This window comes from Lysobacter antibioticus (genome assembly GCF_001442535.1).
Lineage (GTDB): Bacteria > Pseudomonadota > Gammaproteobacteria > Xanthomonadales > Xanthomonadaceae > Lysobacter > Lysobacter antibioticus.
This window is the reverse complement of sequence record NZ_CP013141.1, coordinates 4,644,724-4,702,394: the sequence shown is the minus strand read 5'-3', so window position 1 is coordinate 4,702,394 and position 57,671 is coordinate 4,644,724. Positions and strand designations below refer to the sequence as shown.

General features: G+C 67.3%; 48 protein-coding genes, 1 pseudogene and 1 riboswitch (1 of these 50 running past the window's edge). Of the genes and pseudogenes, 34 read left to right on the top strand and 15 right to left on the bottom strand.

Annotation, left to right across the window (positions count from 1 at the left end):
* From GLA29479_RS19170 to GLA29479_RS19155, 4 genes are all read right to left on the bottom strand, one after another.
* Positions 1-1,298, bottom strand: the start of a protein-coding gene (locus GLA29479_RS19170; RefSeq protein WP_057972527.1) for a valine--tRNA ligase. Its footprint begins 1,753 nt before the window's first position; 1,298 of the gene's 3,051 nt are visible here — the first part of the coding sequence; the start codon lies at positions 1,296-1,298; its stop codon lies off the left edge, out of view.
* A gap of 132 nt (positions 1,299-1,430) precedes the next feature.
* Complete coding sequence (locus GLA29479_RS19165; RefSeq protein WP_057972526.1) at positions 1,431-1,856, bottom strand: DNA polymerase III subunit chi; 426 nt, start codon at positions 1,854-1,856, stop codon at positions 1,431-1,433.
* A 9-nt stretch (positions 1,857-1,865) separates the two neighbouring features.
* Entirely contained in the window at positions 1,866-2,243 is a 378-nt protein-coding gene (locus GLA29479_RS19160) for a hypothetical protein (protein ID WP_057972525.1), read from the bottom strand.
* A gap of 2 nt (positions 2,244-2,245) precedes the next feature.
* Positions 2,246-3,715 carry a leucyl aminopeptidase gene (locus GLA29479_RS19155; protein WP_057916894.1) on the bottom strand — a complete coding sequence of 490 codons (1,470 nt, stop codon included), beginning with the start codon at positions 3,713-3,715 and terminating at the stop codon, positions 2,246-2,248.
* 200 nt (positions 3,716-3,915) lie between these two features.
* Here GLA29479_RS19155 and lptF point away from each other — a divergent pair, with 200 nt between their 5' ends.
* Positions 3,916-4,998: an LPS export ABC transporter permease LptF gene (lptF, locus tag GLA29479_RS19150; protein ID WP_057916895.1), complete on the top strand. Its 1,083-nt coding sequence runs from the start codon at positions 3,916-3,918 to the stop codon at positions 4,996-4,998.
* Positions 4,995-6,095, top strand: coding sequence for an LPS export ABC transporter permease LptG (gene lptG / locus GLA29479_RS19145; protein WP_057972524.1), 1,101 nt, complete (start codon positions 4,995-4,997; stop codon positions 6,093-6,095). The genes lptF and lptG overlap by 4 nt, the downstream gene beginning before the upstream one ends.
* Before the next feature lie 523 nt (positions 6,096-6,618).
* Here the strand turns inward: lptG and GLA29479_RS19140 are convergent.
* Positions 6,619-7,107: an RDD family protein gene (locus tag GLA29479_RS19140; protein ID WP_144436621.1), complete on the bottom strand. Its 489-nt coding sequence runs from the start codon at positions 7,105-7,107 to the stop codon at positions 6,619-6,621.
* Positions 7,108-7,151: 44 nt separating this feature from the next.
* Between GLA29479_RS19140 and xerD the strand changes: the two genes are divergently transcribed.
* The 19 genes from xerD (at position 7,152) to GLA29479_RS19055 (ending at position 34,766) form a co-directional block, all read left to right on the top strand.
* Positions 7,152-8,099 (top strand): site-specific tyrosine recombinase XerD, encoded by a 948-nt coding sequence (gene xerD, locus GLA29479_RS19135; protein WP_057916897.1) that lies wholly within the window; start codon positions 7,152-7,154, stop codon positions 8,097-8,099.
* Positions 8,100-8,695: 596 nt separating this feature from the next.
* Positions 8,696-9,577 carry a DsbC family protein gene (locus GLA29479_RS19130; RefSeq protein WP_425599953.1) on the top strand — a complete coding sequence of 294 codons (882 nt, stop codon included), beginning with the start codon at positions 8,696-8,698 and terminating at the stop codon, positions 9,575-9,577.
* Positions 9,578-9,842: 265 nt separating this feature from the next.
* Entirely contained in the window at positions 9,843-13,796 is a 3,954-nt protein-coding gene (gene purL / locus GLA29479_RS19125) for a phosphoribosylformylglycinamidine synthase (protein ID WP_057972522.1), read from the top strand.
* Between the two features lie 217 nt (positions 13,797-14,013).
* On the top strand, positions 14,014-16,524 hold the full coding sequence (locus tag GLA29479_RS19120; protein WP_144436620.1) for an RHS repeat domain-containing protein: 2,511 nt from the start codon (positions 14,014-14,016) through the stop codon (positions 16,522-16,524).
* A complete protein-coding gene (locus GLA29479_RS23900) occupies positions 16,521-20,321 on the top strand; it encodes an RHS repeat domain-containing protein (protein ID WP_082638814.1) in 3,801 nt (1,266 codons plus the stop codon). Before GLA29479_RS19120 ends, GLA29479_RS23900 begins: the two co-directional genes overlap by 4 nt.
* 8 nt (positions 20,322-20,329) lie before the next feature.
* Positions 20,330-20,551, top strand: a complete 222-nt coding sequence (locus GLA29479_RS24800) for a hypothetical protein (RefSeq protein ID WP_144436619.1) — start codon at positions 20,330-20,332, stop codon at positions 20,549-20,551.
* Positions 20,552-21,265: 714 nt separating this feature from the next.
* A complete protein-coding gene (gene gspE, locus GLA29479_RS19115) occupies positions 21,266-22,942 on the top strand; it encodes a type II secretion system ATPase GspE (protein WP_057919920.1) in 1,677 nt (558 codons plus the stop codon).
* 130 nt (positions 22,943-23,072) lie between these two features.
* Positions 23,073-24,290: a type II secretion system protein XpsF gene (gene xpsF, locus GLA29479_RS19110; protein WP_057972520.1), complete on the top strand. Its 1,218-nt coding sequence runs from the start codon at positions 23,073-23,075 to the stop codon at positions 24,288-24,290.
* Positions 24,291-24,520: 230 nt separating this feature from the next.
* Positions 24,521-24,955, top strand: a complete 435-nt coding sequence (gene gspG / locus GLA29479_RS19105) for a type II secretion system major pseudopilin GspG (protein WP_057916903.1) — start codon at positions 24,521-24,523, stop codon at positions 24,953-24,955.
* A 151-nt stretch (positions 24,956-25,106) separates the two neighbouring features.
* Positions 25,107-25,541: a type II secretion system protein XpsH gene (gene xpsH, locus GLA29479_RS19100; RefSeq protein WP_082639048.1), complete on the top strand. Its 435-nt coding sequence runs from the start codon at positions 25,107-25,109 to the stop codon at positions 25,539-25,541.
* Positions 25,538-26,026: a type II secretion system protein XpsI gene (gene xpsI, locus GLA29479_RS19095; protein ID WP_082638813.1), complete on the top strand. Its 489-nt coding sequence runs from the start codon at positions 25,538-25,540 to the stop codon at positions 26,024-26,026. Before xpsH ends, xpsI begins: the two co-directional genes overlap by 4 nt.
* Entirely contained in the window at positions 26,026-26,718 is a 693-nt protein-coding gene (locus GLA29479_RS19090) for a prepilin-type N-terminal cleavage/methylation domain-containing protein (RefSeq protein ID WP_248842761.1), read from the top strand. The genes xpsI and GLA29479_RS19090 overlap by 1 nt, the downstream gene beginning before the upstream one ends.
* Positions 26,719-26,861: 143 nt before the next feature.
* A complete protein-coding gene (locus GLA29479_RS19085) occupies positions 26,862-27,704 on the top strand; it encodes a type II secretion system minor pseudopilin (RefSeq protein WP_425599952.1) in 843 nt (280 codons plus the stop codon).
* Complete coding sequence (locus GLA29479_RS19080; RefSeq protein ID WP_057972518.1) at positions 27,701-28,873, top strand: PilN domain-containing protein; 1,173 nt, start codon at positions 27,701-27,703, stop codon at positions 28,871-28,873. The genes GLA29479_RS19085 and GLA29479_RS19080 overlap by 4 nt, the downstream gene beginning before the upstream one ends.
* Positions 28,863-29,528: a type II secretion system protein GspM gene (gspM, locus tag GLA29479_RS19075; protein WP_057916905.1), complete on the top strand. Its 666-nt coding sequence runs from the start codon at positions 28,863-28,865 to the stop codon at positions 29,526-29,528. Before GLA29479_RS19080 ends, gspM begins: the two co-directional genes overlap by 11 nt.
* Positions 29,518-30,351: a hypothetical protein gene (locus GLA29479_RS19070; RefSeq protein WP_057972517.1), complete on the top strand. Its 834-nt coding sequence runs from the start codon at positions 29,518-29,520 to the stop codon at positions 30,349-30,351. The genes gspM and GLA29479_RS19070 overlap by 11 nt, the downstream gene beginning before the upstream one ends.
* 9 nt (positions 30,352-30,360) lie before the next feature.
* Positions 30,361-32,613 (top strand): type II secretion system secretin GspD, encoded by a 2,253-nt coding sequence (gene gspD / locus GLA29479_RS19065; protein ID WP_057972516.1) that lies wholly within the window; start codon positions 30,361-30,363, stop codon positions 32,611-32,613.
* A gap of 394 nt (positions 32,614-33,007) precedes the next feature.
* Complete coding sequence (locus tag GLA29479_RS19060) at positions 33,008-33,847, top strand: glycosyltransferase family 2 protein (protein WP_057916907.1); 840 nt, start codon at positions 33,008-33,010, stop codon at positions 33,845-33,847.
* Positions 33,831-34,766 (top strand): glycosyltransferase family 2 protein, encoded by a 936-nt coding sequence (locus GLA29479_RS19055; protein WP_425599951.1) that lies wholly within the window; start codon positions 33,831-33,833, stop codon positions 34,764-34,766. Before GLA29479_RS19060 ends, GLA29479_RS19055 begins: the two co-directional genes overlap by 17 nt.
* A 249-nt stretch (positions 34,767-35,015) precedes the next feature.
* On the opposite strand, the gene GLA29479_RS19050 is transcribed toward GLA29479_RS19055, so the two are convergent.
* A complete protein-coding gene (locus tag GLA29479_RS19050; RefSeq protein ID WP_057972515.1) occupies positions 35,016-35,993 on the bottom strand; it encodes an MBL fold metallo-hydrolase in 978 nt (325 codons plus the stop codon).
* A 184-nt stretch (positions 35,994-36,177) separates the two neighbouring features.
* Between GLA29479_RS19050 and GLA29479_RS19045 the strand changes: the two genes are divergently transcribed.
* Complete coding sequence (locus GLA29479_RS19045) at positions 36,178-37,047, top strand: DUF1444 domain-containing protein (RefSeq protein ID WP_144436617.1); 870 nt, start codon at positions 36,178-36,180, stop codon at positions 37,045-37,047.
* Positions 37,048-37,081: 34 nt separating this feature from the next.
* On the opposite strand, the gene pyrF is transcribed toward GLA29479_RS19045, so the two are convergent.
* The 5 genes from pyrF to lpxO all read right to left on the bottom strand — a co-directional run bounded on the left by pyrF (position 37,082) and on the right by lpxO (position 42,418).
* Entirely contained in the window at positions 37,082-37,894 is an 813-nt protein-coding gene (gene pyrF, locus GLA29479_RS19040; protein WP_057972514.1) for an orotidine-5'-phosphate decarboxylase, read from the bottom strand.
* Positions 37,895-38,073: 179 nt separating this feature from the next.
* Positions 38,074-38,811 carry a type I methionyl aminopeptidase gene (gene map, locus GLA29479_RS19035; protein WP_057916911.1) on the bottom strand — a complete coding sequence of 246 codons (738 nt, stop codon included), beginning with the start codon at positions 38,809-38,811 and terminating at the stop codon, positions 38,074-38,076.
* 77 nt (positions 38,812-38,888) lie between these two features.
* Positions 38,889-39,299: a hypothetical protein gene (locus GLA29479_RS19030; protein ID WP_057972513.1), complete on the bottom strand. Its 411-nt coding sequence runs from the start codon at positions 39,297-39,299 to the stop codon at positions 38,889-38,891.
* A 261-nt stretch (positions 39,300-39,560) separates the two neighbouring features.
* A complete protein-coding gene (gene ettA, locus GLA29479_RS19025) occupies positions 39,561-41,222 on the bottom strand; it encodes an energy-dependent translational throttle protein EttA (RefSeq protein ID WP_057916913.1) in 1,662 nt (553 codons plus the stop codon).
* 290 nt (positions 41,223-41,512) lie between these two features.
* A complete protein-coding gene (lpxO, locus tag GLA29479_RS19020) occupies positions 41,513-42,418 on the bottom strand; it encodes a lipid A hydroxylase LpxO (RefSeq protein ID WP_057973270.1) in 906 nt (301 codons plus the stop codon).
* Between the two features lie 223 nt (positions 42,419-42,641).
* Between lpxO and glyA the strand changes: the two genes are divergently transcribed.
* The 12 genes from glyA (at position 42,642) to GLA29479_RS18960 (ending at position 55,045) form a co-directional block, all read left to right on the top strand.
* Entirely contained in the window at positions 42,642-43,895 is a 1,254-nt protein-coding gene (glyA, locus tag GLA29479_RS19015) for a serine hydroxymethyltransferase (RefSeq protein ID WP_057972512.1), read from the top strand.
* Between the two features lie 424 nt (positions 43,896-44,319).
* Positions 44,320-44,838, top strand: a complete 519-nt coding sequence (gene nrdR, locus GLA29479_RS19010; protein WP_057916915.1) for a transcriptional regulator NrdR — start codon at positions 44,320-44,322, stop codon at positions 44,836-44,838.
* A 49-nt stretch (positions 44,839-44,887) separates the two neighbouring features.
* The gene (locus GLA29479_RS19005) at positions 44,888-46,123 is read left to right on the top strand and encodes a hypothetical protein (RefSeq protein WP_144436616.1); all 1,236 of its coding nucleotides are present in this window, start codon (positions 44,888-44,890) and stop codon (positions 46,121-46,123) included.
* Positions 46,124-46,142: 19 nt separating this feature from the next.
* Positions 46,143-47,009: a hypothetical protein gene (locus GLA29479_RS19000; protein WP_057972510.1), complete on the top strand. Its 867-nt coding sequence runs from the start codon at positions 46,143-46,145 to the stop codon at positions 47,007-47,009.
* Complete coding sequence (ribD, locus tag GLA29479_RS18995; protein ID WP_057972509.1) at positions 47,006-48,106, top strand: bifunctional diaminohydroxyphosphoribosylaminopyrimidine deaminase/5-amino-6-(5-phosphoribosylamino)uracil reductase RibD; 1,101 nt, start codon at positions 47,006-47,008, stop codon at positions 48,104-48,106. Before GLA29479_RS19000 ends, ribD begins: the two co-directional genes overlap by 4 nt.
* Positions 48,107-48,146: 40 nt before the next feature.
* Complete coding sequence (locus GLA29479_RS18990; RefSeq protein ID WP_057972508.1) at positions 48,147-48,923, top strand: class I SAM-dependent methyltransferase; 777 nt, start codon at positions 48,147-48,149, stop codon at positions 48,921-48,923.
* A 254-nt stretch (positions 48,924-49,177) separates the two neighbouring features.
* Positions 49,178-49,346: riboswitch (FMN riboswitch) on the top strand.
* A 167-nt stretch (positions 49,347-49,513) separates the two neighbouring features.
* On the top strand, positions 49,514-50,140 hold the full coding sequence (locus tag GLA29479_RS18985; RefSeq protein WP_057916920.1) for a riboflavin synthase: 627 nt from the start codon (positions 49,514-49,516) through the stop codon (positions 50,138-50,140).
* A complete protein-coding gene (gene ribB / locus GLA29479_RS18980) occupies positions 50,137-51,297 on the top strand; it encodes a 3,4-dihydroxy-2-butanone-4-phosphate synthase (RefSeq protein ID WP_057916921.1) in 1,161 nt (386 codons plus the stop codon). Before GLA29479_RS18985 ends, ribB begins: the two co-directional genes overlap by 4 nt.
* Before the next feature lie 125 nt (positions 51,298-51,422).
* A complete protein-coding gene (gene ribH, locus GLA29479_RS18975; RefSeq protein WP_057916922.1) occupies positions 51,423-51,890 on the top strand; it encodes a 6,7-dimethyl-8-ribityllumazine synthase in 468 nt (155 codons plus the stop codon).
* Between the two features lie 172 nt (positions 51,891-52,062).
* Positions 52,063-52,527 (top strand): transcription antitermination factor NusB, encoded by a 465-nt coding sequence (nusB, locus tag GLA29479_RS18970; protein ID WP_057916923.1) that lies wholly within the window; start codon positions 52,063-52,065, stop codon positions 52,525-52,527.
* Between the two features lie 55 nt (positions 52,528-52,582).
* Positions 52,583-53,617, top strand: coding sequence for a thiamine-phosphate kinase (gene thiL / locus GLA29479_RS18965; protein WP_057972507.1), 1,035 nt, complete (start codon positions 52,583-52,585; stop codon positions 53,615-53,617).
* 153 nt (positions 53,618-53,770) lie between these two features.
* Positions 53,771-55,045 carry a hypothetical protein gene (locus GLA29479_RS18960; RefSeq protein WP_057972506.1) on the top strand — a complete coding sequence of 425 codons (1,275 nt, stop codon included), beginning with the start codon at positions 53,771-53,773 and terminating at the stop codon, positions 55,043-55,045.
* A 77-nt stretch (positions 55,046-55,122) separates the two neighbouring features.
* On the opposite strand, the gene GLA29479_RS18955 is transcribed toward GLA29479_RS18960, so the two are convergent.
* The 4 genes and pseudogenes from GLA29479_RS18955 to GLA29479_RS18940 all read right to left on the bottom strand — a co-directional run.
* Entirely contained in the window at positions 55,123-56,508 is a 1,386-nt protein-coding gene (locus GLA29479_RS18955) for an FAD-binding oxidoreductase (protein ID WP_057972505.1), read from the bottom strand.
* On the bottom strand, positions 56,505-57,047 hold the full coding sequence (locus GLA29479_RS18950; RefSeq protein WP_057916927.1) for a metal-dependent hydrolase: 543 nt from the start codon (positions 57,045-57,047) through the stop codon (positions 56,505-56,507). Before GLA29479_RS18950 ends, GLA29479_RS18955 begins: the two co-directional genes overlap by 4 nt.
* A gap of 12 nt (positions 57,048-57,059) precedes the next feature.
* On the bottom strand, positions 57,060-57,473 hold the full coding sequence (locus GLA29479_RS18945) for a YraN family protein (RefSeq protein WP_057916928.1): 414 nt from the start codon (positions 57,471-57,473) through the stop codon (positions 57,060-57,062).
* Positions 57,457-57,669, bottom strand: a pseudogene (locus tag GLA29479_RS18940) (penicillin-binding protein activator); the annotation flags it as partial. The pseudogene GLA29479_RS18940 and the gene GLA29479_RS18945, both read right to left, overlap by 17 nt.
* Positions 57,670-57,671: the final 2 nt, after the last annotated feature.

The window sequence follows — 57,671 nt, the reverse complement described above, 5'->3', positions numbered from 1 at the left end:
TTCACGAACCACTGGTCGGTCAGATACGGCTCGATCACCTGGCCGCTGCGGTCGCCGCGCGGCACCTGCAGGCGATGGGGTTTGATCTCGATCAGCAGTTCGGCGACATCCAGATCCGCGACGATCATCTTGCGCGCTTCGAAGCGATCGAGGCCTCGATACGTCGCCGGGATGTACTTCTCGACGATCGCGGCCATGCCCTGTTCGGCGAACAGGGAAAAGTCGTCCGCGTATTGATTCTGCTGCGGCGTGCAGGCGTCGCGATCGATCTTGGTGAAGTCCGGGTCGGCGGAAGACAGCACGTGCTTGAGCGCGGTCGGGCCGGAAAGCGTCCAGACCGATGCGTCGGGCGCGAAGATGTTGATCGACAGCAGCGAATGGCGCTGGCCCACCGCGTAGTCGTTGAAGTCGTGGGCGGGCGTGACCTTGACCACGCCGGTGCCGAACGCGCGGTCGACATAGCTGTCGGTGATCACGGGAATGCGGCGGCCGGTCAACGGCAGATCGACGAACTTGCCGTGGATGGCGATGTAGCGTTCGTCCTCGGGGTGCACCATCACTGCGGTATCGCCCAGCATCGTCTCCGGGCGGGTGGTGGCGACCACGACGTAGTCGCGGATTTCGCGCAGAGTTTCGTTGCCGTCGGCGTCGCGCTCGACGTATTCGTAGCTCGCGCCGTCGGCCAAGGGATAGCGGATCGACCACATGTGGCCGTTCTCTTCCTCGTTGGCTACCTCCAGGTCGGAGATCGCGGTCTTCAACACCGGGTCCCAGTTGACCAGGCGCTGGCCGCGGTAAATCAATCCCTTCTCATGCAGGCGCACGAACGCTTCGGTGATCGCGTCCGAGGCCATCGGGTCCATGGTGAACACGCTGCGCGACCAGTCGCCGCTGGCGCCGAGGCGGCGCATCTGGCGCTCGATGGTGCCGCCGGACTGTTGCTTCCAGTCCCAGACCTTTTCGATGAATTTGTCGCGGCCCAGCGAGTCGCGGGTCTCACCCTTGCCTTCGATGGCGAGGTTGCGGCCGACCACCATTTCCGTCGCGATGCCGGCATGGTCGGTGCCCATCTGCCACAAGGTGCGATAGCCGCGCATACGGTGATAACGGATCAACGCGTCCTGCAGGGTGTGCTGGAACGCATGGCCCATATGCAGGGTGCCGGTGACGTTGGGCGGCGGCAGCAGGATCGTATAAGACTGGCCCTCGCCGCGCGGCTGGAATACGCCGCTGCTCTCCCACTGCTCGTAGAGGCGGGCTTCGAACTGCTTGGGGTCGTAGCTGGAGGCGAGGGACATATTGGCGGGAATCGGGAATGGGGAATGGGGAATCGTTTAAGGCAACAGCAGAGCAACGCCGGAGATGGGAAGGAGGATGGATGCATCGGGCCTTTACGATTCCCGATTCTCCATTCCCGATTCCCGAACCCCTCACATATCGTGCTTGTTGAGCGTCAGCCCGCGGGCCTGGTACTGCTTCCAGCGCTCGCGCAGCGGGCCGCGCGCGGAGTCGTCGGCGGGCACCACTTCGAGGACGCGGTCGAAGCCGTCCTGCACCGGCGTGTCGCGCAGGTTGATCACCAGCGGCCGCAACGGCGCGTCGACCTCGGGCGCGGCGATCAGCACGTCGGCTTCTTCCTCGTCGAGGTCGGCGCCGGCGATCTGGTGCGGGATGTAGGCATCCTCGCCCATGTCCCACAGCATGTCGTCGAGCGCTTCGGCCTGTTCGGCGTTGCGCGCCAGGATCAGCGTGGGCAGGCCGGCGTCGTGGGCCTTGCGCGCCAGTTCGCAGACCAACCGCAGCGGTTGCTCTTTGAAGCGCGGCGTTTGGATCAGATAGAAGTCAGCGCGGGCCATGGGCGGGTATCAACCGGTATATGCGGCCGAGCCGCCGAAAACGAAATAACCCAGCAGGGCGCCGCCGACGTTGAGGGCGAACCAGCCGAGCAGGAGCAGGAAGAACGCGCCGACCGCTTTGAGCTTGCGTCCTGCAGGCCGGGTCCGCGCCAGGTAGATCGGCACGAACAGCATCGCCAGCACGACGATGCCGATGTTCATCCACGGCGAGCGGCGATGGCCGAACTCCTGCTGGTCGCCATGCAGCCACATGAAAATCCAGAACAGGCCCAACGCCAACAGCAGCCAATCCACCGGCGTGAAACCGGCCTGCGCGTAGGGCGACATCGCGTAGATGCCGCTTGCCAGGCCGGTGATCGCCGACAGGATCAGCGCATTGCGCTTCATCCTCAGGCGGCGCGCTCGAGCAGCCACTGCGACAGCAGGCCGACCGGACGGCCGGTGGCCAGGCCACGCTTGCCTTCTTCGTTGGAGACGCCGGCGATGTCGAGATGCGCCCAGCGCTGGCCTTCGGTGAAGCGCGACAGGAAGCAGCCGGCGGTGATGGCGCCGGCCCAGCGGCCGCCGATGTTGTAGACGTCGGCGAAGGTCGATTCGAGCTGGGTCTGGTATTCGTCCCACAGCGGCAGGCGCCAGGCGCGGTCGAAGACCTGCTCGCCGGCGCTGGTCAGCTCGGCGGCGAGGTCGTCGTCCTTGCTCATCAGGCCGGTGGCGAACTTGCCCAGGGCGACCACGCAGGCGCCGGTCAGGGTCGCCACGTCGAGCAGGGCCTGCGGCTCGAAGCGCTGCGCATAGGTCAGCGCATCGCACAGGATCAGGCGGCCCTCGGCGTCGGTGTTGCCGACTTCGATGGTCTTGCCGGACATGCTGGTGAGCACGTCGGAGGGGCGGTAGGCGTCGGCGTCGGGCATGTTCTCGACCGCCGGCACGATCACCACCAGGTTGATCGGCAACTGCATGCCGACCGCCGAGACGAAGCTGCCCAGCACCGAGGCGGCGCCGCACATGTCGAACTTCATCTCCTCGATGCCGCCCTGCACCTTGAGGTTGATGCCGCCGGTGTCGAAGGTGATGCCCTTGCCGACCAGCACATAGGGCTTGGCGTCGCCGCCGTTGTCGTACTTGAGCACGATCAATTTCGGCGGATTGGCCGAGCCGCGGGCCACGGCGAGCAGCGAGCCCATGCCGAGCGCCTGCATCTGCTCGCGGTCCAGCACTTCGCACGAGGTGTTGTCGAAGCGGCCGGCGAATTCCTGCGCCTGCTCGGCCAGGTAGGCCGGGTTGCAGATATTCGGCGGCAGGTTGCCGAGCTCGCGGGCGAAGGCGACGCCGGCGGCGATCGCCTGGCCCTGGGCCAGGGCGGTGGCGTCGTCGCCGCGGATCGACAGCTTGCGCAGGCCGGGCTCGTCTTTCTTCTTGCCGAGCGTAGCGGTGTAGCGGTAGCAGGCATGGTCGGCGGCGATGGCGGCCTGGCGGATCGCCCAGGCGGCGTCGCGGCCGGTCACCGGCTCTTCGCTGAGGGTCAGCAGCGCGTGCTCGACCGGGCCGGCCTTGAGCGCGCGCGCGGCATCGCCGACGGCCTTGAGGTACTGGGCGACGCCGAACTTGCCGGCCTCGCCGAGGCCGATCACGAGCACGCGCGGTGCGGTCACGCCGGGCAGGTCGTGGAGCAGGGAGGTCTTGCCGGTCTTGCCGCTGATATCGCCGCGTTCGAGCAAAGCCGTCAGGCGCCCGCCGCTGACTTCATCCAGCGTTCGCGCGGCAGCCGTCAGGGTCTTGTCGGCGAAGGCGCCTACCACGACGCAATCAGTTTGAGCGGCCGCGAGTGCGTCGCGGTTCAGGTCGAATTCGAGGGTCATCCAACAGATTCCCAGCAGCTAAGAAGAGTTTGTCCGTACAATCGAACGGCTTTGCGGGGCGTCGGTCCCGGGCTCGATGCCCGTGCCGCCATCCTGGGTCCTCGACCTCGCGCCTCCGGCTATCCCGGAGCGCCAGCAGACAGGTCGGCCGTCGAACGAACCCCCGAGTTTAAAGCAAGCCTGCCCGATGCCGAAGCCCGATGCTCAAGCTTGACCGTTACCTGACTGGCGAATTCGCCCAGGCCGTCTTCGCGACCCTGGTGGTGTTGCTGATCGTGAGCGTCGGCGGCGCCTTCACCGACGTGCTCGAGGACATCGCCAAGGGCAAGGTCCCGGCCGGGCTGATGCTGCTCCAGCTCGGCCTGGTGCTGATCAAGTGGCTGCCGCTGATCCTGCCGCTGGCGTTGATGCTGGGGCTGATGCTGGGCATCGGCCGGCTCTATCGCGATTCGGAAATGCCGGTGATCGCCTCGATCGGCGTCGGCCCGCGCCGGCTGCTCAAACCCTTGCTGATGGTGGTCGGGCCGATCGTGGCCGTGGTCGCCGCCTGCTCGCTGTGGCTGGGCCCCTGGGCCGACCGCGCCTCGCGCGAGATGATCAACGAGGCCAGCCGCAGCCTGGTCGTGGCCGGCCTGGAGCCGGGTGCCTTCACTGGCCTGCCCAACGACAACGGAGTGATCTACGTCGGCGCGATGTCCAACGACGGCACCCGCTTCGAGCGCATCTTCATCTACCGCAACAAGCCCGACCGCCAGGACGTCACCACCTCCAAGACCGGTCACCTGACGGTGCGCCCGAACGGCGACCGTTACCTGACCCTGGAGGACGGTTTCGAGGTCGAGGGCCCGAAGGACGGCGGTCTCAACTACCGGTTGATGCGCTACGCCAGCAACGACGTGCTGTTGCCGGCCAGCGAGGACCGCTACGACCCGTCCCTGCCCGAGATGATGTCGACCACGCAATTGTTCGGCGATCCGCGCCGCGAGGCCGCGGCCCAGCTGCATTACCGGATCGCACCGCCGCTGCTGGCCCTGGCCTTCGCCCTGCTGGCGGTGCCGCTGGCGCGCAGCACCCCGCGTCAGGCCCGTTACGGCAGCGTGCTGATGGGCTTTTTGGCCTATCTGATCGGCAACAACTTCATGATGATGGGCAAAGGCTGGATCGAGGACGGCAAGATCCCGACCTTCCTCGGCCTGTGGTGGTTGACTTTGCCGCTGTTGGCGGTTGCCGGCTGGCTGTATTTCCGCGACGGCCGCGTCGCGCGCAGGCGGGTGGCGCGATGAAGCCGTTCCCGAAGATCCACGACGTCTACGTCGGCAAGACCGTGCTCGGCACGGTGCTGCTGACCTGGGCGGTGCTGCTGGGCCTGGATTTCATGCTCAGCCTGGTCGGCGAGTTCGGCGACGTCGGCAAGGGCCGCTACGGCCTGATGCAGGCCCTGGCCTACATGGCCATGACCGTGCCGCGCCGCGCTTACGCCTTGTTCCCGTACGCGGCGGTGATCGGCGCCCTGATGGCGCTGGGCCAGCTAGCCTCGACCTCGGAGTTGACCGTGCTGCGCGCGGTCGGCCTGTCGCGGCGGCGCCTGAGCCTGGCCGTGGCCGGCGCGCTCGCCCTGCTGACCCTGCTGATGGTGGTCAACGGCGAGACCCTGGCGCCGGAAGGCCAACGTCGCGCCGATGCGCTCAAGACCGCGGCCAAGTCCAACAACCAGGTGGTGGCTCAATATTCCGGGGTCTGGGCGCGCGAGGGCGATGTCATCCTCAGCGCCAGCCAGGGCCAGGAGCGCAGCGAGGACCAGGACCGCTGGCTGGAACTGCGCGACGTCAGCCTGTACCAGTTCGGCCAGGACGGGCGCCTGGTGTCGCTGGCGCTGGCCAAGATCGCCGAACATCGCCCGGGCGGCTGGCTGCTGCGCGACGTCACCCGCACCACCTTCCTGGCCAAGTCGGCCGAGCAGGTCCATGTCGCCGAAGAGCGCTGGGAGTCCAAACTCGACAGCGCCGCCCTGATGAGCGGCAGCAACCGCCCGCGCTACCTCAGTGCCAAGGCCCTGCACAAGGCGATCGAGGACCGCGAACGCAACCGCCTCGATGCAGCCGAATTCGAGGCCTATTACTGGGGTCGCTGGTTCTACCCGCTGAACGTGCTGACCTTGTGCCTGGCGGCGATTCCGTTCGCCTTCGGCAGCCTGCGCAGCGGCGGCATGGGCAAGCGCTTGTTCATCGGCATCGTGTTCGCGCTGCTGTTCTGGCAGTTGCAGACGCAATTCGTCGAACTGGCCAAGGTGTTCCGCTTCGACTTCCGCCTGGCCTACGCCGCGCCGACCGTGGTGATGCTGGCCGTCTCCGCCTACCTGTTCAAACGTCGGTCGGGGTGAATCGAAAGCGCTCGCGAGCCATTGGCTCGCGCTTTCGATGAACGCCCGGCGCGCTGCGCCGGGCCGGGGCCGCAACTTTCAGGTCGCGTAATGTCGCAACGAAGCCGCGGCACTGCCGCGTGGACTGTGTGAACGCCCGGCGCGCCGCGCCGGGCCGGGGCCGCAGCTCCCGGCCCATGCGTTCTCTCCACGGAGCTTCGCCATTGGCTCGCGCTTTCGATGAACGCCCGGCGCGCTGCGCCGGGCCGGGGCACGTCGGGTCAGATCGCGATTACCCCAACGAAGCGGCGGGGGTACTGACTCCATGGCTGGAGCCCTTGCGTGAACTCGGCCGGCGCCGGCACCTTCAGTTACGCGGTCGCGGCTCGCGCCGCTCCTACCCCGCGATAGTTCGAGGCTTCGATCATCGACGCGGGCGGTGCTCCCTCTGCATGTCCCTTGGTCGCGGCTTGCGCCGCTCCTACAGTGATGACGGCATCGGCACCGGCGACTTCGCAGGACTCTGCAATCGTCCCGTCAGCACTCACTTCGGCCGCTTAGGCACGCGCAATATCCGGGTCCCGCTGGCGCGGTCGTGCCAGGTCAGGCGATCGCGATCGAACCAGGCCCACCAGAAGCCCAGGCCGAGCGCGGCCAGCGATACGGTGCCGACCGCATAGCGGATCGCCAGCGCTCGCCATTCCGGCGCAGCGCCATCGGCACCGATCACGCGCAGCCGCCACGGACGCATGCCGAGGGTTTGCCCGCCGCGCCGCCAGCTCAGCGTCGCGTAGCCGCCGGCGATCAGCCAGCACACGAGCCACAGCGCCCATTGCAGGGCGCTGAAAGGCGGAATGTTTTCGCGCTGCCCATGCCCGGACAAGGTGTAGGCGATGGTGAACGCCGCGCTTGCGACCAGCCACAGCGCCGTGACCGGCCAAAAATCGTAGAACAACGCGAACAGGCGCCAGCCGACCAGGGCGGCGGGCTTGGCAGGTGCGGGATCGGCGGCGGAGATGTCGTTCGAGCTCATCGCATCAGGATATAGGCAGCCGGACCGCCTGCTAAGCTGCGGCCATGAGTGCCAGTACACCCGCCGAACGCCGCAGCCAGGCGATGGCCTTGCCGCCCTTGGGCGACGCCGACGATGCGGCGATCAAGTCCTTCCTCGACACGATCTGGGCCGAGAGCGGCCTGGCCCAGCAGACCCTCGACAGCTACCGCCGCGATCTCGAAGGCCTGGCGCGCTGGCGCGACGGCAGCGGCATCGCCAATGCGGATCGTTCGGCCTTGTTCGATTATCTGGCCTGGCGCACCCGCGAAGGCTATTCGCCGCGCAGCAACGCCCGCCTGCTGTCGGCCCTGCGCGCGTTCCATGCTTTTCTCCTGCGTCGCGGCGTGCGCAGCGACGACCCGACTGCATTGCTGGCGCCGCCGAAGTTGCCGCGCTCGCTGCCCAAGGCGCTGGCCGAGAGCCAGATCGAAGCCTTGCTGGCGGCCCCGGCCGTCGACGAGCCGCTCGGGCTGCGCGACCGCGCCATGCTCGAATTGATGTACGCCTCCGGCCTGCGGGTCAGCGAGCTGGTCAATCTGCCCTCGACCGCGGTCAATCTGCGCCAGGGCGTGTTGCGGGTCACCGGCAAGGGCAGCAAGGAGCGGTTGGTGCCGCTGGGCGAAGAGGCCCAGCACTGGCTCGAACGCTATCTGGCGCAGTCGCGTCCGCAACTGGCCGGCAAACGCGCGCTGGCGCCGCTGTTCCTGGCCGCGAGCGGTGAGGCCCCGAGCCGGCAGGAGTTCTGGCACCTGGTCAAACGCTACGCTGCCGTTGCCGGCATCGACCCGGCCAAGATCAGCCCCCACGGCCTGCGCCACAGCTTCGCCACCCATTTGCTCAACCACGGCGCCGACCTGCGCGCCCTGCAGATGCTGCTGGGCCACAGCTCCCTGTCGACCACCCAGATCTACACCCTGGTGGCGCGCGAGCAGCTCAAACGCCTCCACGCGCAGCACCATCCTAGGGGGTGAGCCAAGCCCGCTAGGCGGCACTGCCGCCTGGGCTTGGCGAACGCCCGGCGCGCTGCGCCGGGCCGGGGCACGTCCTAGCCGATCGCGAGTACCCCAAGCAGCGCTAGGCGGCATTGCCGCCTGCTGCTCTGAACGCCCGGCGCCCCTGCGCCGGGCCGGGCACGTCCGGTCAGATCGCGAGTACCCCAAGCAGCGCCAGGCGGCACCGCCGCCTGCTGCTCTAAACGCCCTGTTTGGGTCTTCACCGGCCCCCAGCCGTCGCCGCCGGCTCAGTTGGCGGTCGCGGCTTGCGCCGCTCCTACCCCGCGACAAGCCGCTGCTTCGATCAGTGACGGTGGCGGTGCGGCCGCTGCCTGTCCCTTGGTCGCGGCTCACGCCGCTCCTACCCTCGCTGCGGTCCGTCGCCCCGTCCCGGCGGCCAGGGTCCCGGGCCGATACAGGCATCCGCACCGCAAACCGCGACCCCCATCGCCACTTCGCCGTGTGACTGCGGTTGCGGAACGGCGTTCGCGTGGCCGGCCGTGCCACAATCGGTAGAACCTATTCCTCGTCGAGCGGTCCAAGACCCCGACCTCAGAACGCCAAGGATTCGATTGATGAAGCGCATCATTTTCGCCGTGCTCGGCGCGATCAGCCTGTCCGCCTGTGCCCAGGCGCCGCAGGGCGCCGCCGCCAAGAGCGATCCGGCCGCCCCCGCCAAGACTGCAGCCGCCGCCAAGGGGGCGGCGCCGGAGGTCAAGGCCGGCAGCGCCGATGCGCTGGCCGTCGAGGCCATCCGCCAGCTCAATCCCAACGTCAGCATCGACAAGGTCGGCCCGTCGCCGGTGCCGGGCTTCCGCGAAGCGCTGGCCCAGGGCCAGGTCGTGTACGTCAGCGACGACGGCCGTTACCTGTTCCTGCCGGGCTCGGGCGGCGCGCTGTTCGACACCCAGGCCAAGAAGAACCTCAGCGAAAGCAGCCTCGCCGGCATGCGCAAGGACCTGCTGAAGACCATCCCGGCCAGCGAGCGCATCGTCTTCGCGCCGGCCAATCCGAAGCACACGGTGACGATCTTCACCGACGTCGAGTGCGGCTACTGCCGCAAGCTGCACAGCGAGATCGCCGAGTACAACCGTCAGGGCATCGCGGTCGAGTACCTGGCGTTCCCGCGCATGGGCATCGGCAGCGAGGACTATAAGAAGATGGTCTCGGTCTGGTGCGCGGCCGACCGCCGCAAGGCCCTGACCGACGCCAAGAGCGAGCAGAGCATTCCGAACAAGGACTGCAAGAACACCGTCACCATGCAATACAACGTCGGCCAGCGTGCGGGCCTGACCGGCACGCCGATGATCCTGACCTCCGAGGGCATCCAGCTCGGTGGCTACGTGCCGCCGGCGCAGTTGCGCGAGGCGCTGGACAAGATCGCCGCCGACGCCAAGCCGGCCGCCTCCGGCGCCAAGCCGACCGCGGCCGTCGCCGTGCCGACCGGCGGACGCTGAGCAAGGTTCCGCGCCCGGATTTCCGGGCCCAGGTTCGATCGCATCGCCGCCCACTGGGCGGCGATGTCGTTTCCGGGCTGCGTTTCGCGGGCCGCCTGGTCCGGCCCGAGGGCGAAAACGGGCAACGGCCGAAGAGGCAAGCGGGGGCGTCTCGCGCCGGGCAGGGGGGGCGTGGACCGCCGCGCGGCTCGATCGGGGGCCGGGCCGAAGCTCGCCGGCGGTTTTGGATACAATACCGGGCCCTGCGTTGCACGGTTCCCCGGACATGATCGTCCTCGAGGGCCATTCGGCCCTGTCTTCGTTCCGCCGCGAGCGTCTCCAAGCTCGACTGTCCGCCCTTCATCCGAGTATCCGCCTGCTCGATGCCTGGCCCGTCTACTGGGTCGAGCCCGACACCGGCGCTACGCCCGACGACGCGACCCTGCGCCGCATCCTCCAGGCCGAACCGCATGAAGCCGCCCGTACCGATGCGGCCGTTTCGCGTTACGTGACGCCGCGCCTCGGCACCTTGTCGCCGTGGGCGAGCAAGGCCACCGAATTGCTGCGCGGCGCCGGCCAGCCGGTCAAGCGCGTCGAACGCGGTACCCGTTACGACCTCGAAGGCTGGCCGAGCGACGCCGCCACCCAGGGCGCGCTGGCCAAGGTCCTGCACGACCCGATGACCCAGTCGCTGCTGGAAGCGCGCGACGACGCGGCGGCGCTGTTCGCCGTGCCCGCGCGCGGCGAGCTCGAGCGCATTCCTCTGGACGAACTCGAGTCGGCCAACGGCCGGCTCGGTCTGGCCCTGGCCGACGACGAGATCGGCTACCTGCGCGAGCGCTACGCCGCGCTCGGCCGCACCCCGTCCGACGTCGAGCTGATGATGTTCGCGCAGGCCAATTCCGAACACTGCCGGCACAAGATCTTCAATGCTTCGTGGACGCTCGAAGGCCGCGAGCAGCCGCAGTCGCTGTTCAAGATGATCAAGCACACCCACGCGCATACGCCGGAGAACACGCTTTCGGCATACAGCGATAACGCGGCGGTGGTCGAGGGCTATCCGGCGCGACGGTTCCGCCCGCAGCCGGGCAGCCAGGCTTATGCGGCCGAAGCGCAGATCCCTTCGGCGTTCTGCATCAAGGTCGAAACCCATAACCACCCGACCGCGATCGCGCCGTTCCCCGGTGCCAGCACCGGCAACGGCGGCGAGATCCGCGACGAAGGCGCGACCGGCCGCGGCGGCCGTCCGAAGGCCGGCCTGTGCGGTTTCAGCGTCTCGCACCTGCGCATCCCGACTCTGCCGCAGCCGTGGGAAGGCGAACGCGCGCTCAATCCGCGCATGGCGCCGGCCCTGGAAATCATGCTCGACGGCCCGCTCGGCGCGGCCGCGTTCAACAACGAATTCGGCCGCCCGAACCTGGTCGGTTACTTCCGCAGCTTCGAGCTGTCCGAAGGTCAGGCCGGCAACGCCAGCCTGGCCCGCGCCTACGACAAGCCGATCATGTTGGCCGGCGGTCTCGGCGCGATCGATCGGGTCCAGGTCGCCAAGCTCGGCCTGAAGCCGGGCCATGCGGTGATCGTGCTCGGCGGCCCGGCGATGCTGATCGGCCTGGGCGGCGGCGCGGCCAGCTCGGTCGCTTCAGGCGACAGCGCCGAAGCGCTCGATTTCGCCAGCGTCCAGCGCGACAACCCGGAAATGGAGCGTCGCTGCCAGGAAGTCATCGACCGCTGCGTCGCGCTCGGCGACGCCAACCCGATCGACAGCGCCCACGACGTCGGCGCCGGCGGTCTGTCGAATGCCATCCCGGAACTGCTGCACGACTCCAGCCTCGGCGGCGTGATCGATCTGGCCAAGGTGCCGAGCGACGACCCCTCGCTGTCGCCGATGCAACTGTGGTGCAACGAGTCGCAGGAACGTTACGTGCTCGGCCTGCCGGCCGACCGCGTCGCCGATTTCGCCGCGATCTGCGAGCGCGAGCGTTGCCCCTTCGCCGTGGTCGGCTATGCGACCGCGGAAGAGCGCCTGGTGGTCGGTTACGGCGCGACGGTCGAGACGGTTTATGGCGAGAACGATAGCGCCACCGCTTACCCCATCGACTTGCCGATGGACCTGCTGTTCGGCAAGCCGCCGAAGATGCATCGCGACACCCGTTATCCCGCCGACGCGCCGTGGCCGGCGCTGCAGTGGGGCGGGCTGGATCTGCGCGACGCCGGCCTGCGCGTGCTCGCGCACCCGACCGTCGCGGCCAAGAACTTCCTCATCACCATCGGCGACCGCACCGTCGGCGGCCTGGTCGCGCGCGACCAGATGATCGGCCCCTGGCAGCTGCCGCTGGCCGATTGCGCGATCACCCTGTCGGACTTCGACGGCCACGTCGGCGAAGCGATGGCGATCGGCGAACGCACGCCGCTGGCCTTGCTCGATGCCGCCGCTGCCGCGCGCATGGCGGTCGGCGAGGCCATCACCAACCTGTGCGCCGCGCCGGTCGAATCGCTCAACCGTATCAAGCTGTCGGCGAATTGGATGGCGGCTGCCTCGCATCCGGGCGAAGACGCGCTGCTGTTCGACGCGGTCAAGGCGGTCGGCCTGGAGCTGTGTCCCGAGCTCGAACTGAGCATCCCGGTCGGCAAGGATTCCTTGTCGATGCAGGCGCAATGGGGCTCGGGCGAGAACGCCTCGAAGTCGGTCTCGCCGGTGTCCTTGATCGTCAGCGCCTTCGCGCCGGTGGTCGATGTGCGCCAGCAACTGACCCCGCTGTTGTCGCGCGACACCGACAGCGAGCTGTGGCTGATCGGCCTCGGCGCCGGTAAGCAGCGCCTCGGCGGTTCGGTGCTGGCCCAGTGCCATCCGGAAGCCGGCAGCGAGGGCGGCTTGCCGGCCTTCGCCGGCCTGCCCGGCGAGGGCACGCGCCACGAGACCGGTGTGCCCGATCTCGACAGCCCGCAGCGCCTGCGCGATTTCTTCGAGCTGATCCGCGACGCGCGCGAAGCCGGCTTGCTGCTCGCTTATCACGACCGCAGCGACGGCGGCGCCTTCGCCGCGCTGTCGGAAATGGCGTTCTGCTCGCGTCTGGGCCTCGATATCAGCCTCGACGGCTGGGGCGAGGATCCGTTCCGCACCTTGTTCAACGAAGAGCTCGGCGCGATCGTGCAGATCGCCGCCGAGGACCGCGCCGAATTCGCCGACCTGGTCGCCCGCCACGGCCTGATCGATTGCGCCCAGCGCATCGCCAAGCCGACCACGGCCGCCGCGGTGCGGGTGAAAGAAGACGGCAAGGTCCTGGTCGAGTGGCGCTGGGACGAGCTGTTCGACGCTTGGTGGTCGACCAGCCATGCGCTGCAGAAGCTGCGCGACAACCCCGAGTGCGCCGACGAAGAGCGGGCGATCGCGCGCGACTTCAACGCGCCGGGCTTGAAGCCCAAGCTGAGCTTCGATGCCGCTGAGGATGTCGCCGCACCCTTCATCAACACCGGCGCGCGCCCGAAGGTCGCGATCCTGCGCGAGCAAGGCGTCAACGGCCAGATCGAAATGGCCGCGGCCTTCGATAGCGCCGGTTTCGAAGCCTTCGACGTGCACATGAGCGACCTGATCAGCGGCCGCTTCCGGCTCGAAGACTTCAAGGGCTTCGCCGCCTGCGGCGGTTTCAGTTACGGCGACGTGCTCGGTGCCGGCCGCGGCTGGGCGACCAGCATCCTCGAACGCAGCGCCCTGCGCGACGCCTTCGCCGCGTTCTTCGCCCGCGAAGACAGCTTCTCGCTCGGCGTCTGCAACGGTTGCCAGATGCTGGCCCAGCTCAAGCCGATCGTTCCCGGCGCCGAGCATTGGCCGGTGTTCCTGCGCAACCGCAGCGAACAGTTCGAAGCGCGCCTGGGCCTGCTGGAAGTGGCCGAGTCGCCGTCGCTGTTCTTCCGCGGCATGGCCGGCTCGCGCATCCCGGTCGCGGTCGCCCACGGCGAAGGCCAGGCCAGCTTCGCCAGCAACCTCGACCAGAGCGCCGCCAACGTCTCGCTGCGCTACATCGACGGCGACGGCCGCGTCGCCGACCGCTACCCGCTCAACCCGAACGGCTCGCCCGACGGCATCGCCGGCCTGACCAGCAACGACGGTCGCGCCACGATCCTGATGCCGCACCCCGAGCGCACCCTGCGCAACGCCAACTTCAGCTGGTCGCCGCGCGACTGGAGCGGCGACTCGCCGTGGCTGCGCATGTTCCGCAATGCGCGGGTGTGGGTGGGGTAAGGCTTAACTGCAGGGACAGGATTGTCCAATTGTCAGTTGCATACGGGCGCCCACTGGGCGCCCGTTTTGCTTTGCGGCCTGATGTGCCGATGGAGGAGTCTCATCGCTTGAGTCTTCGCACATATAGCTTGGCGAATCGAAGCCGTGATAGAAGGTTGGCGAATCGAAGTCGCGATGCGACCGATCTGTGTTGGGCCAGGGAACCGGGGAGAAGGCCGTGCGTTATCTGTGTGGGGTGTTGTTGGCCGTTGTGTCTTGCACGGCGGGTGCGCAAAAGGCGCCGTGGGAGGAGTACGACAAGTTCGTCAAATCGGCGCAGACCATCAAGACCGAGGGGCCTGGTTTGCTCGGCGACTCGGTCAACCTCTATACCGGGGCCACCAGTTTCGCGGCGACGGATGTTTCCTTGCCGGGTAACAGCGATCTGGCGGTCGCGATCGGGCGTCGTTTTTCGGCTCAAAGCGATGCGCGCAATCGGCCTTTCGCTGATTGGGACTGGGACGTGCCGTATATCAGCGGCACTTTCAGCCGGAGCTCGGGCTGGGTAATCGGCGATATCGCCCCCGATGCGACGCCCAATCGTTGCTCCTCGCCGACGTCCCCTGAGACCGCGAGGCCACCCATCGTCAAGGTGGCCAGTTCCACACCAGGACGCAGCGCACCAGTCCAAGCCTGGGAGTATTGGAGCGGTTATCGCATGTCCGTTGGTGGAGGGGATCAGGAACTGTTGATCGCGACAGCACAGACCAAGCCCAGGCCGACCGATGGCAAGACTTATCCCTGGGTTACCAAACAGTTCTGGCATCTGTCGTGTCTGCCGAACCTTCAGAGCGCACATCCGGGGGAAGGGTTCCTGGCGCTTGCGCCGGACGGCACCCGTTATCGCTTCGATTGGATGGTTGCGCGACAAACCGACGATCTGGTGAAGCCTTTTGCGGGCGATGGCACCATTCTCAGCAGGCCGGTGCCACGCGACGAAATCCGTCTGTATGCGACGCGTGTCGAGGATCGTTTCGGGAACTGGGTTGCCTATAACTGGAGCGGTAATCAGCTCGCGTCGATTACTTCCAGCGACGGCCGCCAGCTCTCTCTGACGTGGGAGAGCGCGAACGGTTATGACCGGGTGGCCAAAGTCGCCGTTAACACCACGCCCGTGCGTGAATGGAATTACGGTTACTCGGCGTATTCGCGACTGACCTCCGTGACATTACCCGATGGCGGGCAATGGAAGCTCAATCTTCTAGAAATGTGGGGAGCGCCTTTTTACGAACAAGCCGAAGAAACCATGGCCGACGGTCGCCGCGTGCCCGTCCAAGATAAGGCTCTGTCTTGCTCATGGATGCGTGTACTCAGGCCGCTCACGAGAACTGCGACCATCACTCACCCGTCCGGCGCGACAGGCGAATTCATATTTCAGACGATTCGTCATGGGCGCAACTCTGTTCGGTCCGAATGCCTGCCGCCTCCGAATCTGGGCGGTACGCTGCCGGACAACCCCGAGCCGGAAGACACGCTGACCAGCATGGTGCCGGCACGCTTCGATGTGCTTGCGATCCGGACCAAACGCATCACCGGTGCCGGGCTCCCGGCCGATACTTGGAACTACGATTACACGACCCCAGTGGGGAGCTGGGAGGATGGATGCGCGAACTGCGCGACAACCAAGACCACGACAGTCACCGGGCCGGGCGGCGAACGCACCGTCAACACCTATGGCGTCGTTTTTAACGCTAACGAAGGCCAACTGCTCAAGACTGAAGTCTTTGCCGGAAACGCGCTGCTGCGTACGTCGGCTACCGAGTATCTCAGCAACACCGCTGCGGAACAGCAGAACGTGTTCGCGCACCGCATGGGCATCAGCCCGCAGGTTCGTTTGGACTCGTTTTCGTCGGAGAGCTTGCGTCCGGTCACCGAAAGTTCGACCCAGCAAGACGGCGCGACATTCGCCAATAAGGTGAATGGTTTCGATGTCTTCGCCCAGCCGACCAACAGAACGGAAGTCAGCAGCTTGGGCTATAGCCGCACCAACACGACCGAGTACTACGCGGATCTGTCGAAGTGGGTTATTGGGCAAGTCCAGAAGGAAACTAATGTCAATACGGGGGCTGTCGTGTCGCAGGCCGACTACGACGCTGCCACTGCTTTGCCGGTACGGACTTATGCCTACGGGAAGTTGCAACAGACCTTGGAGTATTACCCGGACGGCACGCTGTCGGCCTTGAAGGACGGTCGCAACCTCACGACCAGCCTCAGCAACTGGAAGCGTGGCATGCCGCAGACGATTCGTTTTCAGGATGGCGCAAAGAAAGATGTAGTCGTCGACAACAATGGCTGGGTTGCTTCAGTGACCGATGAGAACGGCCACGTCATGAATTACAGCTACGACCTGATGGGGCGCATGACGCGCATCGTGTATCCCACGGGCGACGATACCGTTTGGAACGATACGGCCCTCAGTTTCGAGCAGGTCGCGGGAGTCGAGTACGGTTTGCCTGCCGGTCACTGGCGGCATGTCGTAAGTACCGGCAATGGCAAGAAGACTACTTATTTCGATGCCTTGTGGCGGCCGGTGATCGAACAGGAAGAGGATATCGCCGATCCCCAATCCACTGCGCGTTGGACCATGAAGTGCTATGACCCGGAGGGGCGAGTCACTTTCTCGTCTTATCCGCGTAATCCATTTACCGAAGGCGCACCCGCCTTCGACTGCGCGGGGCTCACACCATGAGCCGGCGAGAAAAAGGATTGGGTGAAACGAAGATCGTCTTCGGGGGTGATATGACGCAGGACGCAAATTTCGTAACGCGGTCGATTCGGCGTGGGAGCCTTAGTCGGCGCTTGGGAACTTGGAGCGCGGCAGCCGCACTCTGGCTGCTGATGAGCTTTGCCGCACAGGCTGCGGGAGGAACCCCTGCGATCACTATCTCGGTCAATCCGATCCCAGGCTATGAAGAGCCGGCGACCTTGGAAGTGTATGCCGAGGGCAGCGGAGATGCCGGCATAGAGTGGATCGCGCTTTATCAGAACGGAGTCCAGCTGATAAAGGTGAACGACTACATCGTCGATAAAACGGTCACCGGATTGCCAGCCGGTACTTACTATTTCAGCGCGACAGCTAAAGATTTTGGCGGGCGCACAAATACGGTTACCAAGCAAGTTGTAATCCAGCCTGCCAATCAAGCGCCTACGGTAAGTCTGAGCTTGCCTGGCGGCACGCAATACCTCACGCCTGCGAATATCACGCTGGCATCCAATCCTTCCGACAGCGATGGCTCGATCAGCAAGGTGGAGTACTTCGCAAATGGCGTCTGGGTCGCGGCCTCGATGTCGCCGCCTTTTACCGCGCAATGGAACAATGTCTCACCAGGCACTTATACGCTCGTAGCGAGCGCCTATGATAACAAGAACCAGCATGGTAATTCCGCACCGGTTAGCGTAGTCGTGAGTACGGCGGAAGCCGAATTCGCTGGGCAAATTGTTCCTGTGAGCATGAGGCCGGGAGCGGTCTATCCAGTCCGCGTGCAGATGAAGAACACCGGTACTTCGGTTTGGCGCAACGGCGATGGGTATAGGCTCGGCTCATCCAACCCAGGCGACAACTACACATGGGGCATGTCCCGGGCGGGCCTGGTCGGCGATGTAGGCCCGGGTCAGACTGCGGTATTCGATTTCAATGTAACCGCGCCCGCCTCGGACGGCGACTACAATTTCCAATGGCGGATGTTGAAAGAAGGCGTGCAATGGTTTGGTTCCGCTTCTGCGAACCAGGTTGTACAAGTGCGTACGCCACCGGCGCTCGCCTCTGAATTCGTAAGCCAGTCCGTGCCGACGAGCATGGTGCCCGGCGCTACGTATAGCGTCAGCGTGCAGATGCGGAATGTCGGCACTGCGATATGGAGAAGCTCCGAATCCATCCGTCTCGGCTCATTCAATCCTAACGACAACGGCACCTGGAATATCGCGCGCATCCCTGTAGCCGGCGACATAGCCCCTGGGCAGGTCGCGACCTTCGGCTTTACCGTCAAGGCACCTATTGCGTCGGGTTCCTATAATTTTCAATGGCGGATGCTGAAGGAGGGGGTGGCTTGGTTTGGTGACCCTTCTGCGAATCAAGTGGTACAAGTTCAGGCGCCGCCGGCATCGTCTTTGCTGGGAGTCCGAACTCGCTATGATGTCCTCGGTCGAGTCGTCAGCGTTAAACAAGATTCCGAACTGGGAGTTCTGACTTCGACTACCGAGTACCTCGGTGGGCTTCAGACCGCGGTGACGAACCCGCGGGGCAATGTAACTTTGACTGCGTTCCACGCATTTGGCGCGCCCAGCTATGACGCGCCCGTTGTTATTAGCAGTCCGGAAGGCGTCTATACAGAAATCGCGCGCGATGTGTTCGGCAAGCCCACTTCACTGCGTCGCCGAAACGCCGATCAAAGCCTGTCGCTTTATCGTTATCTCGTCTATGACGCGAATCAGCGCTTGTGCAAAAGTGTGGAGCCGGAAACCGGCGCTACGGTCACCGCCTACGACGATGCCGGCAATCCGGCTTGGTCGGCCGCTGGCTTGAGTCTGCCTAGCACAAGCAACTGCGATTTCACGGAAGCATACTCATCGGGTCGCCGGGTCGACCGCAGTTACGATAACCGCAATCGCCTTGAGGGTTTGACCTTTCCAGATGGGCGCGGCAATCAGAGCTGGCTGTACACCCCCGATGGGTTGCCCAGGGAAGTCACGACCAGCAACGAAGGCGTTGGGCAGGGTGTGGTCGTCAATACGTACGGCTATAACAAGCGCCGCTTGCTGAGCGCGGAATCGATGAGCCAGCCGGGCTCGTCTACTTGGACCAGCACCAACGGGTTCGACGGCAACGGCAATCGCAGCCGTTACACGACGCCGGATGGGTTGCAGGTCAACTATGCCAACAATGCGCTGGGCCAGCCGACGGCCGTCAGTACAGCTTGGGGCACGCATGCCTCCGGCATCAGCTATTACCCGAACGGTGCGATCAAGCAGTTCACGTACGGCAACGGCATCGTCCATTCGATGACGCAGAATGCCCGGCAATTGCCTGTGCTCAGCGTGGATGCCGGAGTGATCGATTTTTCTACCGGCTACGACAGTAACGGCAACGTCACCAGTATTTCCGATCGACTGCGTGGAGATCACTACAGCCGGTGGATGGGGTACGACAATCTGGATCGTCTCACTTCAGCGGGCTCATGCAGTTTCAAGGGCGACTGCTGGCACCGCTTTACCTACGATGTGCTGGACAACATCAAGACGTGGTCGCTCGGCGGCGTAAAGAATCATCGCTATCTTTACAATGGCAATAATCACCTGACCAATATCCAGAGCGTCAATGCCGACGGCAGCACGCCTACCGTGATTGGTCTCGGCTACGACGTTCAGGGCAACCTGGACAACAAGAATGGTCAAGATTACGACTTCGATCTCGGCAACCGGCTGCGCAAGGTAACCGGAAAAGAGATCTATCGTTACGACGCTTACGGGCGTCGAGTCACCGCGACAGGGCGCCCCGATACGACGTTCTCACAGTCGTTCTACAACCAAGCCGGTCAGTTGCTACTACGAGAAGAGCATCACAGCGCAGAAGCGGAGAGCGATAGTCATCCCGAACTCAATATCCCGCATATCTATCTGGGAAGCAGCCTGCTGGCTACGCTCGAATGGAATCGTGCAGCGGGCAATGGCCAGATCAAGTACCAGCATACAGATGCACTGGGAAGCCCCGTGGTGGTCACGAATACTGCCGGGCAAGTGCTTGAGCGTACGGAGTGGGAACCCTTCGGCGCAGCAATACGTGAGCCGGGTCAGCCAGCATACAACGGGGTGGGGTATACCGGCCACGTCATGGATGGTGCGACTGGGCTGACGTATATGCAGCAGCGGTATTATGATCCGGCGATTGGAAGATTCTTGTCAGTCGATTCGGTTCAGGTCGATAGCAATAGTGGCGATAACTTCAATCGTTATTCCTATGTCAACAATAATCCTTACAAGTTCATCGATCCTGATGGACGTCAGGAGCTAGAATTCCTAGCTTTGAGAGGGGTGCTCGCGTTCGCTGCCGCAGACGCGGTAACTCCAGAGCCTTCAGATGCGGCTGCACCATTGAAATTGGCAGGCTATGGGGCGGCTATAGCGGGTACAGCAATTGGTGGTGCGATTGTTTGGGCCGCAAATGAAGCGATGGATGCACCAGCCGATAGCGGGGCTGGAAATACAAATCCGTATAACGGCCCAGTTGATAGTCCCGTCGTCGTTGTGGATAGTGACGGCAACGCGATCCCTGTGGAGCAAGGGGAGCAATTAAAGGGGTCGCCGGATGGGAGGTATCAGCAGGTACTAGGGCAGGATGGGAAGCCTACCGGTACACGTGTCGACAAAGGAGGGCATAGAGGCCAATCTGACCCAAAGGCCCAAGGACCTCATGGGCATCGTCCCGGAGTTACAGATGAAACGGGCAACCCGCATTTGCCCTTAAATCCACCGCGAGGAAGCCCGAATTAGAGGGGGATATGGGTAAGTTTACCTACGATGATGTCGTCCGGATCGTGGAAACCGCGGATGAGTCACTTCGCCCGGGAAGTGTCGGGTGGGTGGTTGGTGTGTTTGAAGAAAGGCCCGTCGGTAGTTATTTTTCTCAGTTCCCTCCGGGCGTTGTCTATACGGTGGAGTATGAAGACGGAGAGGCAAAAGAAGTCCATGAGGATTTTCTTGAGGCAGGTCGGCTGCCTTGAAAATAATGTATGTCGCTCGTAATCGATTTTTCCGGCTGCTAAGGAAGTGTTTTGGACGCTTCACTCAGAAGCGGTTGCCAGCTGTCTGAGAGACATTGAGTCCATGCAGCGGTTTGATGCGGCATCTTGAGCGCGCACCCTATGCAGCGCGAACTTCCAATGGTCGCGGCGAGACGTGGGGGGGACGACTTGCCATGGCTGCGTATATTCCTCAATGCGCGGGTATGAGTGAGGTAAAGCTACGCAGCCGCAAGGTACGACGGTTCGATCGCCAAGTACACGACGGGCGCCTCTTCGGGCGTCCGTTTTGTTTGCGTTTCGGTTCGGCCCACCCGAGTGGCCTGGATCGAGCGGCAGTGGCGGTGTCACACATTGTCCCGAGTGCACCTCGCCGATTACTACAGCTCCGCTGCGCCGGCGTGGCCGGCCGATGGCTCTCGCGCGAATAAAATGTGACTGATCTTTCAGTCCTTACTCGCCCCTGTTCATGAATCCGAAGTCCTGCGACTCGGGTCGGGCATCCTCGGTGACGCTTCGACGACTGTGCTTGTCTCACCCTCGCTCACCGGCGCTGCTCAGGGCTGGCCGAGACGGCGAACGAAACTGCTAAAGTCGGGGAATCACGCGCAGGAGGGTGACGTGAACGCAGTAGCCACAACCAACGAACCGAGCGCCAGCGCCTTACCGGCGGGGGATGCCCAGGCCGCGGTCGACATCCGCATCGTCGAGGCCTTGCTGGCGAAGGGCCGTCTCAAGGAGCCCGATCTGGCGCGTGCGCGCCGGCTCCAGGAGGAGACCGGCGGCAGCCTGCTCGCGCTGTTGGCGCGGCTGGGGCTGGTGTCCGAGCGCGATCACGCCGAAACCGTGGCCGCGGCGCTCGAGCTGCCCTTGGTCAGCATCAAGGACGCGCCCGAGCTGCCGCCCGAGGGGGTGGCGCTGACCCCCAAGTTCATGAAGCAGTTCGCGGTCTGCCCGGTCGCCGAGGGCGAGCACCACGTCGACGTGCTGATGGCCGACCCGCAGGACATCTATCAGTTGGACGCCCTGCGTCTGGCGACCCAGCGCGAGGTCCGCCCTTACGTGGCCCTGCGCTCGGAGGTCGGCGATCTGGTCGAGCGCTGGTACGGCCAAGGCCGCAGCGCGATGGGCGCGATCGTCGAGACCGCCGAAGGCGAGGGCGCGGGCGATCTCGACGACGTCGAGCACCTGCGCGACCTGGCCTCGGAAGCGCCGGTGATCCGCCTGGTCAACCTGGTGATCCAACGCGCGGTCGAACTGCGCGCCTCGGACATCCACATCGAGCCGTTCGAGAACCGCCTGAAGGTGCGCTACCGCGTCGACGGCGTGCTGGCCGAGGGCGAGAGCCCGCCGGCCAACCTCACCGCGGCGGTGATCAGCCGCATCAAGATCATGGCCAAGCTCAACATCGCCGAGCGCCGCCTGCCGCAGGACGGCCGCATCATGCTGCGGGTGCAGGGCAAGGAGCTCGACCTGCGCGTCAGCACCGTGCCGACCGCGCACGGCGAGTCGGTGGTGATGCGATTGCTCGACCGCGAGACGGTCGTGTTCGATTTCTACAAGCTCGGCTTCACCGACGAGTTCCTGCCGCAGTTCCAGAAGGTGCTCGACCAGCCGCACGGCATCATGCTGGTGACCGGCCCGACCGGTTCGGGCAAGACCACCACCTTGTATACGGCGCTGAGCAAGCTCAACACCAGCGACGTCAAGATCATCACCGTCGAAGACCCGGTCGAGTACCAGATCGAGGGCATCAACCAGATCCAGGCCAAGCCGCAGATCGGTCTCGATTTCTCGCATGCGCTGCGTTCGATCGTCCGCCAAGACCCGGACATCATCATGATCGGCGAAATGCGCGATCTGGAGACCTGCCGCATCGCGATCCAGTCGGCGCTGACCGGCCACCTCGTGCTCAGCACCCTGCACACCAACAACGCCGCCGGCGGCATCACCCGCTTGCTCGACATGGGCGTCGAGGATTACCTGTTGACCTCGACGATCAACGGCATCCTGGCCCAGCGTCTGGTGCGCCGTCTCGAACCGACCCATGCCGAGAAATACCTCGCCTCGCCCGAGGAAATCGACAAGTTCAACCTGCGCCGTTACCAGCCCGAGGGCGAGATCTTCCTGTTCCGCCCGCGCGGTTCGGCGTTGGCGCCGAGCGGTTACCACGGCCGTACCACGATCATGGAATTCCTGGTCATGAACGACGAGCTGCGGCGCGCGGTGATGCGCCACGCCGGCATGGGCGAGATCGAGCAGATCGCGCGCGACAGCGCCGGCATGCGCACCATGTACGAGGACGGCATCGTCAAGGCGCTCGCCGGCCAGACCACGATCGAGGAAGTGCTGCGGGTGACCGAGGATGCTTAAAAGCCGGCAATCGGGAATGGAGAGTCGGGAATCGTGGTCGTCCCGGCTGGTTCATTCCCCCGGCTTCGAAGTTCCGATGCTTTGCCTTTAACCGATTCTCCATTCCCGATTCTCCATTCCCGGCGTCGCAATGCCCCTCTACCACTACAAAGCCCTGAACGCGCGCGGTGAGCTGCTCGATGGCCAGATGGAGGCCGCCAGCAGCACCGAAGTCGTGCAGCGCCTGCAAGAGCAGGGGCATCTGCCGGTCGAGGCCAAGCTGGCGTCGGAAGCGGGTGCGTCTTCGTCGTGGAGGGCTTTGTTCAAGCCCAAGCCCTTCACCGGGGCGCGGCTGGTGCAGTTCACCCAACAGTTGTCGACCTTGCTAGGCGCCGGCCAGCCGCTGGACCGCGCGCTGACCATCCTGCTCGACCTGCCCGAGGACGACACCGCCAAGAGCACGGTCGCCGACATCCGCGATGCGGTGCGCGGCGGCACCTCGCTGTCGGTCGCGCTGGAGCGCCAGCACGGCACCTTCTCGCGTCTGTACATCAACATGGTCCGGGCCGGCGAGGCCGGCGGCAATCTGCACGAAACCCTGTCGCGGCTCGACGACTACCTCGAGCGCAGCCGGGTGCTGCAGGGCCGGGTCATCAATGCGCTGATCTATCCGGCGATCCTGATGGCCATGGTCGGCCTGAGTTTGATGTTCCTGCTCGGCTATGTGGTGCCGCAGTTCGGCGCGATGTACGAAAGCCTCGACGCCGAGCTGCCGATGTTCACCCAGGTGGTGTTGTGGCTCGGCCTGTTCGTGCGCGATTGGTGGATCGTATTGATCGCGATTCCTGCAGTCGGCTTCCTCTGGTTCGACCGCAAGCGCCGCGACCCGGCGTTCCGCGAGGCGCTCGACGCCTGGCTGCTCAAGCGCAAGTTCGTCGGCCCGCTGATCGCCAAGATCGAGACCGCGCGCCTGGCGCGCACCCTCGGCACGCTGGTGCGCAACGGCGTGCCGCTGATGACCGCGATCGGCATCGGCCGCAACGTGCTCAACAACCGCATTCTCGCCGCCGACGTCGATGCCGCCGGCGAAGACGTCAAGAACGGCGTCGCGCTGTCGACCGCGCTCGGCAAGGGCAAGCGTTTCCCGCGCCTGGCCTTGCAGATGATCCAGGTCGGCGAGGAGTCCGGCGCGCTCGACGCGATGCTGATGAAGACCGCCGAGACCTTCGAGCAGGACACCGGCATGGCCCTGGACCGCATGCTCGCCGCCTTGGTCCCGGTGGTGACCGTGGTCCTGGCCGGCGTCGTCGCCACGGTGGTGATGGCGGTGTTGTTGCCGTTGTACGACCTCACCAATGCGATCGGTTGAGCATGGCGATGTCCGCGCTCGTTCGCCGTCGCTTCGGGGCGCCCGTTCACGCCGTGCGCTTGAACGCCGGCTGTACCGAAACCCGGTTTGCGCGAACTTCGCCAATCGGCGCGGAACAGAATCCTATGCAATCGCCGAATGCGGCGGGCCGGGGCTTAACCCCGTTGCCATCGCTCGCGCGTTGAAGCACAACGTCTGTCCAGAACCCACCACTATGGATGATCACTGAGATGCGCAATCCCCGTTCGATTACCCGTTCCCCGTCCCCGGCCGGCCAGCGCGGTATGAGCCTGATCGAGATCATCATCGTGATCGTGCTGATCGGCGCAGTCTTGGCCTTCGTCGGCAACCGCGTGCTCGGCGGCAAGGACCGCGGCGACTACAACCTCGCCAAGGGCCAGGTGCAGACCCTCGCCGGCAAGATCGATTCGTTCCAGATGGACACCGGCCGCCTGCCGGGTTCGCTCGAGGAACTGGTCAAGCAGCCGGCCGACGCCAACGGTTGGCTGGGCCCGTACGCCAAGGAAACCGAGTTGAAGGACCCCTGGGGCCATGCCATCGAGTACCGCCAGCCCGGCGAAAGCGGCCCCTACGACCTGGTCAGCTACGGCAAGGACGGCAAGGCCGGCGGCAGCAGCGTCGACGGCGACATCAAGAACAACTGAGTAAACGCCTGCGATGAAGCGCCTGCGGCACAGGCCCTCCGCCGGAGGGCAGGGGGACCGGGCCGGGGCGAACGCCGTCCGGTGCATCCCTGCGCGCGTCGTGCGTGCGAGCCGCGCCGGCGCCGCGCCGCGGCCGGCCGCTGTGCGCGGCATGTCGCTGTTGGAAATGCTGTTGGTGATCGCCCTGATCGCCGCGATCGGCGTGTTGACCGTCGGCATGATGAGCGGCGGCATGAGCGGCATGCAGCTGCGCTCGGCATCTAAGGAAATCGCCTCGCAACTGCGCTATACGCGCAGCCAGGCGATCTCGACCGGACGTTCGCAGAAGTTCACCATCGATCCGGCGGCGCGCACCTGGACCGCGCCGAACGGGCGCCGCGGCGACATTCCCAAGGCGGTCGGAGTGACCTTCACCGGCGCGCGCGAAGTGCAGCCGCGCCGCGGCGAGGGCGCGATCATGTTCTTCGCCGATGGCGCATCCACCGGCGGGCGGATCAAGCTCAACGTCAAGCAGGCGGCGTGGAACGTCGATGTCGCCTGGCTGACCGGCGAGGTCAAGCTCAAGCGCGGCGAGGCGCCGCGATGAGCGCGCGCGCACGGCCCGCCGCGTCGGCCGGTCGTTTGCGCCGTCTCGGCGCGCTGCGTCGCGCGCCGTCGTCGCGCGAACGCGGTTACACCTTGCTGGAAGTGATCGTCGCCTTCGCCCTGTTGGCGATGGCGCTGACCCTGTTGCTCGGCACCTTGTCCGGCGCGACGCGGCAGGTGCGCTGGTCCAGCGACGCCGGTCGCGCCGCCTTGTATGCGCAATCGCTGATGGACCAGGTCGGGGTGGGGCAACCGCTCAAGCCGGGCCAGCGCAGCGGCGAGTTCGAGAACGGCCGCTATCGCTGGACCCTCGGGGTGGCGCAGTGGCGCGATCCCACGCCGGCGTCCTCGCAGCCGGTCGATCCGAATGCCCTGCGCTTGTTCGAGGTGCAGCTGGCGGTGGAGTGGGGCGAGGGCGGCGGCGGTCGGCGCTTGCTGCTGCGCACCCTGCGCAGCGCGGCCGCCTCCAACGAGGTGCAGTTCTGATGGCGCGCGCGGCTCAGCGGATGAGGGCGGCGCAGACCGTGCCGGCGCGCCGCCGTGCGCGCGGCTTCACTTTGATCGAAGTGCTGCTGGCGATGGTCTTGTTGGTCGCCGGCCTGACCCTGGCCTTCGCGACCTTGTCGGCGGCGACCAAGACCGCCGCGCGCGGCGAGGCCTTGGCCCAGCGCAGCGAACGCGAGCGCGCGGTCGAGGGTTTTCTGCGCAAGCGCATCGCCGCGACCCGGCCGATTCCGTTCGCGTTCGACCAGAGCACCGCCGTGCCGCAACGCTTCGTCGGCGAACCCGACCGCCTGCGCTTCGTCGCCGACCTGCCCGATTACCTGGGCCAGGGCGGGCCGTACCTGCACGACTTCGTGATCGAAGGTGAGGGTGATCAGACCCGCATCGTGCTGTCCTTGTCGATGGTGCTGGCCGGCGAAACCATCAAGGAGGCACGCGAGCGTCCGCCCGAGCTGCTGGTCGAAGGCTTGAAGTCGGCGCGCTTTCGTTACCGTTCGATGGACCCTCAACGCGGCGAACTCGGGGAGTGGCAAGAGCGCTGGCAGACGCCGGAGCAACTGCCCTTGTTCGTTGAAGTCACACTCACCGATCGCGACGGCCGTGCCTGGCCGCCGTTGGTGGTTTCCCTGCCGTTGGCCAGCGCGACGGCCGGCGGCTTCGTGCCGGAGCTGTGATGCGGACGGTCCGAGCAACGAGGACGGCAGCAGATGGGATCGCGCGGCGCGCGGCGCAGCGGCCGGTGTGCGTTGGAAAACGTCGTGATGCGGCAACCGCGTCTCGACGAGCGCGTGGAGCGGCGCTTCTTTTGGTGCTGTGGGTGATCGCTCTGCTGACTGCGCTGATTGGCGCATTCGCGCTGTCGGCGCGCACCGAGAACCTGCAAGGGCGGGTGCTGGTACGCGGCCTGGTCGCGCAGAACGCCGCCCGGGCCGGGCTCGAATACGCGATGACGCGGGTGGCGCTGACCGACCCCAAGCTGCAGTGGCAACCCGACGGGCGCCCCAACCCGTGGCGCTTCGGCGAGGCCAAGCTGGAGATCAAGATCGTCGACGAGAACGGCAAGGTCGACCTCAACCAGGGCGATTTCGCCTTGCTGACCGCGTTGATCCAGGGCGTGGGCGGGATGGAGCAGGGCGAGGCCGCGCGCCTGGCCGCGGCCATCCTCGATTGGCGCGATGCCGACACCTTGACCCAACCCGCAGGCGGCGCGGAAGACGCCGACTATGCGTCCGCCGGCCGCCCTTACGGCGCCAAGGATGCCGAGTTCGAAAGCGTTGCAGAGTTGGAACAAGTGTTGGGCATGACGCCGGCGCTGTATGCCAAGATCGAGCCGCTGGTCACGGTTTACAGCGGTCGTACGCGTCCCGAACCGGCGTTCGCAGCGAAGGAAGTATTGGATGCTATGGGAATGAACGGCGCCCAGCTCGTGGAGCAACGGCGCAGAACGCCGCCCGGGTCACAGTTGACGGGTGCGCAAGTCGGCGGCGAGCTCGCCGGTCTCGTCGGCGAACGCAGCGGCACCTATAGTATCGACAGCCATGCACGGCTAGCGGATGGCCGTGAATCGGTGTTGCGAGTGGTTGTGCGTGCAGGGGGGAGTTCCGTTCCCGGAATGGCCTATACACCGCTGCGTTGGGAGGAGGGAGCTTCGTCACGATGAACTCGCAGGTTGCCGAAAGCCGGTTGGGGGAAAACCGGTTCAGACGTTTAAGCGCACGCTTCGCACCCGGAGCGGGCGGCTTCTTCTCGTGGTGGGGACGCACCCTGGCCTCGTGGTTGCCGTTGCGCATGCGCCAGGCCTTGGGCGTGGATCGCGGCCGTTTGCTGTTGCAGGTCGACGGCGACAGCGTGCACCTGCGTCTGCAGCAGGCCAACGAGGTGCGCGACTTGGCCGTGCTGCCGAGCCTGGCCGATTTGAATGCACCGGCCGGCGTCGTCGCCGCTGATCCGCTGGCGCCGTTGCTGCCGCCGCGCGTCGGCGAGTTGCCGCGCTGGCTGCTGTTGCCGCCGGCCGCGAGCTTGCGCCGGCGCCTGACCTTGCCGGCTGCCGCGGCCGACCGCCTGCGCGACGTGGTCGGTTTCGAGATCGACCGTCAGACCCCTTTCACCGCCGATGCCGTCGCCTACGACGCGCGCGTGCTGGCCCGCCGCGACGGCGACGGTCAGCTCGACGCCGAACTGGTGGCGGTGCCGCGCCAATCGCTGGACCCGCAGCTCGTCGCGATCGGGCCGCTGGCCTCGACCCTGTCGGGGATCGAGGTGGCCGGCGCCGACGGCGTGCCGCTCGGGGTCAACCTGCTGCCGCCGTCGCAGCGCCGTACCCGCAGCGACCCCTTCCGTTACTGGAACCTGGCCCTGGCCGCGGTCGCCCTGTTCGCGCTCGCCGCCGCCATGTGGCAGGTGCTCGAAAACCGCCGCGAGGCCACTCAGACCTTGCAGCAGACCATCGCCAAGAACGCCAACGCCGCGCGCCAGGCCGCGACCCAGCGCCAGCTGCTGGTCGACCTGATCGACGGCCAGGCCTTCCTCGACCGCACCCGCGCCGCGCGCCCGAGCACGGTCGAGGTGATCGACGAACTCAGCCGCCGCTTGCCCGATTCGACCTATCTGGAGAAGCTCGCGATCGAGGACGAAAGCCTGCTGATGATCGGCTTGAGCCGCGAGGCTTCGTCGCTGATCGGCAAGCTGCAGGGCACCAAGCTGTGGCGCTCGCCGGCCCTGACCGGTGCGGTCCAGCCCGACCCGGCGACCAGCCGCGACCGTTTCACCCTGACCGCCGAGATCGGCCCGCCCAAGCAGCAGACCCCGGAGGCCGCGCGTGAGCAGTAACTGGCGTACCTGGGCCGCCGACCGCGAGCGCTGGCTCGCGTTGGGCCTGCTGTTGGCCGCGCTGGCGATCGCCTATGCGGTGCTGGTCCACCCGTGGTGGACGGTGCCGATGATGGAAGCCGGCGAACAGATCGACAATCTGCAAGAGCGCGAATTGCGCCAGCGCATGGAGCTCAAGCAGTCCCCGCAGATCCGCCTGCGCCTGGAGGAAGTGCGCAAGCAACAGGCCAGCCGTCCCGGTTTCCTGCCCGAGGCCACCGCCGAACTCGCCACCGCCGGCCTGGTCCAGCGCCTGGAGACGGTGGTGCTGGAGGCCAGCCCCGGCAACCGCAGCTGCGGCATCGTCAATCGCTCGCCGCTGGCCGAACCGCGTCGCGACCGCTATGCGCGCGTGGTCGTGCAGGTGCGCTTGCGCTGCGGCGCGCCGGAAACCGCGGCCGTGCTGCATTCGCTCGAAAGCGGCTCGCCGCGGTTGTTCGTCGGCAACCTCAACCTGCTGTCGACGCGCGGCTACTTCGTGCCCGGCACCGCCGGTCCGGCCAACGACGGCGGCCTGGACGTCAGCTTCGATCTGTACGGCTACCTGCGCCCGAGCCCGGCGCCCGCGGCCGCACCCAATGCCAACGCACCGGCGGTGACTTCCAATGCGCCTTGACGACGCCAGCCCGCGCACCTGGCTGCTGGCCACCGCCGCCGGCTGGGCGCTGTTGACCTGGGTGCTGGCGCTCGCCGGCATGGGCCGCAGCGTCGAGCCGCTCGATGAAGACCCCAGCCTGGTCAAGGCCCTGCCGCAGGTGCGCAAGAGCGCGACCGACACCCTCGGCCCCCTGAGCAAGTACGGCGAAATCGCCGCGCGCCCCTTGTTCGTCGACGACCGCCGGCCCAAGCCCTTCTTCATGCAGGGTAAGGGCGAGGGCGAGAACCAGGCGGCCGCGTTCGACTACCTGCTGACCAGCGTGCTGATCACCCCGCAGTTGTCGATGGCCTTTCTGCAGCCGGCCGACGGCAGCGAGTCGGTGCGGGTCAAGCTGGGCGAGGTGCCCGAGTCGCACCCGGCCTGGCGCCTGACCTCGCTGGAGCCGCGCCGGGCCGTGTTCGAAGGGCCGGAAGGCCGCCGCGAACTCGACCTGCGCGTGTTCAACGGCCAGGGCGGCGAACCGCCGACCGCGATCGCCCCGCCGCAGCCGGGCAACGCGCCGCAACCGGGCGTGCGCCCGGTGCCGCCTCCGCCGATGCCGGTGCCTTCGCCGCAACCGCAATCGCAGACGAACCGGGCTTCCACGGTTTCGCAGGTGCCGCCTGCGCCGCCACCGCCGCCGGTGCAGAACAAGCCCAACGAAGCCGGACAGACCGACAACAACGCATCCGCGCCGCTCACCGAGCAGGCGCAGATGGAAGCCATCCGCAAGCGGATCGAAGCGCGTCGCGCGCAACTGCGGCAGCAACAAGCCGCTCAACCACCGGCCAACACGCCGTAGAGTGAACGCATGAAGCTACGTCCCCAGCAATACGCCTCTCACGCACTGGTTGCGGCGATCATCGCCTCGCAGCTGGCCTCGTGCACCAGTGTGATGTCGCCGCGGCTGCATCGCGACGGCGATCCGGCCTCTCTCAAGGGACCCCAGGGCGAGGATGCCCGCGCCCGCCTGGTTCGCGACGGCGTCGTCCAGCAGCCGCTGGAGGGGCAGGCCGACGAGGAAGGCCCGAAGGCGCAGATCCGCCGAGGCACCGGCCAGGTTATCAACCGCAGCGCCGCCGCGGCGCCGCCGCCGGGCCTGGGCGCGACCAACGGCACCGCCACCTTCAACTTCGAAGGAGAGTCGGTGCATGCGGTCGCCAAGGCCATCCTCGGCGACATGCTCGGCCAGAACTACGTGATCGCGCCGGGTGTGCAGGGCACCGTGACCCTGGCCACGCCCAAGCCGGTCAGCGCCTCGGAAGCCGTGAACCTGCTCGAGATGGTGCTGGGCTGGAATAACGCGCGCCTGGTCTACACCGGCGGCCGCTACAACATCGTGCCGTCCGACCAGGCCCTGGCCGGCAACGTCGCGGCGCGCACCGGCTCGCCGGGAGTCGCGCGCGGTTTCGAGGTGCGTACCGTGCCGCTGCGCTTCATCTCGGCCACCGAGATGGAGAAGATCCTGAAGCCGTATGCGCGCCCGAACGCCATCGTCAACGTCGACAACTCGCGCAACGTCATCACCGTCGGCGGCAGCCGCGCCGAACTCGAAAACTACCTGCGCACGATCGAAGTGTTCGACGTCGACTGGCTGTCGGGCATGTCGGTCGGCGTGTTCCCGCTGCAGTCGGGCAAGGCCACCAAGGTCGTCGCCGACCTGGAAAAAGTGTTCGGCGAACAGAGCAAGTCGCCGGTCTCGGGCATGTTCCGCTTCATGCCGCTGGAAGGCGCCAACGCGGTCATGGTGATCACGCCGCAGGCCGATTACCTCGACGACATCAAGGACTGGCTCGACCGCATCGACAGCGCCGGCGACAACGTCCAGTTGTTCACCCTGGAACTCAAATACATCAAGGCCAAGGACCTCGCCGACCGCCTCGCCGAAGTGTACGGCTCCAACCGCAGCGGCAACGGCGGCGGCGACAACGGCCCGCCTTCGCTGATGCCGGGCCTGGAATCGGTCGAGCTGCGCGACAGCGACAACGGCTCCAGTGCCGACATCGGCAAGAGCGGCAGCGACAGCGGCTCGGGCTCCAGCGGCGGTGGCGGCCTCGGTGGCGGCGCATCGCTGGGTTCGCGCCAGTCGGGTAATGGTTCGGTCACTCTCGAGGTCGATGGCACCAAGGTCGGCGTGTCCGCGGTGGAGGAGACCAATTCCATCCTGGTGCGCACCAACCCGCAGGCCTGGAAGTCGATCCGCAATGTGATCGAGAAACTCGACACGATGCCGATGCAGGTGCACATCGAGGCCCAGGTGGCCGAAGTCGAACTCGGCGGCGATCTCGAATACGGCGTGAAGTGGTTCCTCGATCGCGCGACCATCGACAACGGCTTCGGCGATCTCAACCGCGGCACCAATCCGGCGGTGCCGCCGAAGTGGAGCACGCTCGCGGCGAGTGTCGGCGGGGTAAGCGGCAACGGCCTGTCCTGGTCGCTGATCAAGAACAACGCCGCGGCCATCCTCACGGCCCTGGATGCGGTTACCGACCTGCACATCCTGCAGACGCCGTCGCTGTTGGTGCGCAACAACGCCGAGGGTTCGCTCAATGTCGGCGCCAAGATCCCGATCGAATCGGTCTCGGTCAATGCCGGCACCGGCAACAACAACACCGTCAGTCAGGTGCAGTACCTCGATACCGGCGTGATCCTCAAGGTGCGCCCGCGGGTCAGCCGCGACGGCATGGTGTTCATGGACATCGTCCAGGAAGTCAGCTCGATCGGCCCACGGCTCAACAGCAACAGCCCCAACGTCACCATCAACACGAAGAAGCTCAAGACCGAGGCCGCGGTGCAAAGCGGCGAGACGGTATTGCTGGCGGGTTTGATCTACGACGAGACCAAGCGTGACTCGACCGGCCTGCCGGGGCTGAACCGCATTCCGGTGCTGGGCGCGTTGTTCGGCAACCAGAAGTCGGGAACCAAGCGTCGCGAGACCATCATCCTGTTGACCCCGACCCTGGTGCGCAACCCGCAGGAATCGCGCGACCTGACCGACGAATATAGCCGCCGTTTCCGCGCCATGGAACCGCTGCAATCCAAGCAGCCCAAGCCGAGAAAGTAAGCCTCGCGCTGCGCGGTGTTTGACTGGGGCCGGCTTGCCGGCCCCATTGCTGTGCAGGCCATCGCCGGCTTGCCGGCCCCATTGTTGTGCAGGCCGTCGCCGGCTTGCCGGCCTCATTGCCGTGCAGGCCGTCGCCGGCTTGCCGGCCCTATTGCCGTGCAGGCCATCGCCGGCTTGCCGGCCCATTGCGTTGCAGGCCGTCGCCGGCACGCGGCCCCAGTGCTTTGTGTGTGATCGACGATACGACGACGCCGTCGTGACCCGGCTTCAGGTCGAATACGTACCGCTATGTCCGCCGTCCGTTATTGCCGGAACCAACGATCGGCCGCCTTGCCGGCGACGCGCGCGGTGGCGTGGGCTATGGGACCATGCGGCTTCGTGATAGAACCCCGCCATGACTGAATTGCCCATCGTCGTAGTGCCGGTCGGTGCCGACGACGACGCACTCGATGCCTGCCTTGCCGCACTGGAGCTGTGCACGCCGCCGGGCGCGCGGGTGTGGCTGGCCGACGACGCCCGCGCCGGGCCGCGCGGCTACGCGATCGTCGAGCGCTGGCTCAAGCGCACCGCGCTCAAGGCCGATTACAGCCGCCGTCAGCGCAGCCTGGGCGAGGTCGCGCACCTGGACGAAGTGTTGAGCGTTTGCGGCGACGCCGACGTGGCGGTGCTCGCGCCCGACGCGGTGCCGGCGCCGGGCTGGTTGTCGCGGCTGAGCGCTTGCCTTGCGGCCGACGGCGCCATCGCCTCGGCCACGCCCTGGTGCAACGCCGGCGAAGCCGCGGCCTGGCCGCGGATCGGCGAGATCGCCCCCTTGCCGGACGCCGAAGACGCCGAACGCCTGTCGCGCGCCTTGCAGCAGATGCCGGCCCTGCATCCGGAATTACCGGCCGCGATCGGCCATGCCGTGCTGTTGCGCGGCAGCGCGCGTCGCCGCGCCGGCGGTCTCGACGCGGCGAGCTACGGGTCCTGGTATGCGGCCCTGACCGATCTGTCCCTGCGCCTGTCCGGACTGGGTTGGCGCAACGTGCTGTGCGATACCGCCTATGTCGCGCGCGGCGGCGAAGGCCGGCCCAGCGACGGCGACATGGATGCGCTCGCCGCGCGCTGGCCTGACTGGCATGCGCGCCTGGCGAACTTCCTGATGCACGACCCTCTGCGCGAGCTGCGCCAACAACTCGCCGAACGCCTCGATCGCGTCGGCCCACCGGAACCGCAACGTGATCTCTTCCTCTGACCCCGGCCAGGCACGCACCGACGCCGGCCAGCGCGCGCCGGCTCCCAACGAGCATGCTCCCAACGAACCTGCTCTCAAGGCGATCGTGGTCACCTACCGCAGCGCCGCGACGATCGACGAATGCCTCAGCCGGCTGCGCAACAGCCTCGGCGTCGAGGCGATCCGCGTCGTCGACAACCAGTCCGACGACGGCACTCTCGACATCGTCCAGCGCCACGCCTCCGCCGACCCGCGCCTGCGTTTCATCGCCAATCCGGACAACCCCGGCTTCTCCGTCGGTTGCAACCAGGGCGCGGCCGACCTGGAGCCGTCGCTGGACCAGGACGAGTGGCTGGTGTTCGTCAATCCCGACTGCATGGTCGAGCGCGAGACCTTGCTGCAACTGCATGCTTTGGCGGTGCCGCTCGGCGAAGTCTTGCTCAGCGCCGACCTGATCAACGAACAGGGCGAGCGCGATGTCGCCGTGCGTCGCCGCGACCCCGATTTCGGCGCGATGCTGGCCGGCCTGCTGCGCCCGTGGGCGGCGCCGAAGATGGCGGTCGCGCCCGACGACACGCAGGCCGTGCAGCAGGTCGAAGCGACCTCGGGCGCGTTGATGTTGATGCCCCGGCAGCTGTTCGCGCGCATCGGCGGGTTCGACGAGGGCTATCGCCTGCACGCCGAAGACCTCGACCTGTGCCGGCGCGTGCGCGAGGCCGGCGCGGTGGTGGCGGTCGCCAACCAGGTTCGCGTCGTCCATGTGCGCGGCGTGTCGAGCCGCTCGCGGCCGTTCTTCGTCGAGTGGCACAAGCATCGCGGCCTATGGCGTTATTTCCGCAAATTCGAGGCCTCGCGTCGCAGCGGGTTGGTGCGTGCCGGCGTATTCGCGGCGATCTGGGGGCGTTTCCCGATAGCGGCCTTGCGCGCCTGGTGGCGTTGAGCGGCCGAATGCCTCATCGCTGCTTCATCCCCGCGCGTTCGCGTAGCGAGCCAGGCGCGTGCGGCCCTCATCCGCGCTGCGCGCACCTTCTCCCGCAAAGCGGGAGAAGGGCAAAGCGAGGCATCGCCAACGAAGGATCATCGGCTCGCTTCGGTCCTTTCGAGGGATCGCGTTCTAGCCCCTCTCCCGCTCGCGGGAGAGGGGTTGGGGTGAGGGCCCGAAGCCACGCTCGCACAGCGCAGTCCCCACTCACAGCTCCATCAAGTCGCGCCCGATCACCAAGCGCCCGGCGTAGTGCGGCGCGACCGCTGCGCGCCAGACTTCATCGGTGAGCGAGGCATCGCCGCCGGGCACGAAGTGGCTCAACACCAGGGTCTTCACGCCGGCTTCGGTGGCGAGGCGGCCGACCTGCTCGGTGGTGGTGTGGCTGTCGAGCAGATGCTGGCGCAAGCGCCCGGCCTGGGCCTCGCTGGCGATCAGGCGCTCCAGCGCGGGCAGGTACATGACCTCGTGCACCAGCACGTCGGCGCCGCGCGCCAGCTCGACCAGGGCCGGCGACGGCCGGGTGTCGCCGGAGAACACGATCGAGCGGTCCGGGCAGTCGAAGCGGTAGGCGAAGGCCGGCGCCATCGGCGGGTGATCGACCAGGGCCGCGGTCACTTTGACCCGTTCGTCGCGCATCACTACGCCGCCGCGGCGCAGTTCGTGCGGACGGATCAGCGGCGCCAGCGGTGGGCGGCCTTCGTCGGCGATGCGGGTGCGGATGTCCTCGGCGTTGAGTTGCAGGAAGCGCCGGGTCATGCGCGCGAGCGGCGGCGGTCCCCAGGTGCCGACCGGCCGGCGCAGGTCGGCGGCCCAGGCCAGCAACAGCAGATTGCCGTAATCGGCGTTGTGGTCGGAATGGTGGTGGGTGAGGAAGACTTCGCGGATCGCGCCGAGCGCCAACCCGGCCAGGGCCATCTGGCGGGCGACGCCGTTGCCGCAGTCGACGATGTAGACCGCACCGTCGACGACCACCGCCTGCGCCGGTGCCGCGCGCAGCGCCTTCGGGGTCGGGCCACCGGCGGTGCCGAGCAGGATCAGGCGCGAGCGCCCCGGCGCACCGGCAGGCGGCGCGGGCGCCCGATCGGACGCGGCAAGCAAGTTCGGCGCCGCCAGCGCGCTGACCGTCCAGGCGCCGGCGGCGGCAAGAAAGCGTCTGCGGGACAGGGTGTCGATCACGGCCATGGCGACAGCCTAATGCCTGCGGCCCGGGCCCGATCACATCGGCCGCGACGTATCTGGAGCGGCGCTCGCTTGCGGCCTGTGCCGCCAGTCGGAAAATGCAGTGCCGCGCCGTTGCGGGCTTGAACCCGGCCGTATAGTCGGTCGGGCGACCACAGGGGGTCGGTCAGTCGACAGGGAGTCGGTGATGTCTATCTTCAGCAAGTGGTTCGGCACTAAGACAGACGGTTCGGAAAATGCGGCACCGATGGACCTGGTGACCTTCGCCGAGCGCTACGCCGCGGCGGTGCGCGCGGCCTGGCCCGAGGCCCGGGTCGAGATCGGGCACGGCGCGGCGACCGCCGATACGCGGGTCGACTGGCATCTGCCGGACGGCTTCAAGGCCACCCACTTCCTCGGCAACAGCTACCTGCGTTATCTCGGTGCGCCGCAGGAGCTCGAAGCGATCTTCGCCGAACAACTGGCCGGTGCGCGCGCGATCCAGCGCGATTTCGTCAGCGGACCCGAGGCCGCGAACGCGGTGATCCTGCCGGTGCTGAAGACGCGCGGCTGGCACGAGACCGCGCTGCAGCAGGCGCGCTCGTTCGGCAGCGAGTCGATGCTGCCCTTCATCGTCGAACCCTTGGCCGGCGACCTGGTCCTGACCTATGTCGAGGACACCCCGGATTCGATGAGTTTTCTTTCGCCGTCCGAGGCTGAGCGGCGCGGTTTCGATCGCGAGACCTTGTACACCCAGGCGCTCGACAACCTGACCCGTTTCCTGCCGGAACTCGACGTGCAGGGCGGCGGCGGCCGCTACGTCGCCCGGCTCGACCGCAACTACGACGCCAGCATGGTGCTGCTGTTCGATCACTGGCGCGACCGCATCGAGATCAAGGGCGATCCGGTATTCGCGATCGCCGCGCGCGACGAGCTGATGCTGTGCGGCAGCGAGGACGACGACAGCGTCGCCTCGCTGCGCGACATCGCCGACGAGATCGCGCTGTCGTCGAGCTACAACCTGTCGCGCGCCTTGTTCATCCACCGCGACGGCGGCTTGCAAGTGTTCGCCAGCTGAGCTTCGGTGGCGTAGACGCAGGTTCGGCGATGGCTCAGCGGTAACGGTTGATCTCGTCGCGCAGGGACTTCGCCGCCGCCGCCGAGGCGGCGGCGTAGTCGTCGCCGCTGGAAGCGTAGAGGATCGCGCGCGAGCTGCTGACCATCAGGCCGGTGCCGTCGGCGGTCTTGGCGTTGCTCACCACCGCCTCGACGTCGCCGCCCTGCGCACCGACGCCGGGCACCAGGAACGGCACGTCGCCGACGATCGCGCGCACTTCGCGCAGCTGCGACGGCCAGGTCGCGCCGACCACGAGCGCGCAATTGCCGTGGCCGTTCCACTCGCGCGCGACCTTCTCGGCGACATGCTGGTAGAGCGGGCGGCCGGCGACGTCGAGGTCCTGCAGGTCGCCGGCGCCGGGATTGGAGGTGCGGCACAGCACGACCACGCCGCGGTCGGCGCGGTCGAGGAAGGGCTGGACCGAATCGCGGCCGAGGTAGGGGTTGGCGGTGACCGCATCGGCGCCGTAGCGGTCGAAGGCTTCGGTGACGTAGTGCTGGGCGGTGCTGCCGATGTCGCCGCGCTTGCTGTCGAGGATTACCGGGATGCCGGGATGGTTCGCGTGCGCGTAGGCGACCAGGCGGGCGAGCGCGTCTTCGGCGCCGAGTGCGGCGAAATGAGCGATCTGCGGCTTGAACGCGCAGGCGTATTCGGCGGTGGCGTCGATGATGTCGCGGTTGAAGGCGAACACCGCATCGGCGTCGCCGGCGAAGCGCGCCGGAAATTTCGCGGGCTCTGGATCGAGGCCGACGCAGACGAGAGTGCCGGCCTGTTGCCAGCGTTGACGCAATGCCTGCATGAAACTCATCGATGCGGTTCCTCGTGGTGATGCCGTGCTCGGTTTGTCTGCAAGCGCGGCTGTTTCGTTTCAATGCTGTCGCCGGATTCGTATCCGGCGCCGTTATCCATCGTCGGCTTTCGGTTTTGACTTTCGATTCCCGATTCCCGATTCCCGATTCCCGATTCCCGGACTCCGAACCCCGGCCTTCAGGTCACGATGATCGGTGCGCCGTGGGTGACCACGACGGTGTGCTCGAACTGCGCCGCATAACCGCGGCGGCAACGCATCGCCCAGCCGTCGTCGCCTTCGTCGACCTGGGTGCAATGGGTGGCCAGGAAGGGTTCGATCGTAATTACCATGCCGTCGTGCAGGCGCCGGGTGTCGCGCGGATCGTAGTAGCCGGGAATGCTGCCGGGCGCTTCGTGCAGCGAACGGCCGACGCCGTGGCTGCCGAGGTTGCGGATCACCCGGAAGCCGCGCCGTGCGGCGATGCCCTCGACGGTGCGGCCGATGCTGTTGATCAGGTTGCCGGCGCGCAACTGCGCGATCGCCGCGTCGCGGGCTTCGCGCGTGGCATCGAGCAGGCGCTGCTGCGCTTCGCTCGCGGTGCCGACCACGAAGCTGCCGCCGGTGTCGGCGAAGTAACCGTCGAGCTCGGCCGAAACGTCGATGTTGACCAGGTCGCCGTCGCGCAGCACGGAGCCGTCGGGAATGCCGTGGGCGGCGACCGCGTTGATGCTGATGCAGGTCGCGCCGGGGAAGTCGTAGGTCAGCGCCGGTGCCGAGCGCGCGCCGGCCGCGCGCATCATTTGCGCGCCGATCGCATCGAGGTCGCGCGAGACCGCACCGGCCACGGCGGCTTCGCGCATGGTCGCCAGAATGCCCGACACCAGCGCGCCCGCGCGGCGCAGTCCTTCGAGTTCGTAGGCTTGTTCGACGGTCATGATGCGCTCCTCGGTCGGTGGGGGAGGCTGGGCGGCGGCGATCGGTCGGTGCGCATCGTTCGGATCGGGCCTCGGCTTCAGGCCAGCGCGCGGACCAGCATCGCCATCGCCGCGCTGGCGACGGTGGTGATCGAGGCGATGATCGCACTGTCCTTGAGGCTGGTGTGCAAAGCCAGCATGAAGGCGGCGACGAACGAGCCCGACAACATGACGAGGATCGCGATCGCAGCGAGACCTTCGAACTGGGTGATGCCGGTGGACAGGCCGAAGCTGAGCAAGCCGAAGATCGTTAGCAGGGGCAGCAGCGCGGCCCAGATCACCGCCTTGGCCGCCTCGCCCCAACCGGTTTCCAGGCCGACGGCCTTGTCGGCCGCGACCCGCACCACCGCGGTGGTGACCAGGAACCAGGCCGCGAATTTCATCGCCGCTTCGGGCGCGAAGGCGAGAAAGGCGATGAAGCACAGCAAGGGAAGCAGGACGGCGGGCATGCGGACCAGACGTAGTGGCGACGAAGGGCGTGAGGCCCCGTGTTCGCGTTGGATGATGCAGGTAGGCAGGAGCGCGTCGTTGCGGGCGAGAGCGCAAACTCGCGGCCCGTCGCTGCGGCGATCGCCGGAGCCCGTCCGGTCTCGATCTGCGCTGCGCGGTTTTTGCCGCGCGCTCGGGAAGGGCGTAGACGAAGGCCGCATCGTCGTGAGGATCAATGCGACCAAGCCGCCCGCGCGCTGGAGCGCGGGCGGCCCGGAACCTTACTTCAGCGCCTTGAAGCGCAGGCGGTGCGGACGTGCGCCTTCTTCGCCGAGGCGACGCTTCTTGTCGTCCTCGTATTCGCGGTAGTTGCCCTGGAAGAACTCCACGTGCGAATCGCCTTCGAAGGCGAGGATGTGGGTGGCGATGCGATCGAGGAACCAACGGTCGTGCGAGATGACCACCGCGCAGCCCGGGAACTCCAGCAGCGCGTCTTCGAGCGCGCGCAGGGTTTCGACGTCGAGGTCGTTGGACGGTTCGTCGAGCAGCAGCACGTTGCCGCCCTGCAGCAGGGTCTTGGCCAGGTGCAGACGACCGCGTTCGCCGCCCGACAGTGCGCCGACCATCTTCTGCTGATCCTGGCCCTTGAAGTTGAAGCGGCCGATGTAGGCGCGCGACTGGATCTCGACACCGTTGATGTTGAGGATGTCGGCGCCGCCGGAGACTTCCTGGAAGACGTTGTGGTTGCCTTCGAGCTTGTCGCGGCTCTGGTCGACGTAGGCGATCTTGGTGCTCGGGCCCTTGACGATCTCGCCGGTGTCCGGGGTTTCCTGGCCGGTGATCATCTTGAACAGGGTCGACTTGCCGGCGCCGTTGGGGCCGATGATGCCGACGATCGCGCCCGGCGGAATGATGAAGCTCAAGTCGTCGATGAGCAGGCGGTCGCCGAACGACTTGGAGACGTTCTTGAACTCGATCACCGAATTGCCCAGGCGCTCGCCCGGCGGGATGAAGATCTCGTTGGTCTCGTTGCGGCGCTGGTACTCGACCGAGTTGAGTTCCTCGAAGCGGGCCAGACGGGCCTTGCCCTTGCTGCGGCCGCCCTTGGCGTTGCTGCGCACCCACTCGAGTTCCTTGGCCAGCGCCTTCTGGCGCGCCTTCTCGGTGTTTTCTTCCTGCTTCAGGCGCTCGGACTTCTGCTCCAGCCACGCGGTGTAGTTGCCCTTCCACGGAATGCCGCGGCCGCGGTCGAGTTCGAGAATCCACTCGGCGGCGTTTTCGAGGAAATAGCGATCGTGGGTCACCGCCACCACGGTGCCGGTGTAGCGCGCCAGGAACTGCTCCAGCCATTCGACCGATTCGGCGTCGAGGTGGTTGGTCGGTTCGTCGAGCAACAGCATGTCGGGCTTCTGCAGCAGCAGCTGGCACAGCGCGACGCGGCGCTTCTCGCCGCCCGACAGCTTGCCGATGATCGCGTCCCACGGCGGCAGGCGCAGCGCGTCGGCGGCGACTTCCAACTGGTGTTCGAGGGTGTGCGCATCGCCGGAGGCGAGGATCGCTTCCAGGCGCTGCTGTTCGGCGGCGAGCTTGTCGAAGTCGGCGCCTTCTTCGGCGTAGGCCTCGTAGATCTTGTCGAGCGCGGCCTGCGCGCTGAGCACGTCGCCGACGCCCACCTCGACCGCTTCGCGCACGGTCTGGGTCGGGTCGAGCTGCGGTTCCTGGGCCAGGTAACCGACCTTGATGCCGGTGGCCGGGCGCGCTTCGCCGCTGAAATCGGTATCGACGCCGGCCATGATCTTCAGCACCGTCGACTTGCCCGCGCCGTTGAGGCCGAGCAGACCGATCTTGGCGCCGGGGAAGAACGACAGCGAGATGTCCTTGATGATCTGACGCTTCGGCGGCACGGTCTTGCTGACGCCGTTCATGGTGTAGATGTATTGCATGCGGGCTCCGAAGCATGGACGCGCCGAGCCGGGCCGAGGGATGGCCTGGGGCGGGGCGGGAAACCGCGATTATCCCGCAGGCGCTGGCTGCGTTCCAGCGCGAGGGCCGGCGGGATAGGGCGGGTGTAGCGGGACGGGGAACCGCCGAGAGCCCGTTGGCGAGGCCCGGAAAGGGCCGCTGGGGCTGTACGGCGGCCGGATCGGCGCCTCAGGCGGCCGGCGCCTCGTTGCGGACAGGGCTGGAGAGATGGAAAGCCTTGCCGTGCCTGGGTTCAGCTTCGCCGAAGGGGTTACAGCCAGACGATCAGCGCGATGACGCCGGCGACCAGGGCGTACTTGAGCGCGTAATACGTGCCCTTGCTGCGCGCCCGCAGGGCCTTGGTCTTCAGGCGCAGGGCGTAGAAATACTTGAACAGGCGGTTGATGCCGCCGGTCTTGTCGCCTTCCATGTTCGGCGAGGCGCCCGCGGCGATCAGGTTCTTGGCGATGAACCGGTTCAGGCCGCGCGCCCAGCCCCAGCGCATCGGCCGTTCGATGTCGCAGAACAGGATGATGCGGTTCTGCTCGGAACCGTTCTGGGCCCAGTGGATATAGGTTTCGTCGAACATGGTCCATTCGCCGTCGCGCCAGCTGTAGCGGGTGCCGTCGACGTCGATGAAGCAGGCGTCGTCGTTGGGCGTGTCCAGGCCCAGGTGCAGGCGCAGCGAGCCGGCATAGGGGTCGCGATGCGGGCGCAGCTCGCCGCCGGGCGGCAGCTCGGTGAACATCGCCGCCTTGACCCCCGGTATCTGCCGCAGCAGCTCGGTGGTGACCGGGCACAGCTCGGCCGCCGAGGGGTGCGCGTCGTCGTACCACTTCAGGTAGAAGCGCTTCCAGCCACGGCGGAAGAAGGAGTTGAAGCCGACGTCGTTGTAGCCGTCGGCGGCCTTGATCTGCTGGATCGCGCGCAAATGCAGGGCTTCGGTGCGGATGTCGCGCCAGCGCGCGCGCAGCGGTTCGAGCTCGGGGAAATGCTGGTCCGGGCTCAGGAAGGCAGTGGTCGGCACGCGCGAGCAGGCGTACATCAGCACGTTGATCGGCGCCATGAAGGTCGAGTGGTCGAGCAATTGGCGGCCAAGACGGTGGCGTACGCGGCCGCGCAGGTGCACGTACACCGCGCTGGCGAGGAACAGGAAAACGAAGACCCATTTCACGATCGGGACATCCAGAAGCAAGGCAGGGGAGGCGACGGAGCGCGCAGGCTGTATTGTCCGTCGGCGCCGGGGCCGGTGGCAGCCCCGCTTTGGCGGTTGGCCGCCATACGCCCCTAGGCTAACATTTCAAGTCTTACGTCAAGCCCGCCCGCGGATCCACACGGCCCGGCCTGATGCGAGGTTCCCCCTCCCTCCCGTCCGTTCTCTCCCCTCCCGAGGCCGCGTAATGTTCCCGAGCCACACCCGTATTGCCGGATTTGACGATGAACTCGCCCAGGCCATCGCCGCCGAGGTCCGTCGCCAGGAAGACCACGTCGAGCTGATCGCTTCGGAAAACTACGCCAGCCCGCGCGTCCTCGAAGCCCAGGGCAGCGTCCTGACCAACAAGTACGCCGAGGGTTATCCGGGCAAGCGCTATTACGGCGGTTGCGAATTCGTCGACATCGCCGAGCAACTGGCGATCGACCGCGCCAAGGAACTGTTCGGCGCCGACTACGCCAACGTCCAGCCGCATTCGGGCTCGCAGGCCAACCAGGCGGTGTATTTCGCCCTGCTCAACCCGGGCGACACCATCCTCGGCATGAGCCTGGCCCACGGCGGCCACCTCACCCACGGCGCCAAGGTCAACGCCAGCGGCAAGCTGTTCAACGCCGTGCAGTACGGCGTCAACGATCAGGGCCTGATCGATTACGACGAAGTCGAGCGCCTGGCGGTCGAGCACAAGCCGAAGATGGTCGTGGCCGGCTTCAGCGCCTACTCGCAGGTCGTCGACTGGGCGCGCTTCCGCGCCATCGCCGACAAGATCGGCGCCATCCTGTTCGTCGACATGGCCCACGTCGCCGGCCTGATCGCCGCGGGCGTCTATCCGAGCCCGCTGCCGCACGCTCACGTCGTCACCTCGACCACCCACAAGACCTTGCGCGGCCCGCGCGGCGGCATCATCGTCGCTAAGGACCCGTCCGAGGACCTGGTCAAGAAGCTGCAGAGCATCGTCTTCCCGGGCATCCAGGGCGGTCCGCTGATGCACGTGATCGCGGCCAAGGCGGTCGCGTTCAAGGAAGCGCTGGAGCCGGAATTCAAGGAATACCAGGCCCAAGTCGTCAAGAACGCCCAGGCGATGGCCAAGACCATCACCGCGCGCGGCTACAAGATCGTGTCCGGCGGCACCCAGAACCACCTGATGCTGGTCGACATGATCGGCAAGGGCATCACCGGCAAGGACGCGGAAGCCGCGCTCGGCCTGGCCCACATCACGGTCAACAAGAACGCCGTGCCGAACGACCCGCAAAAGCCCTTCGTCACTTCGGGCCTGCGCATCGGCACCCCGGCGGTCACCACCCGCGGCTACAAGGAAGCCGATTGCGTCGCCCTGGCCGAATGGATCTGCGACGTGCTCGACAACCCGAAGGACGAAAAGGTCATCGCCGGGGTGCGCGAGAACGTGACCAAGCAGTGCGCCCAGTTCCCGGTGTACGGCTGAAGGCGAGTAACGAGTGATAAGGAGTGAGGAACGAGTAAGGGCGGCCGCCTCGTGGCTTGTTCTTGTTGCCGGTTCGGAGGACAGTGGCCGAGTCTTCGGCTTTTCCGCTCGTTTCTCACTCCTTTCGACTCGTTCCTATGAAAGCGAGTAACGAATGATGAGGAGTGAGGAACGAGCAAGGGCGGCCGCCTCGTGGCTTGTTCTTGTTGCCGGTTCGGAGGACAGTGGCCGAGTCTTCGGCTTTTCCACTCGTTTCTCACTCCTTTCGACTCGTTCCTATGAAAGCGAGTAACGAGTGATGAGGAGTGAGGAACGAGTAAGGGCGGCCGCCTCGTGGCTTGTTCTTGTTGCCGGTTCGGAGGACAGTGGCCGAGTCTTCGGCTTTTCCGCTCGTTTCTCACTCCTTTCGACTCGTTCCTAGCCTATGCATTGCCCTTTCTGCCAGCACGTGGACACCCGGGTCATCGATTCGCGCGTGTCCGACGACGGCGCGACCATCCGCCGCCGTCGCGTCTGCGAGGCCTGCGGGGAGCGTTTCAGCACGATCGAGACGATCGAACTCAAGCTGCCGGTCATCATCAAGGGCGACGGCCGCCGCGAGGCCTTCGACGCGCGCAAGCTGCGCGCCGGTTTCGACCGCGCCCTGCAGAAGCGGCCGGTCTCGGAAGAACAGATCGAATCGGCGGTGCGCGCGGTGGTCCACCAATTGCGCATGACCGCCGAGCGCGAACTCGCCTCGCGCCGGGTCGGCGAGTTCGTCATGGCCGAGTTGCGCAAGCTCGACCACGTCGGCTACGTGCGTTTCGCCTCGGTCTATCGCTCGTTCGAAGACGTCGCCGATTTCCGCGAAGAGCTCGACCGGCTCGAACGCGATATCCCCGGCGAGGGGCAACTGCCCTTGCTCGGCGAGGACGAGCCGCGTCCGGACAAGAAGAAGCGCTGAGCGCATCGGCCGACGCTGGCCACGCTTACGCGGCGAAGGGAGTTCGCGCATGTTGAAGGCATACCGATCCGCACGGCTGATGCTCGCCCAATTGGTGCTGGCCATGCTGCCGTGCTGGGCGCAGGCCGCCGACCCGGTCGAGGACCGGCAGCGCGCGGCGTTGGCCGGCCACTATTACCTGGAAGGCGCCGACGACGCCGGCTCGGAGTTGGTGCTCGAACCCGACGGACGTTTCCAATGGAGCCTCAGCTACGGCTTGATGGTCGAGTCCGCCAGCGGCCTATGGAACGTGGGCGGCAACGGCATCGTGCTGAGCGTGCAAAACCCCGCGGGCGACCAGCCTGTGTTTTCGTTCGATCAGGTCGTCGCCTGGACTCCCGACGCGCAAAAGCGCCTGGACGAGTTCGCGGCGGAGCGGCAAGACGCTTTGATCGAGGAGGCCTGCGGTTACTTGAAGACCTACCAGTCCGGTTTCGAATATGCCGAGCTGGTCGCGGCCAGCTTGTCCGCTGCCACCCCGGTCGATCGCGCAGGCCGCAGCGCCGCCGAAGCGTCTCTTGCGCCGGCCCTGGCGGCGCTCGAACAGTCGCGGCTGGCGCTGGAAGCGACGGCTGCGCAGACCAAGCCGAAAGCCTGGCAAGCGCCGCCGCTGAGTAATGCGGCCGCGGTTGCGGCTGGTGAGGCTGCGGCTGGTGCGGCTGCAGCTGGTGCGGATGACGGCGGCGCAGAACAAAACGGCATGCCTCAAGACGGGATATTCGAAGACGGCGCGCTCGAAGAGCACCAAGTGGCGGCGGATATCGCGGTGCGGACCTATCTGCAACGGTTCGAGCAAGCCGCCGCACTGCACGCGAAGGCGGGCCGCGCGATGCCCAAGCAGCCTGCTCCGCGATTCGACCGCGAACGCTGCCTGGACCCCGCAGCCAAGGCGGACGGACGAGGCGGCTATGCGGTCGTGATCGGCGACCCGCAGCGCGGCTATCGGGCCCAGGGGATCGGCGTCGAGTTCGTGTATTCCGACGGCCGCAGCGAGCGCACCGAAACCAGTCCGGGCGGTTGGGCCCTGGCGGTGCAACGTCCCGGCGTGCGACTCGCCCAGGCGATCCTGCAACCCGCCGACCGTCCGCGCGAAACCCTGGCGCTGGACGAAAGCAGAGGCCGCATTTTCGCCATACGCCTGGACACCGCCGCGGCGATGCCCGCGTCGTTCGAGCAACTCATCCTGACCCAGGACGACGGCGATCTGATCGCGCCCCGAATACCCGGCCGTTATGTGCGGCATTGATGGCCCGCAGGAGGCTGCGATGAACGATGAAACCGCCGCGCGAGATCGCATCAGGGCTGCGGTCGTGCCGACCCGCGCCGACCGGCCCACGCAACGCCGAGGCCGTGCGGTTTGCGCCGGCGTGCTCGCCGTGATCGCGTGCTTCGCGCTTCCGGCGACGTCCGCCATCGCCGCTTGCGAGCCCGCCGACGCGGCGCTGGCGGGGGCTTATGCCGGTATCGAAGCGAAGGCGGCGCCGAGCCTGCAGCTGAACCAGGACGGCAGCTTCCGCATGCGCGGCGTGCCGATGCCCGGCATGGACGTGGCCGGCTGCTGGCAACGCAGCGAGCAGACCGTCGTGCTGGTGGAGCGCGCGCCCGACAGCGAGAACGGACTCCGGCGCAAGCTGCCGCCGCCGTTGACCGAAGCCGATCTGAACGAGGTGCGCGGCGACGGCATCGGCACCCTGCAGCAGGCCGTCGACGCGGGGCTGCTGCCGCCGGGGGCTTGGTGGGCGCATCGGCAGCGTCGAGGCGGCGAGACGGTGCGGGTAAAGGTCTACGATCCGCGCTACGGCCTGGCAGTGGGCGATGCCAAGGCCATGCTGCGACTGTCCGATGGCCGGGTAGTCGAGCAAAGCGCAGCGCAGGGCGCCGATGGCCAATTCGAGTTCGAGGCCTTGCCCGCCGATGCCGCGGTGAAAGCGATAGGCGTACGCTTCCCCGAGCAGCCCGATACGTCACGCTGGCTGACGGTGGACGATCCGACCAAGCTGCTGTACCTGATCGAGTTCGACGCGCAGGCCACCGGCGCGGCCGAAGGCGGCGTGATGACCCTGACCGTGCAGGCCGACCGCAGCCTGATTTCCGATTTCCCCGACGCCACCCATTTCAAGCGCGCACCATGACCCCAGCATTCACCGCCACCGATCACGTCCACATGGCCCGCGCGCTGCGCCTGGCCGAGAAGGGCGCCTACACCACCAAGCCCAACCCCATGGTCGGTTGCGTGATCGCCCACGGCGACGAAGTCGTCGGCGAGGGCTGGCACGAGCGCGCCGGCGAGCCGCATGCGGAAGTGCATGCGCTGCGCGCGGCTGGCGAGCGCGCACGCGGCGCGACCGCCTACGTGACCCTGGAGCCGTGCGCCCATACCGGACGCACCGGGCCGTGCAGCGAGGCCTTGATCGCGGCCGGCGTCGCCCGCGTGGTCGCGGCGATGCGCGACCCGTTCCCACAGGTCGACGGCGCCGGTTTCGTGAAACTGCAGGCGGCCGGCATCGAGGTCGCGAGCGGTTTGATGGAAGCGCAGGCGCGTGCGCTCAATCGCGGTTACCTGTCGCGCATCGAGCGCGGCCGGCCGTGGTTGCGGGTCAAGCTCGCGACCAGCATCGACGGGCGCAGCGCGCTCGCCAGCGGCGAATCCAAGTGGATCAGCGGCGAAGCCTCGCGCCTGGACGTGCAGCACTGGCGCGCGCGCGCCGGTGCGATCGTGACCGGTGCCGGCACCGTGCTCGCCGACGATCCCTCGCTGACCGTGCGCCTGCACGACGACACCGCCTTCGTCGCGCCGTTGCGGGTGGTGCTCGACCCGGGCCTGGCGACGGTCGCGCGCGGCCGCGTGCGCGAAGGCGATGCGCCGACCCTGTACCTGCATGCGCCCGACGCCAAGCCGCCGCGCGGTTTCGCCGCCCAGCACGCGGCGGTGCCGATGCACGAAGGCCTGATCGACCTGGAAGCGGTGCTCAAGCTGCTCGCCGAACGCGGCGTCAACGAGATCCAGCTCGAGGCCGGCGCGACCCTGGCCGGTGCCTTTCTGGCCGGCGGCTGGGTCGACGAGGTCTTGCTGTACGTCGCACCGGTGTTGCTCGGCGAAAGCGCACGCCCCTTGTTCGACGGGCTCGGCATCGAGGCGATGAAGGACAAGCTGCGTCTCGACCTGGTCGATGTGCGCCGTATCGGCGAGGACACCCGCGTGCTGTTGCAGCCGCGGCCGCCGCAATGAAGCGGGGCGGGGCCGAACCTCACTTCCGGAGCGAGCCACGATGAGCGGCAATGCGTTCAAGGATCATTTTTCCGCGCTCGCCGGTGCCTACGCGGCGGCACGGCCCGAGTATCCCGAGTCTTTGTTCGACCTGATCGCGGCCCAGGTACCGGCGACGGCGCGAGTCTGGGAGGCCGGTTGCGGCAGCGGCCAGGCCACGCGCGGCCTGGCGGCGCGCTTCGCCCAGGTCCATGCGACCGAGCCGAGTGCGCAACAGATCGAACAACACTGGGCGCATGACGCCGCCTTGCGCGGCAGCGGCAACGTCAGCCTGGCGATCGAACCGGCGGAGCGCACCGACCAAGCCGATGCGAGCGTGCAGCTGATCGCGGTCGCGCAAGCGTTGCACTGGTTCGAGCGCGAACGTTTCTTTGCCGAATGTGAACGCGTGTTGGCGCCCGGCGGCGTGCTCGCGGCCTGGGGCTACTGCGATTTTCTGGCGCCGGAGGGCATGGTCGGCGCGGTCGCCGACTTCCGCGAGCAGATCGAGGAATATTGGCCGCCGGAGCGGGTCCAGATCGAACAGCGTTATGCCGGTTACGAATGGCCGTTCCCGGCCTTGCCGGCGCCAGCCATGTGGCTGGAGGCGGAGTGGGGGCTGCGGCGCTTTCTCGGCTATTTGAACAGCATGTCGGCGACGGCGCGCTGCCGCGCGGCCACCGGCGAAGACCCGGTCGCGCGCCATGGGCCGGCCCTGTCGGCGGCCTGGGGCGCATCGGGTGATGTGCGGACCCTGCAATGGCCGCTGTTCCTGCATTTGCGGCGCAAGCCGGGCTGAGTGCCGGGGGCGGGAGAGAGGCGGGGGCGGGGCGTGGCGGGCTGCTGAAGCCGGCGCGGTCTGCCGGACGCAGCGGACAGGGCCGGAAATCCGAGCGTTTCTTACGAGTATGCCTGAAGCCCATACCGGCCGGGCCCGGCACAGCCGCAGCGCATGGACGGAACACTGCATCCGCAGCCGACCGCGGCGGACAACCGGCCTGGCGCGACGCGGGTGCTAAACTGCGCCCGCCGGTTCGCCGGCGCTTCATTACGTAACGTCTTCAGGGCGGGGCGAAACTCCCCACCGGCGGTAGGCGCGGTCACGCGCGAGCCCGCGAGCGCCTCCAGGCCGCGGTTCCGATTCGGGACCGGGCGCGGAGGGTCAGCAGATCCGGTCCGATGCCGGAGCCGACGGTCACAGTCCGGATGAAAGAAGACGGCTATGCGCGACTCCTCTCGCAAGAGCAGGGAGACCGAACCCGCGGCGGCGCCGCGGGTCGTGCGTTGGCCCATGCCTTGAGGCGTTTTTCGCTCACCATCATGCGGGAAACGTTTCATGACTCACTTCCATCGCGACACCGCAGCGGCGCTCCGCCAGGAGATCCGCTGATGTTCACCGGCATCATCGAAGGCGTCGGCTCGCTCGCCGCCACTCAAGACCTCGGCGGCGACGTGCGCCTGCGCATCGCCACCGGCACGCTCGATTTCAGCGCGCCCAAGCTTGGCGAGAGCATCGCCGTCAACGGCGTCTGCCTGACCGTGATTTCGTTCGACGAGGCCTCGTTCGAGGCCGACGCCTCCACCGAGACCTTGTCGCTGACCACCCTCGGCGCGCTCAAGCACGGCGCCATCGTCAACCTCGAACGGGCGATGCGCCCGACCGACCGCCTCGGCGGCCACATGGTCAGCGGCCACGTCGACGGCGTCGGCGCGGTGCTGAGCGTGCACGAAGACGCACGCGCCCAGCGTTGGCGTTTCCGCGCGCCGGCCGCATTGCTGCGCTACATCGCCAAGAAGGGTTCGATCTGCGTCGACGGCGTCAGCCTGACCGTCAACGAAGTCGACGACGAAGGCTTCGAGGTCGCCTTGATCCCGCACACCGTCGAGCACACTGCGTTCGCGCAGACCGCGGTCGGCGATGCGGTCAACCTGGAAATCGATGTGGTCGCGCGTTACGTCGAGCGCTTGCTCGGCGCACGCCAGGCCGACACCCACGCCGCTGGAGCCGCTGCATGAATTTCGCCACCGTCCCCGAACTGCTCGAGGAAATCCGCGCCGGCCGCATGGTCGTGATCGTCGACGACGAAGACCGCGAGAACGAAGGCGACCTGATCATGGCCGCCGAACTGGTGCGTCCGGCCGACATCAACTTCATGGTCACGCATGCGCGCGGCCTGGTGTGTCTGTCGCTGATGCGCGAGCGCTGCCTGCAGCTCGGCCTCGGGCCGATGGTGCGCGACAACACCTCCTCGCACCATACCAACTTCACCGTCAGCATCGAGGCCGCCGAGGGTGTGACCACCGGCATCTCGGCCTACGACCGCGCCCACACCGTGCGCACCGCGGTGCGCCCCGACGCCAAGCCCTCCGATCTGGCCCAGCCCGGACACATCTTCCCGCTGATGTCGCAGCCCGGCGGCGTGCTCAGCCGCGCCGGCCACACCGAGGCGGCGAGCGATCTGGCCCTGCTCGCGGGCCTGGAACCGGCCGGCGTGCTGGTCGAGGTGCTCAACGCCGACGGCAGCATGGCGCGTCGCCCGCAGTTGGAGGCGTTCGCCGCCGAGCACGGGCTCAAGATCGGCTCGATCGAGGAGCTGATCCGTTATCGCCTCGCCACCGAGCACACGGTCGAGCGCGTCGATGCGCGCACCATCGAGACCGAGCACGGCCCGTTCCGCCTGCTGAGCTATCGCGACCGCCTGACCCATGCGCTGCATTTCGCCCTGCAGCGCGGCGAGCCGGATGCGAACCTGCCAACCCTGGTGCGCGTGCATATCCAGAACCCGCTCGCCGATGCCCTGCATTGGCGCCGGCCGGACTTCGGCCCGGCGGTCGGCGACGTGCTGGCGGCGATCGCCCGCGAGGGCAGCGGGGCGCTGGTGGTGTTGGCCGATCACGCCGACCCCGAAACCTTGCTGGCGCGGGTGCGCGAGGCCGCACCCGAAGCCGCGCACGATGGCGCTGGCGGCGACGAGGCCGCCCACACCACCGTGCCGGTGCCGACCCGCGGCCATGCACTGGCCGAGTGGCGCCGCAACGGTGCCGGCGGGCAGATCCTGGCCGACCTCGGCCTGGGCAAGCTGCGCGTGCTCGGCACCCCGCGGCGGCAGATCGGCCTGGCCGGCTTCGGCCTGGAAGTGGTCGAGTACGTCGACATCGCCAAGCTGGGCTGAGGCATCAGGCCTGGGGCCGGCGGCCGTTCGCGGCGGCCGGCCCGACGCGACTTCAGCGTTGCGTGCTCCGGCACCGGCGGCCCCCAGCCGTTAAACTACCCCTTTCGTCCAGCCGATTCCCCCTCATGCCCCATTACGAAGGCGACCTGCGCAGCCCCGAGGGCGCGCGCTACGCCATCATCGCCAGCCGCTGGAACCCGCGCATCACCGACACCCTGGTCGCCGGCGCCCGCAAGACCTTCGCCGAGCACGGCGTCGCCGAGGACGCCATCGACGTGGTCCGAGTCCCCGGCGCCTGGGAATTGCCGGTGGTCGCCGCGCGCCTGGCCGTGGCCGGCCAGCACGCCGCCGTGGTCGCGCTCGGCTGCGTCGTGCGCGGCGATACCCGCCATTACGAACAAGTCGCCGACGGTTGCTCCGACGGGCTGATGCGCGTCTCGCTCGACTACGGCCTGCCGATCGCCAACGGCGTGCTGGCGGTCGAACGTCACGAGGATGCCGAGGCCCGCGCCGGCGGCAATCACGGCAACAAGGGCGAGGAAGCGGCGCTCGCCGCCCTCGAAATGAGTCATCTGCTGGGGCAATTGCCATGAACCGCCGTCGTCAGGATGGAATAGGCATGCCTTTGCGAATGATCGGACATCCTGTCCGACATTCGCTCGCCTTGTCGGGCGCATGTCCCGACAAGGCTCCGCTGCATCGCTCGGCGATGCAGCGAGCGGGCCATCCATGGCCCGCTACACGATTGACGCGCGGAGTCGAAGCATGAGCAGACACAACAGAAAAGATGGAATCGACCCCGTCGCGCGCTCGCGCGCCCGCCGCCGCGCGCTGCAGGCCGTGTACGCCTGGCAGTTGTCGGGTTCGCGGGTCAACGACGTGATCGGCCAGTTCGCCCACGAACAGGCCCACGAAGTCGCCGACCTCGATTACTTCGAGGACTTGGTGCGCGGCGTCGACAAGCATCAGGAAGAGCTGGACGTCGCCCTGGCGCCGTTCCTCGACCGCGATGTCGAGCAGGTCGACCCGATCGAACGCGCCGCGCTGCGTATCGCCGCCTACGAACTGCGTCATCGCCTCGACGTGCCGTATCGCGTGGTGATCAACGAGGCGATCGAAACGGTCAAGCGCTTCGGCGCCGAGCACGGCCACACCTACGTCAACGGCGTGCTCGACCATGCCGCCGCCGACTGGCGCGCGACCGAGTTCGCGGCGTCGAAGAAGCGCTGACTCCGCCCCATCCGGGTGTCGCCCAGGCGACGCCCGCGCACCGGACGAGACCGCGATGAGCGCAGCCGAGTTCGACCTGATCGCCCGCATCCGCGCCCGCATCGGCGCCGGCCTGGCGGCGCGCGAGGACGTGGTGCTCGGCATCGGCGACGACGCCGCGTTGTTGCAGCCGCCCGCCGGCCAACAACTCGTCGTCGCCACCGACACCCTCAACCGCGGCGTGCATTTCGCCGACGATGCCGCGCCGGCCGACATCGGCTGGAAAGCGCTGGCGGTGAATCTGTCCGACCTCGCCGCGATGGGTGCGAGCCCGGCCTGGTGCACCTTGTCGCTGTCCTTGCCGGCCGATGCGGACACGCCGCCGGCAGCGTTCGTCGACGGCTTTCTCGACGGTTTTATGCAACTCGCCGCCCGACACCGCGTCGCCCTGGTCGGTGGCGATACCACCCGCGGTCCCTTGTCGGTGTGCGTGACCGTGCTCGGTTTCGTCGAACCCGGCGCGGCGCTGCGTCGCGATGGCGCGCAGGTCGGCGACGAGGTCTGGGTCACCGGTACGCTCGGCGATGCCGCCGCGGCGCTGGCGCTGGCCGGCGTCGTGCCGTATCGCGAACACGAAGTGCGGCGCAACGACGGCGATGCGGACACCGCCTCGGCGCGATTGTTCGAGCGCCTGCAGCGGCCGACACCGCGGGTGAGCGCCGGCCGTGCTTTGCGCAGCCTGGCCCATGCCGGCATCGATGTTTCCGATGGCTTGCTGGCCGATCTCGGCCACGTCTGCGCCGCGTCCGGTGTGGACGCGTGCATCGACGCGGATGCTTTGCCGGTGTCGCGCGCCTTGGCCGCGGCCTGTATCGGCGACGCGCGCAGGACCTTGCAACTGAGTGGTGGCGACGATTACGAACTGTGTTTCACCGCGCCGTCGGGTCGACGCACGGCGATAGAACAGGCTTTGAGCCGGGTCGATTCGACCGCGCGGGTGATCGGCCGGATCGAAGCGCGGCAAGCGGATGCGGAGTGCGCGGTGCGCGTGCACACGAGCGATGGCTCGGTGTGGACGCCGGCCCGGAAGGGATACCAACACTTCGGTTGATCGTTCTTCGTTTCTGCGTCGCAGCCGCTGCGCGCCGGGCTGATCATGCGGGCGAAATGTGTGACATCGCTCAGGTCGCATTACTAAAAAGTTCAGACCTGCTTAATCGCCTGAGTGCGAGGGTGGCGCAACTTCTCAACCGAACCTTCGCTCATGCGCCACTTCGCTCCGGAATGCGATCTCCTCACTTCGGAATCGGAGCGAGCCGGCGGTATCGCGACCGGCTTCAATATCGCGCTGGCCCTGGCGATCGGCGTGGTGGCGAGCGGCTGCGGCGCGGTGCGTTCGATCGCCGGGATCAACACGGTCCAGTTGCAGGATGCGCAGGTCAGCGCGATGGAAACCGACATCGGCCCGGGCGTGACCACGATCTGCCCGCGCCAGCCGGTGCAGATGCACGTGGCCGTGACCACACGGTTGCCGCGCGAGCCGGCAGCCGCCGCTTACGAAACCTGGCACGGCCGCAACGGCACCCGCCGCAACGGCATGTTGGATTTCCGCAACTTCGCCTTCTCCAGCGCGCAGGGCCGGTTCGACGAGATGGGCTGGTACACACCCAACCCCGACGTGCTGGCGAGCGTGGACAGCGGTTTTGCGATATCCACGCAATTGCTGCATCCGCGCGCGCAATTGGTGCAGTCGCGGCACTACCTTGCCGACTACGGTTGCATTGTCAGTGTCGGCACGCCCGGCGGGCCGGGCGAGCGGGGGCGCGACGGGGGCAGCGGTTCCGACGGCCGCGACGGCCGCAGCGGCACCGATGGAGAGCATGGCGATCACGGCCGCGACGGCGGCGACGGCGAGCTCGGCGGTCCAGGCTACGAGGGGCCGCAACTGCGCATGTACGCTACCTACGTGAGCACGCGCTCGCATCCGAAGTTGATTGCAGTGCGGGTGACCGGCGATTTCGATGACTTCGTGCTGGCGCCCGCGGACCGTCCGCTGACCTTGGTTGCGGCTGGCGGCATCGGTGGCGCGGGTGGGAACGGCGGCAGCGGCGGTCGCGGCGGCGATGGCGGCCGAGGCGAAGGCGCGCGGGACCAAAGCGATAAGCATCGCTTCGGTAACGGCGGCAACGGTGGTTCCGGTGGCGACGGCGGCGATGGCGGCGATGGCGCGCCCGGCGGCATCGGAGGAAGCGGCGGTCGGATCGAACTGATCTATGACCGGCGTTATCCCGAGCTGGCGCAGTGGTTGCGGTTCGATGTGGGCGGAGGGCCGGGCGGCGACGGCGGCAGTAGCGGTAGCGCCGGCAGACAGGGCGGCGCAGGCGCCGGGACCGGCGGCAGCAACGGGCGGTCCGGCCGCTATGGATTCTCCGGCCGTTCCGGCCCGGCCGGTGCGCCCGGCCGGCCAGGGCATGTCGAGGTCAATGCAGGCGAGGTCGGCAGGTATTTCAGTGGCTTGCCCGGAGTGCGCAGGCTGTGACGGGCGAGGCACGGGTCCCGGGCGTGTCCTCGGCAATCCGATCGATCGAGTCGCGCGCACGCACCTGAGCCGCAGCGCTATGGGTCCGGCAACAACTTGCCCGGGTTGAGGATGCCGTCGGGGTCGAACACCTGCTTCAATTGACGCATCAGCGCCAGCGTGGCGGCATCGACCGCCTGCGGCATGAACTCGCGCTTGGCCAGGCCGATGCCGTGTTCGCCGGACAGGGTGCCGCCGAGCGCCAGGGCCAGGGCGAACACCCGCGACATCGCCGCATGGGCGCGTTCGCTCTGCGCATCGTCGGCCGGGTCGTAGAGCAGGTTGACGTGCAGGTTGCCGTTGCCGGCATGGCCGAAGCAGACGATCGGCAGATCGAACTCGCGCGCCAGCGCTTGCACGCCGTCGACCAACTCGGGGATGCGCGACACCGGCACCACCACGTCTTCGTTGATCTTGCCCGGCGCCAGTGTGCGCAGCGACGGCGACAGCGCCTTGCGCGCGGCCCATAGCCTTTCGCGCGCGGCTTCGTCGCTGGCGTCGTCGAGCGAGATCAGGCCGTCGCCTTGCGCCGCGCGTTTCAAGGCATCGATCGAATGCGGCAGGGTCTGCGCATCGCCGTCGGCCTCGATCATCAGCAGGGCGCCGGCCTCCGCGGGCAGATCGGCGCCGCCGACATCGCGTGCCAGTTGCACCGCACGCGCGTCCATGAATTCGAGCATCGACGGCGTGACCGGTTGCGCCATCAGCCGCGCCACCGCTTGCGCCGCCGCCGAAACGTCGCGGTAGATCGCGCGCAAGGCCGCGCGCGCCGGAGCCGCAGGGGTCAAGCGCAGGCTCGCCTCGACGATCAAGGCCAGGGTGCCTTCGCTGCCGACCAGCAGGCGATGCAGGTCGTAGCCGGTGGAGCCCTTCGTGGTCGCAGTACCGCAGACGATCAGTTCGCCGGCGCCGGTCACCGCGGTTACCGCGAGCACGTTGTCGCGGCTGGCGCCGTACTTCACCGCGCGCGGCCCACCGGCATTGCAGGCCAGGTTGCCGCCGACCGTGCTGAAGGCGGCGCTGGTCGGGTCGGGCGGCCAGAACAGGCCGTGCGACTTCAGCGCGGTCTGCAGATCGCCGTTGAGCACGCCGGGTTCGACGATCGCGCAGCGGTCGCCCGGGCGGATCTCAAGGATGCGGTTCATGCGCTCGAACGAAACCACCACGCCGCCGGCGACCGGCACCGAGGCGCCGGTGGTGTTGGTGCCGCGCCCGCGCGCGATCACCGGTACGCGGTGGCGACGGCAGGCGCGCACCAGCGCGAGCACCTGTTCGCGCGTGCGCGGCAGCGCCACCGCATCGGGCATCGCGTGGCGGCGCGAGTTGTCGTAGGCGTAAGCGAGGCGTTCGCCGGGATCGGTCAACCAGGCTTCGCCGAGCAGGCCCGACAACTCGCGTTGCAGTTCGTCGGGCAGGGCGGTCATTGCGCACGTTCCGAACGCGGCAACCACTGCCGCATCGTCGCGCCGAGCAGGCCGACCGCGAGCGCGGGCACGGCGATCCAGCGCGCTTCCGACCACAGTACCTCCAGGCCGCGCGCGCTGAAGAAGCGCGCGCCGATCGGCGAGACCTCGATCGGACGCCACGGCGCGAAGATGCGTTGGTCCGACCACGGCCAATACAGGGCGACGCCGAGACCGCCGTCGGTCAGCGCATCCAGCAACGGATGCGAGACGGTGCAGACGAACAGCCAGACGGCCGCGGTCCATGGCGGCGCACGTAACCAACGCGCGGCGAGCGCACCCAGCGCGGCGATCAGCATGGCGAACGCGAACGAATGACTGGCGCCGCGATGGCCGAAGTCGTCGGCATAGGCGATGCCGAGCTTGAACGCGACCACGTCGGCGTCCGGCAATATCGCCGCGAGCGCGCCGGCGACCAGCAGGCGGCGGTCGATCACCCGCGACCCGAGCGCCCAACCCAGGGCGAGCGGTACCACGGCATGGGTCATCACGGTCGGCATCGGGCAGTCGTCTCAGGGATCGTCGGCGCGGAAGGCATCGCGCAACCAGTTCAGGCGCGGCGCGGCGGGGTCGCCGTCGGCCTCGACCACGTCGAAGCGGCAGGCGCCGTCGGCGAGGCGGGGATGGGCGGCGAGGAAACTCTGCGCCGCCAGCACCAGCTTGCGGCGCTTGCGCGCGTCGACCGAGGCCGCGCCGCCGCCGTAGCGATCGTCGCGGCGGTAACGCACTTCGACGAACACCAGCACGGCGCCGTCGAGCATCACCAGGTCGAGTTCGCCGAAACGGTAGTTGGCGTTCGCCGCGACGTCGCGCAGGCCGGCGGCGAGCAAGTGCTTGCGGGCGGCCGCCTCGACCGCGGCGCCGCGCGCACGCCGGTCCGACGCCGGCGGCGTCGGACCTGGGGTGCGATCAGCGGCGCGAGGCATCCGCCAGCGGCACCGCGACGCCGCTGCTGAAGGTCGACCAGGCCGGCGTGCGCAACACGGTGCCGAAGCCGTCGATGCGCAGCACGCCGGTGGCGCCGGAGACGAACGCGTCCGAGCGGGTGGCGAGGCGTTCGAGGTAGGCCGACAGCAACCAGGCGTCGTAACCGAAGGCGAACAGGCGCGCGCCCGGACCGCGCG

Bases quoted from the DNA above. Each gene is read 5' to 3' on its own strand.
- lptG (WP_057972524.1), top strand. From the start codon at position 4,995: ATGAAGCCGTTCCCGAAGATCCACGACGTCTACGTCGGCAAGACCGTG.
- nrdR (WP_057916915.1), top strand. From the start codon at position 44,320: ATGCATTGCCCTTTCTGCCAGCACGTGGACACCCGGGTCATCGATTCG.
- GLA29479_RS18985 (WP_057916920.1), top strand. From the start codon at position 49,514: ATGTTCACCGGCATCATCGAAGGCGTCGGCTCGCTCGCCGCCACTCAA.
- GLA29479_RS23900 (WP_082638814.1), top strand. From the start codon at position 16,521: ATGAGCCGGCGAGAAAAAGGATTGGGTGAAACGAAGATCGTCTTCGGG.
- GLA29479_RS19045 (WP_144436617.1), top strand. From the start codon at position 36,178: ATGTCTATCTTCAGCAAGTGGTTCGGCACTAAGACAGACGGTTCGGAA.
- GLA29479_RS18990 (WP_057972508.1), top strand. From the start codon at position 48,147: ATGAGCGGCAATGCGTTCAAGGATCATTTTTCCGCGCTCGCCGGTGCC.
- gspD (WP_057972516.1), top strand. From the start codon at position 30,361: ATGAAGCTACGTCCCCAGCAATACGCCTCTCACGCACTGGTTGCGGCG.
- ettA (WP_057916913.1), bottom strand. From the start codon at position 41,222: ATGCAATACATCTACACCATGAACGGCGTCAGCAAGACCGTGCCGCCG.
- ribD (WP_057972509.1), top strand. From the start codon at position 47,006: ATGACCCCAGCATTCACCGCCACCGATCACGTCCACATGGCCCGCGCG.
- GLA29479_RS19050 (WP_057972515.1), bottom strand. From the start codon at position 35,993: ATGGCCGTGATCGACACCCTGTCCCGCAGACGCTTTCTTGCCGCCGCC.
- GLA29479_RS18950 (WP_057916927.1), bottom strand. From the start codon at position 57,047: ATGCCGACCGTGATGACCCATGCCGTGGTACCGCTCGCCCTGGGTTGG.
- GLA29479_RS18945 (WP_057916928.1), bottom strand. From the start codon at position 57,473: ATGCCTCGCGCCGCTGATCGCACCCCAGGTCCGACGCCGCCGGCGTCG.
- GLA29479_RS19090 (WP_248842761.1), top strand. From the start codon at position 26,026: ATGGCGCGCGCGGCTCAGCGGATGAGGGCGGCGCAGACCGTGCCGGCG.
- xpsI (WP_082638813.1), top strand. From the start codon at position 25,538: ATGAGCGCGCGCGCACGGCCCGCCGCGTCGGCCGGTCGTTTGCGCCGT.
- GLA29479_RS19165 (WP_057972526.1), bottom strand. From the start codon at position 1,856: ATGGCCCGCGCTGACTTCTATCTGATCCAAACGCCGCGCTTCAAAGAG.
- GLA29479_RS19030 (WP_057972513.1), bottom strand. From the start codon at position 39,299: ATGCCCGCCGTCCTGCTTCCCTTGCTGTGCTTCATCGCCTTTCTCGCC.
- GLA29479_RS19060 (WP_057916907.1), top strand. From the start codon at position 33,008: ATGACTGAATTGCCCATCGTCGTAGTGCCGGTCGGTGCCGACGACGAC.
- GLA29479_RS19130 (WP_425599953.1), top strand. From the start codon at position 8,696: ATGAAGCGCATCATTTTCGCCGTGCTCGGCGCGATCAGCCTGTCCGCC.
- GLA29479_RS18955 (WP_057972505.1), bottom strand. From the start codon at position 56,508: ATGACCGCCCTGCCCGACGAACTGCAACGCGAGTTGTCGGGCCTGCTC.
- xpsH (WP_082639048.1), top strand. From the start codon at position 25,107: ATGTCGCTGTTGGAAATGCTGTTGGTGATCGCCCTGATCGCCGCGATC.
- gspG (WP_057916903.1), top strand. From the start codon at position 24,521: ATGCGCAATCCCCGTTCGATTACCCGTTCCCCGTCCCCGGCCGGCCAG.
- glyA (WP_057972512.1), top strand. From the start codon at position 42,642: ATGTTCCCGAGCCACACCCGTATTGCCGGATTTGACGATGAACTCGCC.
- purL (WP_057972522.1), top strand. From the start codon at position 9,843: ATGATCGTCCTCGAGGGCCATTCGGCCCTGTCTTCGTTCCGCCGCGAG.
- nusB (WP_057916923.1), top strand. From the start codon at position 52,063: ATGAGCAGACACAACAGAAAAGATGGAATCGACCCCGTCGCGCGCTCG.
- xerD (WP_057916897.1), top strand. From the start codon at position 7,152: ATGAGTGCCAGTACACCCGCCGAACGCCGCAGCCAGGCGATGGCCTTG.
- map (WP_057916911.1), bottom strand. From the start codon at position 38,811: ATGACCGTCGAACAAGCCTACGAACTCGAAGGACTGCGCCGCGCGGGC.
- ribB (WP_057916921.1), top strand. From the start codon at position 50,137: ATGAATTTCGCCACCGTCCCCGAACTGCTCGAGGAAATCCGCGCCGGC.
- xpsF (WP_057972520.1), top strand. From the start codon at position 23,073: ATGCCCCTCTACCACTACAAAGCCCTGAACGCGCGCGGTGAGCTGCTC.
- GLA29479_RS19160 (WP_057972525.1), bottom strand. From the start codon at position 2,243: ATGAAGCGCAATGCGCTGATCCTGTCGGCGATCACCGGCCTGGCAAGC.
- GLA29479_RS19155 (WP_057916894.1), bottom strand. From the start codon at position 3,715: ATGACCCTCGAATTCGACCTGAACCGCGACGCACTCGCGGCCGCTCAA.
- GLA29479_RS19140 (WP_144436621.1), bottom strand. From the start codon at position 7,107: ATGAGCTCGAACGACATCTCCGCCGCCGATCCCGCACCTGCCAAGCCC.
- GLA29479_RS18960 (WP_057972506.1), top strand. From the start codon at position 53,771: ATGCGCCACTTCGCTCCGGAATGCGATCTCCTCACTTCGGAATCGGAG.
- pyrF (WP_057972514.1), bottom strand. From the start codon at position 37,894: ATGAGTTTCATGCAGGCATTGCGTCAACGCTGGCAACAGGCCGGCACT.
- ribH (WP_057916922.1), top strand. From the start codon at position 51,423: ATGCCCCATTACGAAGGCGACCTGCGCAGCCCCGAGGGCGCGCGCTAC.
- GLA29479_RS19080 (WP_057972518.1), top strand. From the start codon at position 27,701: ATGAACTCGCAGGTTGCCGAAAGCCGGTTGGGGGAAAACCGGTTCAGA.
- GLA29479_RS19070 (WP_057972517.1), top strand. From the start codon at position 29,518: ATGCGCCTTGACGACGCCAGCCCGCGCACCTGGCTGCTGGCCACCGCC.
- GLA29479_RS24800 (WP_144436619.1), top strand. From the start codon at position 20,330: ATGGGTAAGTTTACCTACGATGATGTCGTCCGGATCGTGGAAACCGCG.
- GLA29479_RS19005 (WP_144436616.1), top strand. From the start codon at position 44,888: ATGTTGAAGGCATACCGATCCGCACGGCTGATGCTCGCCCAATTGGTG.
- thiL (WP_057972507.1), top strand. From the start codon at position 52,583: ATGAGCGCAGCCGAGTTCGACCTGATCGCCCGCATCCGCGCCCGCATC.
- lptF (WP_057916895.1), top strand. From the start codon at position 3,916: ATGCTCAAGCTTGACCGTTACCTGACTGGCGAATTCGCCCAGGCCGTC.
- GLA29479_RS19000 (WP_057972510.1), top strand. From the start codon at position 46,143: ATGAACGATGAAACCGCCGCGCGAGATCGCATCAGGGCTGCGGTCGTG.